This is a genomic window from uncultured Microscilla sp. (genome assembly GCF_947493425.1).
GTDB lineage: Bacteria > Bacteroidota > Bacteroidia > Cytophagales > Microscillaceae > Microscilla.
Map to the genome: position 1 here is coordinate 1 of NZ_CANLRP010000018.1, position 57671 is coordinate 57671.

Annotated in this window: 48 protein-coding genes and 1 pseudogene (1 of these 49 running past the window's edge); 30 read left to right on the forward strand and 19 right to left on the reverse strand. The window is 40.6% G+C overall.

Going from position 1 to position 57671, the window contains the following annotated elements; all coding sequences use genetic code 11:
• Window positions 1-116: 116 nt before the first annotated feature.
• From Q0954_RS07220 to Q0954_RS07240, 5 genes are all read right to left on the reverse strand, one after another.
• Window positions 117-905 carry a hypothetical protein gene (locus Q0954_RS07220; RefSeq protein WP_299455453.1) on the reverse strand — a complete coding sequence of 263 codons (789 nt, stop codon included), beginning with the start codon at window positions 903-905 and terminating at the stop codon, window positions 117-119.
• Window positions 906-1152: 247 nt separating this feature from the next.
• Entirely contained in the window at window positions 1153-1998 is an 846-nt protein-coding gene (locus Q0954_RS07225) for a class I SAM-dependent methyltransferase (RefSeq protein WP_299455454.1), read from the reverse strand.
• Entirely contained in the window at window positions 1995-3527 is a 1533-nt protein-coding gene (locus Q0954_RS07230; protein ID WP_299455456.1) for an NAD(P)H-hydrate dehydratase, read from the reverse strand. The genes Q0954_RS07225 and Q0954_RS07230 overlap by 4 nt, the downstream gene beginning before the upstream one ends.
• Window positions 3528-3818: 291 nt before the next feature.
• Window positions 3819-4220 carry a hypothetical protein gene (locus tag Q0954_RS07235; RefSeq protein WP_299455457.1) on the reverse strand — a complete coding sequence of 134 codons (402 nt, stop codon included), beginning with the start codon at window positions 4218-4220 and terminating at the stop codon, window positions 3819-3821.
• Window positions 4221-4863: 643 nt separating this feature from the next.
• Window positions 4864-5319, reverse strand: a complete 456-nt coding sequence (locus Q0954_RS07240) for a MaoC family dehydratase (protein WP_299455458.1) — start codon at window positions 5317-5319, stop codon at window positions 4864-4866.
• A gap of 534 nt (window positions 5320-5853) precedes the next feature.
• Here Q0954_RS07240 and Q0954_RS07245 point away from each other — a divergent pair.
• Window positions 5854-6567: an NAD-dependent deacylase gene (locus Q0954_RS07245; RefSeq protein WP_299455459.1), complete on the forward strand. Its 714-nt coding sequence runs from the start codon at window positions 5854-5856 to the stop codon at window positions 6565-6567.
• A 1100-nt stretch (window positions 6568-7667) separates the two neighbouring features.
• On the forward strand, window positions 7668-9806 hold the full coding sequence (locus Q0954_RS07250; protein WP_299455461.1) for a tetratricopeptide repeat-containing sensor histidine kinase: 2139 nt from the start codon (window positions 7668-7670) through the stop codon (window positions 9804-9806).
• 121 nt (window positions 9807-9927) lie between these two features.
• On the opposite strand, the gene Q0954_RS07255 is transcribed toward Q0954_RS07250, so the two are convergent.
• The 4 genes and pseudogenes from Q0954_RS07255 to rpmH form a co-directional block, all read right to left on the reverse strand.
• Window positions 9928-11583, reverse strand: a complete 1656-nt coding sequence (locus tag Q0954_RS07255) for a S41 family peptidase (RefSeq protein ID WP_299455463.1) — start codon at window positions 11581-11583, stop codon at window positions 9928-9930.
• Window positions 11584-11619: 36 nt separating this feature from the next.
• Window positions 11620-13290: a S41 family peptidase gene (locus Q0954_RS07260; RefSeq protein WP_299455465.1), complete on the reverse strand. Its 1671-nt coding sequence runs from the start codon at window positions 13288-13290 to the stop codon at window positions 11620-11622.
• Window positions 13291-13965: 675 nt separating this feature from the next.
• Window positions 13966-14334 carry a ribonuclease P protein component gene (locus Q0954_RS07265; RefSeq protein ID WP_299455467.1) on the reverse strand — a complete coding sequence of 123 codons (369 nt, stop codon included), beginning with the start codon at window positions 14332-14334 and terminating at the stop codon, window positions 13966-13968.
• A gap of 221 nt (window positions 14335-14555) precedes the next feature.
• A pseudogene (gene rpmH / locus Q0954_RS07270) lies at window positions 14556-14708 on the reverse strand (50S ribosomal protein L34); the annotation flags it as partial.
• A 535-nt stretch (window positions 14709-15243) separates the two neighbouring features.
• On the opposite strand from rpmH, the gene Q0954_RS07275 reads away from it, so the two are divergent.
• On the forward strand, window positions 15244-16188 hold the full coding sequence (locus Q0954_RS07275; RefSeq protein WP_299455469.1) for a hypothetical protein: 945 nt from the start codon (window positions 15244-15246) through the stop codon (window positions 16186-16188).
• A gap of 72 nt (window positions 16189-16260) precedes the next feature.
• Here Q0954_RS07275 and Q0954_RS07280 read toward each other — a convergent pair whose 3' ends face one another.
• On the reverse strand, window positions 16261-16683 hold the full coding sequence (locus Q0954_RS07280) for a hypothetical protein (RefSeq protein WP_299455471.1): 423 nt from the start codon (window positions 16681-16683) through the stop codon (window positions 16261-16263).
• 81 nt (window positions 16684-16764) lie between these two features.
• Window positions 16765-17406, reverse strand: a complete 642-nt coding sequence (locus Q0954_RS07285) for a class I SAM-dependent methyltransferase (RefSeq protein WP_299455473.1) — start codon at window positions 17404-17406, stop codon at window positions 16765-16767.
• A gap of 295 nt (window positions 17407-17701) precedes the next feature.
• On the opposite strand from Q0954_RS07285, the gene fabV reads away from it, so the two are divergent.
• Together fabV and Q0954_RS07295 are read left to right on the forward strand one after the other, a co-directional pair.
• Window positions 17702-18889: an enoyl-ACP reductase FabV gene (gene fabV / locus Q0954_RS07290; RefSeq protein WP_299455474.1), complete on the forward strand. Its 1188-nt coding sequence runs from the start codon at window positions 17702-17704 to the stop codon at window positions 18887-18889.
• A gap of 341 nt (window positions 18890-19230) precedes the next feature.
• Window positions 19231-19722 (forward strand): DUF1456 family protein, encoded by a 492-nt coding sequence (locus Q0954_RS07295; RefSeq protein WP_299455476.1) that lies wholly within the window; start codon window positions 19231-19233, stop codon window positions 19720-19722.
• A 54-nt stretch (window positions 19723-19776) separates the two neighbouring features.
• Here the strand turns inward: Q0954_RS07295 and Q0954_RS07300 are convergent, their stop codons facing one another.
• Entirely contained in the window at window positions 19777-20835 is a 1059-nt protein-coding gene (locus Q0954_RS07300; RefSeq protein WP_299455478.1) for an alkaline phosphatase D family protein, read from the reverse strand.
• Between the two features lie 499 nt (window positions 20836-21334).
• On the opposite strand from Q0954_RS07300, the gene Q0954_RS07305 reads away from it, so the two are divergent.
• The 3 genes from Q0954_RS07305 to Q0954_RS07315 all read left to right on the forward strand — a co-directional run bounded on the left by Q0954_RS07305 (window position 21335) and on the right by Q0954_RS07315 (window position 24463).
• Complete coding sequence (locus tag Q0954_RS07305) at window positions 21335-22258, forward strand: glutaminase (RefSeq protein ID WP_299455480.1); 924 nt, start codon at window positions 21335-21337, stop codon at window positions 22256-22258.
• 544 nt (window positions 22259-22802) lie between these two features.
• Window positions 22803-23906: a crosslink repair DNA glycosylase YcaQ family protein gene (locus tag Q0954_RS07310; protein ID WP_299455482.1), complete on the forward strand. Its 1104-nt coding sequence runs from the start codon at window positions 22803-22805 to the stop codon at window positions 23904-23906.
• A 14-nt stretch (window positions 23907-23920) separates the two neighbouring features.
• Window positions 23921-24463 carry a pyridoxamine 5'-phosphate oxidase family protein gene (locus tag Q0954_RS07315; protein ID WP_299455484.1) on the forward strand — a complete coding sequence of 181 codons (543 nt, stop codon included), beginning with the start codon at window positions 23921-23923 and terminating at the stop codon, window positions 24461-24463.
• A gap of 88 nt (window positions 24464-24551) precedes the next feature.
• Here the strand turns inward: Q0954_RS07315 and Q0954_RS07320 are convergent, their stop codons facing one another.
• Together Q0954_RS07320 and Q0954_RS07325 are read right to left on the reverse strand one after the other, a co-directional pair.
• Complete coding sequence (locus Q0954_RS07320) at window positions 24552-25463, reverse strand: pseudouridine-5'-phosphate glycosidase (protein WP_299455486.1); 912 nt, start codon at window positions 25461-25463, stop codon at window positions 24552-24554.
• A gap of 663 nt (window positions 25464-26126) precedes the next feature.
• On the reverse strand, window positions 26127-26309 hold the full coding sequence (locus Q0954_RS07325; RefSeq protein ID WP_299455487.1) for a hypothetical protein: 183 nt from the start codon (window positions 26307-26309) through the stop codon (window positions 26127-26129).
• A gap of 386 nt (window positions 26310-26695) precedes the next feature.
• Here Q0954_RS07325 and Q0954_RS07330 point away from each other — a divergent pair, with 386 nt between their 5' ends.
• Window positions 26696-27187: a GNAT family N-acetyltransferase gene (locus Q0954_RS07330; protein WP_299455489.1), complete on the forward strand. Its 492-nt coding sequence runs from the start codon at window positions 26696-26698 to the stop codon at window positions 27185-27187.
• A gap of 113 nt (window positions 27188-27300) precedes the next feature.
• On the opposite strand, the gene Q0954_RS07335 is transcribed toward Q0954_RS07330, so the two are convergent.
• Complete coding sequence (locus Q0954_RS07335) at window positions 27301-28356, reverse strand: DUF5685 family protein (protein ID WP_299455491.1); 1056 nt, start codon at window positions 28354-28356, stop codon at window positions 27301-27303.
• A 157-nt stretch (window positions 28357-28513) separates the two neighbouring features.
• Here Q0954_RS07335 and Q0954_RS07340 point away from each other — a divergent pair, with 157 nt between their 5' ends.
• Together Q0954_RS07340 and Q0954_RS07345 are read left to right on the forward strand one after the other, a co-directional pair.
• The gene (locus Q0954_RS07340) at window positions 28514-29392 is read left to right on the forward strand and encodes a GNAT family N-acetyltransferase (protein ID WP_299455493.1); all 879 of its coding nucleotides are present in this window, start codon (window positions 28514-28516) and stop codon (window positions 29390-29392) included.
• An 18-nt stretch (window positions 29393-29410) separates the two neighbouring features.
• Window positions 29411-30019, forward strand: coding sequence for a TIGR04282 family arsenosugar biosynthesis glycosyltransferase (locus Q0954_RS07345; RefSeq protein WP_299455495.1), 609 nt, complete (start codon window positions 29411-29413; stop codon window positions 30017-30019).
• A 58-nt stretch (window positions 30020-30077) separates the two neighbouring features.
• Here the strand turns inward: Q0954_RS07345 and Q0954_RS07350 are convergent, their stop codons facing one another.
• Window positions 30078-30866: a DUF3050 domain-containing protein gene (locus Q0954_RS07350; RefSeq protein WP_299455497.1), complete on the reverse strand. Its 789-nt coding sequence runs from the start codon at window positions 30864-30866 to the stop codon at window positions 30078-30080.
• Between the two features lie 432 nt (window positions 30867-31298).
• Between Q0954_RS07350 and Q0954_RS07355 the strand changes: the two genes are divergently transcribed.
• Genes Q0954_RS07355 through Q0954_RS07370 form a run of 4 tightly spaced genes read left to right on the forward strand, consistent with a single transcriptional unit; the run spans window position 31299 to window position 35650 of the window.
• Entirely contained in the window at window positions 31299-32612 is a 1314-nt protein-coding gene (locus Q0954_RS07355; RefSeq protein ID WP_299455499.1) for a TolC family protein, read from the forward strand.
• Window positions 32587-33702 (forward strand): efflux RND transporter periplasmic adaptor subunit, encoded by a 1116-nt coding sequence (locus tag Q0954_RS07360; RefSeq protein ID WP_299455500.1) that lies wholly within the window; start codon window positions 32587-32589, stop codon window positions 33700-33702. The genes Q0954_RS07355 and Q0954_RS07360 overlap by 26 nt, the downstream gene beginning before the upstream one ends.
• 8 nt (window positions 33703-33710) lie before the next feature.
• On the forward strand, window positions 33711-34955 hold the full coding sequence (locus Q0954_RS07365; RefSeq protein ID WP_299455501.1) for an FtsX-like permease family protein: 1245 nt from the start codon (window positions 33711-33713) through the stop codon (window positions 34953-34955).
• A gap of 5 nt (window positions 34956-34960) precedes the next feature.
• Window positions 34961-35650, forward strand: coding sequence for an ABC transporter ATP-binding protein (locus Q0954_RS07370; RefSeq protein ID WP_002705397.1), 690 nt, complete (start codon window positions 34961-34963; stop codon window positions 35648-35650).
• A gap of 280 nt (window positions 35651-35930) precedes the next feature.
• Here Q0954_RS07370 and Q0954_RS07375 read toward each other — a convergent pair whose 3' ends face one another.
• Window positions 35931-36764 (reverse strand): SDR family oxidoreductase, encoded by an 834-nt coding sequence (locus tag Q0954_RS07375; protein ID WP_299455503.1) that lies wholly within the window; start codon window positions 36762-36764, stop codon window positions 35931-35933.
• Between the two features lie 154 nt (window positions 36765-36918).
• On the opposite strand from Q0954_RS07375, the gene Q0954_RS07380 reads away from it, so the two are divergent.
• Complete coding sequence (locus tag Q0954_RS07380; RefSeq protein WP_299455505.1) at window positions 36919-37302, forward strand: helix-turn-helix domain-containing protein; 384 nt, start codon at window positions 36919-36921, stop codon at window positions 37300-37302.
• Window positions 37303-37492: 190 nt separating this feature from the next.
• Here Q0954_RS07380 and Q0954_RS07385 read toward each other — a convergent pair whose 3' ends face one another.
• Together Q0954_RS07385 and Q0954_RS07390 are read right to left on the reverse strand one after the other, a co-directional pair.
• Window positions 37493-38311: a mechanosensitive ion channel domain-containing protein gene (locus tag Q0954_RS07385; protein ID WP_299455507.1), complete on the reverse strand. Its 819-nt coding sequence runs from the start codon at window positions 38309-38311 to the stop codon at window positions 37493-37495.
• Window positions 38312-38941: 630 nt separating this feature from the next.
• On the reverse strand, window positions 38942-39844 hold the full coding sequence (locus tag Q0954_RS07390; RefSeq protein ID WP_299455509.1) for a DUF3078 domain-containing protein: 903 nt from the start codon (window positions 39842-39844) through the stop codon (window positions 38942-38944).
• A gap of 358 nt (window positions 39845-40202) precedes the next feature.
• Here Q0954_RS07390 and Q0954_RS07395 point away from each other — a divergent pair, with 358 nt between their 5' ends.
• The 14 genes from Q0954_RS07395 to Q0954_RS07460 all read left to right on the forward strand — a co-directional run.
• Window positions 40203-41117, forward strand: a complete 915-nt coding sequence (locus tag Q0954_RS07395) for an aspartate carbamoyltransferase catalytic subunit (RefSeq protein ID WP_299455510.1) — start codon at window positions 40203-40205, stop codon at window positions 41115-41117.
• Window positions 41118-41199: 82 nt separating this feature from the next.
• Window positions 41200-41796, forward strand: coding sequence for a tRNA-(ms[2]io[6]A)-hydroxylase (locus Q0954_RS07400; protein ID WP_299455511.1), 597 nt, complete (start codon window positions 41200-41202; stop codon window positions 41794-41796).
• Between the two features lie 566 nt (window positions 41797-42362).
• On the forward strand, window positions 42363-46730 hold the full coding sequence (locus tag Q0954_RS07405; RefSeq protein ID WP_299455512.1) for a hypothetical protein: 4368 nt from the start codon (window positions 42363-42365) through the stop codon (window positions 46728-46730).
• Window positions 46731-46740: 10 nt separating this feature from the next.
• Entirely contained in the window at window positions 46741-47460 is a 720-nt protein-coding gene (locus Q0954_RS07410) for a hypothetical protein (RefSeq protein ID WP_299455514.1), read from the forward strand.
• Window positions 47461-47463: 3 nt separating this feature from the next.
• Window positions 47464-48186, forward strand: coding sequence for a hypothetical protein (locus Q0954_RS07415; protein WP_299455516.1), 723 nt, complete (start codon window positions 47464-47466; stop codon window positions 48184-48186).
• Between the two features lie 47 nt (window positions 48187-48233).
• A complete protein-coding gene (locus Q0954_RS07420; RefSeq protein ID WP_299455518.1) occupies window positions 48234-50132 on the forward strand; it encodes a hypothetical protein in 1899 nt (632 codons plus the stop codon).
• Window positions 50133-50140: 8 nt separating this feature from the next.
• On the forward strand, window positions 50141-50872 hold the full coding sequence (locus Q0954_RS07425; RefSeq protein ID WP_299455520.1) for a hypothetical protein: 732 nt from the start codon (window positions 50141-50143) through the stop codon (window positions 50870-50872).
• A gap of 54 nt (window positions 50873-50926) precedes the next feature.
• Window positions 50927-52375 (forward strand): hypothetical protein, encoded by a 1449-nt coding sequence (locus Q0954_RS07430; protein ID WP_299455522.1) that lies wholly within the window; start codon window positions 50927-50929, stop codon window positions 52373-52375.
• Window position 52376: 1 nt separating this feature from the next.
• Entirely contained in the window at window positions 52377-53429 is a 1053-nt protein-coding gene (locus Q0954_RS07435; RefSeq protein ID WP_299455524.1) for a hypothetical protein, read from the forward strand.
• A gap of 113 nt (window positions 53430-53542) precedes the next feature.
• The gene (locus Q0954_RS07440) at window positions 53543-53812 is read left to right on the forward strand and encodes a hypothetical protein (RefSeq protein WP_299455526.1); all 270 of its coding nucleotides are present in this window, start codon (window positions 53543-53545) and stop codon (window positions 53810-53812) included.
• A 4-nt stretch (window positions 53813-53816) separates the two neighbouring features.
• Window positions 53817-54842 carry a hypothetical protein gene (locus Q0954_RS07445; RefSeq protein WP_299455528.1) on the forward strand — a complete coding sequence of 342 codons (1026 nt, stop codon included), beginning with the start codon at window positions 53817-53819 and terminating at the stop codon, window positions 54840-54842.
• A 34-nt stretch (window positions 54843-54876) separates the two neighbouring features.
• Complete coding sequence (locus Q0954_RS07450; RefSeq protein ID WP_299455530.1) at window positions 54877-55905, forward strand: hypothetical protein; 1029 nt, start codon at window positions 54877-54879, stop codon at window positions 55903-55905.
• Window positions 55906-56128: 223 nt separating this feature from the next.
• Window positions 56129-56815, forward strand: a complete 687-nt coding sequence (locus Q0954_RS07455; protein ID WP_299455532.1) for an SMI1/KNR4 family protein — start codon at window positions 56129-56131, stop codon at window positions 56813-56815.
• A 428-nt stretch (window positions 56816-57243) separates the two neighbouring features.
• Window positions 57244-57671 carry the beginning of a tetratricopeptide repeat protein gene (locus tag Q0954_RS07460; RefSeq protein WP_299455534.1) on the forward strand. 1618 nt of this gene lie beyond the right edge of the window, so 428 of the gene's 2046 nt are visible here — the first part of the coding sequence; its start codon is at window positions 57244-57246; the stop codon falls past the right edge of the window.

Genomic DNA, 57671 nt, shown 5'->3' on the forward strand with positions numbered 1-57671 from the left:
ATGGCAAGTTTTTTTAACGAAGCATGTCCAAAAAAGATGAGGTTAAGAATGTAAATTTATTTTGACACCGTTCCTAAATATATTATGTTAGCAGTGTGTTATGTTTTTTGTGTTGATTATAAAACCAAATGCAAGTGGGTTTGTACATATTGAGCAGACTGGCGCAAGGCATCGCAAAACCAGGATACTTCGCAATGAGGTGTAGAAGAAAAGTAATGCAAGATTTCTTCGTCTTTCATTGTCAAAATATCTAACCATTGATAGTGCAACGCCAAAAATAGTAGTTGTTTTACCTGGGCATGCGTAAATGGTGCATTGGCTACCCGCAACACAATAGGTGGGCTCAGCTCAGCGCCAAAAATACTCGCCAGTGTCTGAAGCCCTCCAGTAATATCACGTTGATCTTCGGTAAGGTCAAAACGTTGATGGCTTACTTGCCTAGTGGCAAGATCAATACCCAAACAATCGCGGTTTTGCTCAAGAGGGTTCCCTGTATTGAACCAAAGATGGGCTTTGTATATGTACCCGTCAGCGCTTGCCAAAGACCGTTGGGCAACCCAGGCCTTGAATAAATCAATAATAGTTTGCGTGTTTGTATCTATTGCTTCCTGGTGTTGAGCATTGGCACCTTGGGCAAACAGTTGCATTTCCCCTTTGAATTGGTGGGTTACCACATCGAAAAAAGCTTCTACACAAACAGGCTTACTCAAATGGCTCAGCACAGTTATGGGTACTCCTTGTTGATTTTTACCCGTTACAATCGCAATAATGCAAGAAGTGGCTCCATCAGAATACAAGTAGCGTACCAAGTGGGGTTGCAGTAGGCTGGCGATGTAATAGTGGTCTTGTGGAACATAACAAAACCCGGTAGGAATACGGGCATTTTTCGTTGTTTGAGCAGACATATTATTCATTGATATGTTTGGGGATATATGATAAGTAAACCTACAAAAATAACCTGAGCCATAAAACGGTATCTTTGCCGAGTGGACTTCCTCAAAAAACAGTTCCATAGCTTAGGCTATGCAAAGGTTTAGCTAAAGCAGAGCTCGGCACAGTAAAACTGTAGCCTCGGTTTTTGACTCGCCCACTCAACAAATGTTTTGTTTTATTGGCACATCTTATTTTTTCCGCTTTACTAATGTAAAAACTCTACTGGGGCTTATTTTTCCCTAGTAAAATCCAATCTTTAGTAGTATTGCTATAGCTCACATAGTATAACCTGCCGCCTTGCTTTTTCAGCGCAAAAGTTCCCATCAAATTTGGTATATCATAACCGCTTACTTTGCGAAGTGCCTGGGCATACACCATTCTTACCTCCAGCAATACCCCTCCTTCTTTGAGTTGTTGCATCAATGTATAAAACAAACGCGCCATGGGGACGTGCTTGCGAATGGGCGAGTATAAGTAGATAAAGTCAAACTGTTGGTAATAATTGGCAGCAATGGTGAGCGCGTTTCCCCATCTGATACTCATTTTTTGGCGCTTGATCATAGGCTGCCAATAATGCCTGCTTATGCTTACCAAGGTTGAATCATACTCAAGCCCTTCGCTATGGTCAAAACCTAAACAAAGTGCTGCGTATAGTTTTTCCCCGTTGCCCGATCCAACATCTACAAATGTACGGTGTTGAGGCTCTTTTAATACTTGGATAAGCTCCGCAAAAGGTTTCATGCGATATAAAATACCTCCCCAATAGCTGGTATCCAAGTGATTGATGTGGTTATCGGCTTTTTGGCATATCGCCGAAATCAATCGAAGCTTACGGGCAAGCAAGGGCTTCTTTTGTCGACAATGTTGGTACACTTGCCAGGCGCCTATTTGCAAACTGTCTAGTTTTTGGCTCAGCAAGGAGTCTTCACTTTCCCAGGCTTTTTGTTGCCAAAATATTTGCTGCGCTGACTTTACGCTTGTTGCTTCAGTGTTGTCTGTAGGCTGACAAGCCCAACAACTAAGCAGTACCACTACCGTTGCCCCCCACCATTGCCTGTCACTCATTCGTGGTTGGCGTTATTTTCTAAGGTCTTAAAAGCTATCCCCATATAGTTGATAATGTCTGATGCCATCAAAGAATATTGCCCTTCTGCTTTAGCAGCAAAATCTCCAGCAAGCCCGTGTACATACATGCCCAAAGCGGCCGCTTCAAAAGGGGTATAACGTTGAGACAAAAGCCCTGTAATAATACCCGTGAGCACATCGCCCGTGCCTGCGGTTGCCATACCAGGATTACCTGTAGAGTTAAAGTATACTTCTCCTTTGGGGGTTGCCAGTGCCGAATGCGCTCCTTTTAGCAATACATACACGCGATGTTTTTGGCAAAAAGCCTTGAGTGTTCTTAGACGGGCGTAGTCGGTGCTGGTGCGCCCCACCAATCGTTCAAACTCTTTGGGATGTGGCGTAAAAATACTGTATTCGGGTACATTCGTAAGTAGTTTGTCTTTGTTCTCGGCAATTAGGTTAATGGCATCAGCATCTATTACCATAGGTTGTTGTGCTTTTTCAAGCAACTTGGTAAGGCAACGTAAAGTATTGCCATGCTTTCCCAACCCTGGGCCTATGCCTATGGCACTGTATTTTTTATCATCGATAGACGGAAAGTTAGACACATACTGGGCGTGGGCATCCAGCGACACCATGGCTTCTGGCAAAGCAGTTTGCAATACATTGTAGCCTCGTGTAGGCAAATGAACTGTAAGTAAGCCAGCTCCTGCCCTTAAGCCTCCGTGTACTGCCATCACTGCTGCCCCCATTTTGCCTTCGCTGCCAGCAATCATCAAGGCGTGGCCAAAAGACCCTTTGTGCGAAAACTTAGAGCGTGGTTTGAATATTTTTTGGGCAAACGCTGTGTTTACATAGTAATTGGTAGTAGGAGCATCGGCTATAAATGTTTGGTTGAGTCCAATAGAGACTGCTTCCCAAGAGCCTACAAACTTGTCGTTGTGTGGCAATAACAAGGCAAGCTTGGGTAGTTCAAAACTGATGGTATAATTTGCCCTTACAATGACTCCACTGCTCAAGCTATCGGGCGACAGCCCAGACGCTATGTCTACGGCAATGAGTGTGGCACCACTGCGGTTCATTTTCTTTACTGCTTGTGCAGCTATGCCTTCTATAGCACGGTTAAGCCCCGAACCAAACAAAGCATCTATCACCACAGCATTGGCAGGAATATCGGGTAAGTGAGCTTCTTCGGTGGCTTCTATAATGGGGTGCTTTTTTTTGAGACGTTCATAGTTTTGGTCGAAGTCTACTGAGGTAGTTTTGGCATAACGCACCACACAAGTAGTGACCTCGTATTGGTTGCCCAACAGCAAGCGGGCAATTGCCAATCCATCGCCCCCGTTGTTGCCCAACCCACAAAATACAAACACTGGGCGCTTGTGGTTGTTTTGGCTAAAGCCTTTTCTTAAAAACCAATTGGTAAAAGCTACCGAAGCCCGTTCCATCAGATTGATAGACGAAATGGCATCTTGCTCGATGGTGTATGCATCTAGTTCTTTGGTTTGTTTGGCAGTAAGAATTTTCATAGTGTAAGTCGTTTTTTAGTGGGGTATTTGTGCACCCAATCAAATAATATGCTGCTATAGCAAGCGGCAAAGTCAGGCGGCAAAGTCAGTTGGTAGCACCAAAAAATCTACGCATTTAGTCACAAGTAATAGGGTATCAGTGCACATTGATGCTAAAAGTAGTCATCAAGTCTGCAATAAGTTGATATTTAAAGCCTGAACTGTGATATTTTGTAGACAGCAGTAATCTATTAAAACAAAAGCCAAACCATTGCAGGGCTTAGCTTTTGTTTTTTTAGTAACTCAAACTATCTACAACGTTGCCAGCCACTTTTGGGCAGGCTGACTTTTGTTAAAAATCTCGATGTCTAAGTCTGTGCTCAGGTTACGCAAACAGTTTTTGGCGATACTTGTACCCAAAATACTTTTGGCGTTGACCAATGCCACATGTTCAAGCCCTGCCTTTACGATTGCCGGGTAGAACTCGTCTTCCAGCCAAAACTGGTCTTGCTCATTCAAACGGGTTTGTTCGGTATTGTCAGAAAGCCACTTAGAGAGGTTTTTCTCTTTAAAAGTATCGATCAACGTCAATAAAGGTTTTCTGAATGTATCTAGCTCTACCTTGGCTCCAAAATAAAGCTTCCACTCTTCGAGAATAGCATTGAGCTTTTCGTCGTAGGTGATTTTTAAAAATTCACTGTCAAAAACTACCATATTTAAAATTAATGATTAATGATCTGGTACAATGATAAATGCTCCAATGTTATTAAGGAACATGTTCAAAATAAGTGTCGAGATTGAGGGCGTATACTCGAGGCTGGCTGAGGCACTTTTAGCCTTTGGCAGAGCTCAGCGCAGCAAAGCTGCAGCTATCGGTTTGCAGTCGTAGCCATAGCTACGGCGAAAAAAGCTCGTAGTCCCGACGGAACTGCCGGGGTAACGAAAGTCAGTAAAGAGAACCGCAGAACGAAGTTCAAGCTCTGCAAAGCTAATATGTTCTAAACCGGACAGCTTCAAAGTCCCGATTTCTTATCGCATTGGTCAGGGCTTAAAATTCCGCCTGTAAAAACCAGCTTCAAGTTGTGTTGAATCACAATTTTTATGGAATCGTTCAAAACTCTTTGCTCGTTTTTATGCCACTTTTTACGAATATTAGCCCCAGTGGGGCGAAACCTTGGTAGAAAAAATAAACGAAACGAGACACGGCTCCGTAGGAGTTGCGCCTAAAAGAGTCGTTTTTGATGATTTTGACGGTATTTTAAGTGTTCGTAAAATTAAGCTTTGACGCATGCGATTTCTTATCGGGGTTATTGTTGAGGGCTACGCCCGAAATCCCGTTTACGGGACGATCACGTTCCTAAGCGTAAAACCTCATCAATGACTCGGCTACGCATACCGGTTTGGCTTGCCCTTCACGCTCAAACGTGGCCGTAAAAGTAGCCTGTAAACCTCCTTCTACCTCTTTGTATGCCGAAAAAACAAACTTTGACCGTACTTTGCTTCCTGTAATCACTGGAGACATAAAGCGCACTTTATCGGTACCATAATTTAAACCAAACTTTACTCCTTGCACATCCAACACCTCGTTTAGGAGTTTAGGCAACAACGATAAGGTTAAAAAACCATGGGCAATGGTAGTACGGAAAGGTGATTCTTTTTTGGCTCTTTCGGTGTCTACATGTATCCATTGATGGTCGCCAGTAGCTTCAGCAAATTTATTTACCCTGTCTTGTGTCACTTCTATCCACTCTGAGGTACCTACTTCTTTGTCGAGGTAGGTTTTCAATTCTTCTAATCCATTTATGACAAGCATATCAATTGATTTACTTTTTGGTTCATGTGAGTTCATTCTTTTGGGTTCAATATATAAATTCAAGCAATGAGATACAAACTACAGACAAGGGTTATTTTTATTGGTACAAAAACAATCTACTCACTGTCAAGCCATTACAATTAAGTCATCATCCATGCGCCCTGATAAATTATCATTGCCCTACACCGCTATGTCTTCTACTTTCCTCCTCTTTTGTTTTTGCCTGTTATAAATCACATTCAATAGTTTTATAACTAAAAATTATGTTAATTAAAATACTCGTAGATTCTTGTCTTTTTTTTGTAATTTGTCGGTTGTTAGGAGCTTGTTTAAAATTAGCCAAAAGGCAGAGCTCGCCTTCGGCTCGGTTCAATGATTAGGCTTTTTACGCGATTTTTCTGATTATATTTTGTCAGATGTTTCAGCAATAGCTAGGCTATTCCTTCAAAATCTGACGCATCTAATCCAAAAACTCATCATAAAACCTCCTATAATCGAAAATTTAAACAAGCTCTAAGTTTTGAAAGCCAACAAATGTCAAAATCAATCATGAACAAGCAAAAAATTGTAGTATTAACCGGGGCAGGCATCAGTGCCGAAAGTGGTATCAGTACTTTTAGAGATTCTGATGGGCTATGGGAAAACCATGATGTAATGGAAGTAGCATCGCCAGAAGGTTGGCAAAAAGACCGTGCACTGGTACTAGAGTTTTATAACCAACGCAGGGCACATGCCTTGGCAGCCCAACCCAATGAAGGCCACCTGGCGCTGGCTCGGCTAGAAGCAAAGTATGAGGTGGTCATCATTACCCAGAACATAGACGATCTGCACGAAAAAGCGGGCTCTAGCAATGTATTGCACCTACACGGTGAACTAGGCAAAGCGCGTAGCACTACCAACCCCGAACTGGTATATGACTGGGGCAATAAACCCATTAATATAGGCGACAAATGCGAAAAGGGTTCACAATTGCGTCCACATATTGTATGGTTTGGCGAAGCAGTACCTATGATGACGGTAGCTATCCAAGAAACGCACTCTGCAGATATTTTTATAGTAGTGGGCACTTCGTTGGCAGTATACCCCGCTGCAGGTTTACTTGATGAAGTAGATACTGACGTACCCAAGTATATTATAGACCCTCGCATGCCCAATGTACGCGCTCGTCCTCACCTACACTTGATAGAAGAAAAAGGCTCGGTAGGTGTGCCAACTTTAGTAGACAAACTACTAGCCAAGGTTTCTTAGTAAGTAGCAGCAAGTCCTTAGATACCGATGAATATCGGTGCAATTAGCTATAAGCTACAAGTAAAGATAACTCTCTCATAATATGACAGTTATACTTGCATATTAGGTGTATTTAATTTTGTCTTGGTACATAATGCAGTCAAAATAACTTCCCCATTTTAACCGTATATTTTTTTTACGAAGCATGTCCAACAAAGATGAGGTTAAGAATGCGTATTTATTTTGACACCGTTCCTTAAGTAAAACTTCCAGAATAGGCTAACCTATAGAACAGTATCTGAGGCAAAAAAATATGCTGTTCCCATAGGCTACTTTATTTTTTACGTTTTATTGGCGACAAGTAGCAATGTTTTATATAAATGTACCCTTCTTGTGGCTACTTGTCGTTTTAAAATAATTAAAAACAAGGAGGAAAAATAATAAAAAACAGGTTAGAACAGAAGTCGTTTGATTTTTCCACAAAAAACTAGTAAGTTTAAGTAATATGTCTGTCTTCTGAACGGGATGACGGCAAAAGCCATTGAGGAATCATATAATAATACTTATCAAGTAAGTAATCTGCTTAGGAATGGTGTAAAAATAAATTTCTATAGTAACGCTAAAATATTTTGTTGCTAGACGCGGTACGGCAATATCCAGTAGTGCAGTCGGTAGACTTTTAATAAAACAGCTTTTTACACCTGCCAGGTTTTGAAAACCTGGCAGGTGTGGGTAGACTTCTCTTTATTATAGGTTTGCAAATATTAAATTTCAACTGCCTATACTAGTGGATATTGAGCGAGCTTGAGGGATGGTCGGCTAATAGCAGCGCTATTCGGCTATTTTTTAACAAAGTATAGCCTCAAAAGATGAGGTTAAGAATGCGTATTTATTTTTTTTCCATTCCTAAGGAATGGAAAAAAAATAACTCTTCAGTTTGGGAGTGATCTTTCATCCTGATACTTCGTTACCCCGAAATCGGCAACTTATTTTCTCACCATTCCTTATAAAATTTTTAAATTATAATTTGGGCTAAAAAAGCGACTTTTCACTCCAAAAATACGCTTTAAACTCTACACTCGCTTGTGAGAGCTCGCCCATACATTAATCATCAGGGCAAAATGGCATATCTTAGACTCAGACTATATCATTATTATTTTACCTTGACAATTGCCTGCCTGTTGTCATTCCCCCTTTATTGCCAAAACACTCCTTCCGATAGCTTGTTTTATTTACTCAAACAAGCCCGAAGAAAAACACCCCTAAACCATCAACTTCAACTTAACCTGCTCAACCAAATAGGTGAACAGCTTCTCAAAGAAGGATCAAGCGATGCTCTTAAGTATATAAGACAAGCGTTGGTACTGGGCAACAAAACCAATCACCGGACTGACAAACTACGTTCGTTGATCATGTTTGGACTTTACCACCAACACAACAACCGCCCCCAAAAAGCCATAGAATACTTTAATGAGGCGTTAAACTCAGCCAAGAAAAATAAATTTCACGCCCGGTCTGCCGAAATTTCGTCCCACCTGGGCGAATGCTACCGTTCGTTTAACGAAGTACAAAGCAGCATTTACCACTACTTCGAGGCCGCCAGTTTTTACCGAAAAATTCCTGATGACAAGGGATACATCAAAGCAATTAACAATATAGCGGGGGCATTTTATGATATTCGCGAATACCGTAAGTCACTTAAGTACTTTAAACAAGTAATGGAAAGTGCCGAAAAACTCAAAGACAGCCGAGCCTTGATGGCTGCCTTAAACAATGTAGGCAGTGCTTACAATGAGCTGGGTAGCTACGAAAAAGCCCTTGAGTACCTTAAAAAAGGCGTAAAACTAGCCAACGAACAGCAAGGCAAACCAAGAATAAAAGGAGCTTTAATGAGCAGTATCGGTGAAGTTTACCTCAAACAAAAAGAGTATGGAGTGGCACTTAAATATTTTGATAAAGCCTGGAAAATAGCTCAAGACGTGCAATACCCACACTTGATAGTAATTGTGGGGCGTGACCTTGCCCAGGCGCATGCTGCTCAAAAAAATTACTCCAAAGCTTTGGCTTACGGATTGAGCAGTTTGAAAACTTCGCAGCAAATGAAAGATGTGCATCAAATGCAACTCAACTATGCGCTGTTGTCAAAAATCTATAAGCAAGACAAAGATTTCAAACAAGCTTTGTTTTACTATGATAAATACCATCAACTGCACGACTCATCGAGCCACAACGCCCAAATAGAGGCAATGCGCCGTTTGGAACTCAAACACCAAAACGCGCAAAAAGAACAAGACATCAAATTGTTGATCCAGGAAAAAGAAGTGCAAAAAGCTCGTTTCCAACAAAAACAAAATACAATTTACCTGAGCATTATCATATTTTTGGTGTTGCTTATTCCTACCTTGCTCTACTACCGCTATCGCCGCAACAAAACCCACACTCGTCTATTGTTTGAAGAGAGGAACAAAGTTATTGCATTGCAAAACGAAAAAATCCAAAGCCAAACTTATCACCTGCAACGCAAAAACGAAGAACTGAACACTAAAAACCAAGAACTGACAGACCTTAATCAAGAAAAGAATTTATTGGTAAGTACGCTTGCTCACGACCTTCGCAGCCCTGTAAACCAAGTAAAGGGTTTGTTACAACTTACTCAGCTTACGATTAACCCAGCAGACGAAACTGCCAACTATTTGCAAAAAGCCTTACAGTCTACCGATAGGCTCAGGGATATGATAGACCGGATTTTGGATTTAAAAGTGTTGGAAGAAAAGCAGCTATCAATGCAGTTAGAAAGCTTGGACTTGCACGATGTACTTACAGAAGTTGTACAAAGCTTTGCCAATGCTGCACACAAAAAGTCTATCACACTTTACTTGCCTCCTGCTAGTTTGGAGACCTCTTTTCGGGCACACCTCGATAAAAATTACACCCTCCAGGTTTTTGAAAACCTCCTATCAAATGCCATCAAATTTTCGCCTGCCCACACACAAGTATCTATAGACCTGAGGTGGCACCAAAACAAAGTACGTATTACAGTACAAGATCAGGGCCCCGGAATCAGCACGGAAGATCAAACCCGACTGTTCAGGAAGTTTCAGCAGTTAAGCGCCAAGCCTACCGCCGGCGAAACTTCTATAGGGCTGGGCTTATCTATTGTCAAAAAATTTGTAGATGCTATGCAGGGCAAGGTTTGGTGCAAAAGTACCCCCAACGAAGGCTGTAGTTTTATTGTAGAATTTGACCGGGAATTGAGTTAATACACTGTCAATTAACCAGATACTTATTTTGAACATTCAATAAACAAAAAAGCGACTCGCTCCAACGCAAAAATTAAATTTTACAATGGAGTGAGTCGCTTACTTTAGCGTTTATAATCAATTACTTACCCGCCAAAAGTTTGCGGTAACGCGCCATATTTTTAAACAACTTCAGGGCTTCCTGTACTTCTTTGTCACGCTCAAAAGTGGCTTCTATTTGCCCCTCTTCGAGGTAGTAGCGTAGCACAATCTCAAGTTCAAGTTGTTGCTTGATCTCAGCTTTGAAGGTAGTAAGGTCAATGGCTTTGCTTGCCGTCATTTTTTTCTTTACCGACTCTATCTGGGCTTTTATCTTGCTATAGGTTTTCTCTTTTTTGGCCTTTTCGACCAGTGCCTTGAGCGACTTTTCTACCTTGGTAGTGTAGCTGTACTGTTTGCCTTTGAGCCATTGTACAAAATCTTGATATTCGGCATTGCTCAACTGAAATGCTTTAGCAGGCTTAATTTTTTTATGCTTGCCTACGTACGCAGTCACATAATCAAAAATCAACCCTTGCTCAAGCAATGTAGTAGTAATCAAGGCAAGTTTACGAGCCTTTACTGGCACATCAGGGTCTAGTCCTACTCCATCGTATACTGTACGTCCGTTTTTGGTTTTAAAAGGCTTTTTCAACGAATCAGCCATTCTATCATGCAACGCACCTGCGTCATGATCACTGTAGTCAATGGCCTGAATGCAGCGCCCACTCGGAATATAATACTTAGCGGTGGTAATTTTTACCTGAGAATTGTAAGACAACGGTCGGGGAATTTGTACCAAACCTTTGCCAAAGCTTCGTTGCCCAATAATAATCCCTCGATCAGAATCTTGTAAAAACCCAGCCACAATCTCAGACGCAGAAGCACTATTGCCATTGAGCAACAACACCACCGGAATCTCCAGATCCATAGCTTCACCCATTGTTTTGTAGCCTCGGTTAAAATCCTTTACCTTGCCTTTAGTGTTTACAACCTCTACCCCTCTGCCTACAAACATATTGCAAATATTTACTGCTTCTATTACCAGTCCCCCAGGATTGCCACGCAGGTCGAGCACCAGCTTTTTCATCCCTTCCTTTTTCAGTTTTTTAAACGCATCTTTTACTTCTTTGGAAGCTGTGCGGGTAAACCCCTGTAGTTTGATGTATCCCACTTCACTGGCAAGCATGCCTGAGTAAGGCACATCCTGTATTTTGATGTTTTGACGGGTCACTTCAAACTTTTTTCGGGTGGTTTCGCCAGGTCGGGTAATCATCAAACTCATTTTGGTGCCTGCCTGCCCTTTAAAAATCTTGTCGATTTCTTTAGTAGATTTGTTCTGAATATTGATACCGTCTACCTCTACAATTTCGTCCCCTATCTTGAGTCCTGCCTTATAAGCAGGCGATGCTTTGTCATATTTTACAATAATGGTTTTGCCTTTATAAGTACGAGACACTACCCCTATGCCCCCATACTGTCCGGTATTTTGGGTGCGGTAATCCTCTATTTCGTCTTCGGGGATATAGTTGGTATAAGGGTCAAGCGACTTGAGCATGCCATCCAAGCCATTTTTCATCACAGTACTTGGGCTCACATCGTCTACATAGTTTTGGTTAACCTCCCGATACACCTGTGCGTATAACTCCATGCTTTTAGCAATCTCAAAATATTTGTCTATAGGTCTGAAAGCCAATAAACCAACAAACAGGAACACGGCAGTTATTACTATATATTTTTTCTTGATAAACTTCTTCATTGCGCTGTCTTTGTTTGATTATATAAACAAGTGAACCTATTTTCGGGCTTTTTTACTGATTGTCAAGGCTTGTTTGTAATCGTTCATGCTACCTAGCAGTTTCAAGGCAGCCTTGAGCTCAGCGTCTGCTCTAAACGATACTTTAGTAAGGCCTTTGTTTAAATAATAACGTGACACAATTTCCAGTTCCAACAAATGCTTGATGTCTTTCTTAAAAGTGCTCAAGTCTTTCTCTTTATTATGCGACACCCTTGTTTTTAGATTGCCCAACTCCCCTTTGATTCTACTAAAATATTTTTCGCTTTTTGCTGTTTTTTCCAGTGTCTTCAGGCTTTTTTCTACTTCGGTCACATAATCATAGTTTTTGTTTTGCAACCAACGCACAAAAGTTTGGTATTCTGCCTCGGTCAATTTAAACGCCTCGGCTTTTGCAATGCTTGAGTTTTTAGAAGCATACAAGTTGGCGTAGTCAAACAGCAGCCCTTTGTCTAACAAGCTATTCACTATCGGGGCATACACTTTCTCTTTTATTTCAACATCAGGCGCCAAACCATTGCCATCGTATACTACTCTACCACTTTTGGTTTTAAAAGCCTTTTTCAAAGAATCGGCAATTTTGTCGGCAGACCCATCTGCATTGTGTTTGCTATAGTCCAACGCCTGAATACAACGCCCACTAGGAATGTAATACTTTGCGGTGGTTACTTTCAACCGGGCGTTGTAAGCCAACAAACGGGTGGTTTGTACCAAACCTTTACCAAAGGTGTTTTGCCCGATCAATACTCCCCGGTCGTAGTCTTGTACCACCCCGGCTACAATCTCTGAGGCAGAAGCACTGCGATTGTTTGTAAGCACTACCAAAGGAGTTTTGGTGTCATAAGAACGGTTCAAAGCACGGTAAGTCTGATTGATTTCTTTTACTTTTCCCTTAGTACTTACCACCTCTTGGTTGCGTTCAATAAACAAATTGGAAATATTGATGGCTTCGCTCAACAGCCCTCCGGGGTTTCCTCTCAGGTCAAGTACAATTTTTTTGGCGCCTTTGGCTTTCAACTTGTGCAATGCCTTGCGCACCTCGCGTGATGCTCCTTGGGTAAAGTCAGTCAATTGAATATACCCTACATCTGAAGCTATCATGTCATAAAAAGGTACATTGTCTATTTGTATTGTTTGCCGCTTAAGCGTCATCTGAAGGTTACCTTTACCTACCCTGCTTACTTTCAGTTTAATGGCAGTACGGGGCGCGCCCTTGAGCAATTTACTTACTTCGGTAGTTGACTTACCTTTGAGCGGTATGCCGTCAATGGCTATTATTTCGTCGCCAACCTTAAGGCCAGCTTTGTGTGCCGGAAAGCCCTCATAAGGCATAATCACCAAGGTTTTGCCGTTGCGATTACCAATGGTAGCTCCTATGCCTCCGTATTGTCCGGTAGTCATTGTACGATAATCGGCAAGATCTTCTTCGGGAATGTAATTGGTATAGGGGTCAAGCGATTTGAGCATGGCATCTACCCCGGTTTTCATGAGTTTGGTGGGATTTATCTCGTCTACATAGTAGGTATTTACTTCCTTGAAAAGGGTAGCAAAAATGTCCAGGTTTTTTTGAATTTCGAAATACTTGTCGTTAGTACTGGGTTTAAAGGCAAACAAACCTGAAACAACAAGTAACAAGGCGATGCCCAGCATTTTGGTTTTTTTGGTGATCATACGTGGTTCACTTTTTTTAAACTATTGTATAAATTTTACAGGGAATAGGGGCTCCTGATGGTTGATAAAATAAGCATTACTGCCTTACTCAATATACTAAATAGTATATATCTGTAGTGTTTACTTACCAATTTTAACAATTATTTATGGTAAATAAGCGCCCAGTCATCATTAAATATAGCACATTGGCATCTATCACTGGTTATGATTGGGTGGATGAAGCTGTCTCATAATCATTTTCAGAAAAATATTATTTTAATGATTGATCATACCTGACAGGTTTTGTAGCATAGACAATTGAAATTTAATATTTGCATCAAGTATTTTAAAAGCCTACTTGCCTATACCTGCCAGGTTTCGAAAAACCTGGCAGGTATAAAATGCTATTTTATTAAAAATCTACTGACTGCACTAGGAAACCTGTCAGGTATAAAATACTTTAAAAATCGTTTTTCCTTTAAGGAAACTTGCCAAGACTTGAGTTATGAGACAGTCCCCACTACAAAGCTATCAACAATATAATACAGGCATTGCTTTTCGATCCTTTGGTGAGGTGTTCAAAATAAATGTCTGTCTAACCTACATAACGCTGCCGTCAGTCAACTATTTATAAAGCAACAAAAAACCATCACTAAAGAGGCATTACTTAAAGCCCAATGATCTCTTTAACAAAATCTATCCTTTCAAACGTTCAAAGACTGAGATTGTTTTTCGTTCTATCGTATCAAAAGGCAGCTTTTCTTTGGCAATGTACACAAATGCTATATACGCAATTTTATAATTACCTGCTTCATCGTGCAACAAGTGTTTGTTGAGGCGATAGGCTTCTTTGAGCAAACGCTTGATGGCATTACGGTCTACGGCTCGTTTGAAGGTGCGTTTGGGTACCGTAAAAAGTACTTGGGGAGGAGTGTTTGACGGGGTAGGATGTAGAATATACTTGACCTTGATTGGATACACAAATGCGTCTTTGCCTTTGGGAAAAAGAGACTGAATAATTTTTTTACTTTTAAGACGCTCAGTGACGGGAAATCCAAATTTCATGGTGGGTTGGTCATAAAAAAAGAAGTTAAACCATCTGGGTGTTTGACAACAAACCAAAGGAGAAGAGTGTGGCTTGTAATGAACAGTTAGATAATTTAACTCCTTAGAAAATAAGATAAAAGTACATGGACTAAGAAAGATTAACGTTTAGTCTTCTTAACCACTCTCTTACCTCCTTTTAATAGAATTACGCTGTCGTTATGAGAAATACGACGCTCACCTTTATGGCGTCCCTCAGAAGATACGCTCAACTTCTTTCTACCTTTAGCTCTGCGACGTGATAATGTCTTCTGTCCATTCACGTCTTCCATGCGCGATCTAAAACCGTGCTTGTTTCTTCTTCTTCTATTTGAAGGTTGGAATGTTCTTTTCATTTTTCTAAACTACGTTCTTATTTAAGGGTTGCAAATATAGTTGGTTATTTTTTGAACAGCAAACTTAGCCTTAACTTTGCTTTTAAAAATTTGCTCTTTGTAGGTTTTCTTTAAAAAAGAAAGAACAAAATCTATGGAAAACGCAAAAAACAAAGATATTTGACTCAAAATATATTTTGCTTGCACTCTTTAAGTAAAACTACAAAAATAACCTAATCCACTGAATTTCGTCTCTGACCGTTGTACTTCTTCAAAAAATAGTTCCGTAGCTAAGGCTACGCAAAGATTTTTTTCATCGTCCAACAAACAGATACTGCCTTCTTTTGGATTACTTTATTTTTTCCATTTTACTAAAAAGAATTTTCGCGTAATGCTAACAAAATAGTTTAAGGGAATATATAAATGAGAGGGTGCAGGTGCTAAAAGTACCTTGTTCAACTTTGATGCTACCAGGTATTTTCAGCAATTACACCATACATATTGAGCTGATTATTGTAAACTAAAACCACATTGTAAAGTGCTAGAATTGAACACCATGGAAAATTTAAGGGTAAACCACATAAGGCAAATCAATCGGTTTGTAGAGCACGCTTACTTAAATGACAACGACAAAAAATGGCAGTTTTTCTTTAGGTCTTATTTCAACCAACTGTATACCGAAATCCAGGGCATTTACCAAGACTGGTTTCCCCTTGCCAAACATTACAATGATTATGAAATTACCGAGTATATTTTTCAAGGTAAATTAGAACGTAAAGAGCTAAAAACCTGGATCAAATATGAATTGTGCGCTTTGATAAGCATCATACACCAACTCAAAGCACAAATGGATGAGGCTCACGCCCCCCTCCCTGCCAAAGTGCAAAACCAAAGCCAGGAACAGCTACAGGAGTTGCTTTACGAGTTTACGCTTTTTTTTGAGTTTGCTTACAATGTGGTGGTAGAACGTGCCAATAAGTTTTTTGGACAAGGAAAAAAATCGGTGCTCGACGCTCGCGAAGTACACACTACCCACGAGCTGCACCTGCGCGAAAAATCTTCAAAGAGGGAAAGCATTGGGGAGCTTAACCCTCGGTCGGCTCAGGTAATATTGCTGCGCGAATCGATGAAAAAGTGGGTCAAAGATGTGTTTGGGATCAATTATATAACCGACCTACAAGGCAACGTGGTAAAGCTGGAAGCTGAGCTTTTGTTTGACCTGATAGACTCAGACAAGCAAAATAATGAGTTTCCAGTAGACAAAGAGTTTATCAAACGCATTTACCATTGGACTACTCCCGATCTGCAAGCCCGTATTCTTGCTTATACCTGGGAGATAGAGTGGGCAAAGAAAATCTTAAAGCCTTTGTACAACCCTCGCAATATTCGCATCAAGCTTAAATTTTATGACAATATTCAACAGTTGTTGCGCAAAACTTTGCAACGCGACGATATTTTATTGCACCGTATTCATAGGCCAGAAGCCATTATTGTAGGGTAGGTTTTAGCCATAAGCAAAAAAAGGTGGGCTGTCCTTGGTAACCACCCACCTTTGTTGCTTCTCATACAGCCCTTAAACATCAGAACGCAACCAAGCCAAGGCAGGGTCTTTGTCTTGAAACTGCCGGGTGCGATTATCATCAGCTTCGCTGGTATTGTCTGTTTGCTTTTCTATGCTGTCTGATATTTTTTCAACACTCAGCTCCATAAACAAACTATCAGGCATTATAATGGCAGTTTTGATAGATTTAAGATGAAGTTCCCTTTGCACCATTTCGTCTACAGTCCATTTTTGATCGTCTGGGGCAACCACCCTTTGTTTGCGGCTATCGAAACACCAACTTTGAACTTTTTTTTCTACCGTCAAATCATAAAACTTCGTGATAGTATCCCTAAACTTATCTCCTTTTACAAATTTGTTCCAAGTAAGCATAAGAATCGACGAATCCTCGTCGAACTCTATCAATGCATACTCGTTTTGATAGCATACTTGCATATTTACATCCTTTTTTAGATACATTATTGAACTTGAAATAAGTTTTAACGGCTTACATAGTCGGTCAGATTAATGAAATGCTCATTTTTTTTGTAACAAAAAAGTTAAAATTCTGGGAATATTTTTGCGATCGTCATTGTCAAAGTGTTCTTCAAATTCTACAATATCTAATTGATGTAGCTTTGCCAACTTAAAAAAATCGGAGGTATGGTGAGTGAAACAAATCAACTCTTTAGTGCCCTCAGGCGTTTCGTAACGGGCTTTGCTGCCCATATACTGTTTGATAGAATGCAACTCGCCTATATAAATATATCCTCCAGGTTTTAGTACATGCACCGCTTTAGAAAAAATGGCTGAAATATCTTCAATGTGCTCTAGCAGTAGGCTAAAAGTGATCAAATCGCAAGGCCTTTTTACAAAGCTCCAGCCTTGGGTAATGTCTGCCTGTACAAAATTTACCTTCTCACTTTGGACCTTTTCCTGGGCTTTCTCCAGCATTCTCTCCGATAAGTCTACCGCTGTCAGGTGTTGGGCTTGGGTAAGCAGCCAAGCCGTGTTTTTGCCTGTGCCACAGCCCAGCTCCAGACAATCGTTAAAAGTAATATCTTTGAGTGTACAACGCATGGCTATTCCTTCCATATCACGGGTATGGTTGTGGTTCGTGTCATACTGGGCAGCCCAATCATTGTAAGCATCTTTTATTTCATTGTTTTGTTGTTCCATTGTTTTGTTGTTTTTATTGTTGAATTGCTATATATATTTACCCAAATCAGCCAAGAAAATTCCCTGGCTCAGTTTGGTACTGCCTGAGAAAGTTAGTCAACTTACCCAAAGCAACTATGACCGCTTTGTAAACCTTTATCGCCTCGTCCTATTTAATCGCATCCCTCAAAAATAAGAGTCATTTACCAGCCTGTTTTGAGGCATTCGTGCCAAACAATTGAAAAGACCGTAAAAGATGTCTAATATTGCAAGCTGAATGTCTTTGTTCAAATTAATACAATAAAGAAGTTATACAATGGTTATAGAACCTCGAACTCGCGGATTTATCTGCTTAACGGCTCATCCCAAAGGATGTGAACAAAACGTAATCAACCAAATTAACTATATTCAATCAAAAGGTACTATAGAAGGCCCTAAAAAAGTATTGGTGATAGGTGCCTCTACAGGGTTTGGACTTGCCTCAAGAATTACTGCCGCCTTTGGCTCAAATGCTGCGACCATTGGGGTATTTTTAGAAAAGCCTGCCAACAGAGGTAAAACGGCTTCTGCCGGATGGTATAATAGTGCTGCCTTTGAAAAACAAGCCCACGCCGCCGGACTATATGCCAAAAGTATCAATGGAGATGCTTTTTCGAAAGAAATTAAACAACAAACCCTAGACCTGATCAAAGCCGACCTAGGGCAAATAGACCTGGTAGTGTACAGCTTGGCTTCTCCAGTGCGTACTCACCCCGAAACCGGAGTAAAGCACCGATCGTCGCTTAAGCCCATTGGACAAAGCTTTGCCGACAAAACAGTAGATTTTCATACAGGAGTGGTATCTGAGGTAGCCATTGAACCTGCCAACGAAGACGACATTGCCAACACCGTGGCAGTAATGGGTGGCGAAGACTGGGAAATGTGGATGGATGCCTTGCAAAAAGAAAACCTGCTGGCTCCTGGTGCTACTACTGTAGCTTACTCTTATATTGGTCCTAAACTTACTGAACCAGTATACCGCAAAGGGACTATAGGGCGCGCCAAAGATCACCTCGAAGCCACTGCCTTTACCATTGCCGACAAGCTCAAAGACATTGACGGCAAAGCGTATGTATCGGTTAATAAAGCTTTGGTAACCCAGGCAAGTTCGGCTATTCCGGTCATTCCTTTGTATATATCTTTATTGTACAAGATTATGAAAGCCGAAAATATTCATGAAGGTTGCATAGAGCAGATGCACCGTTTGTTTAAAGACCGCCTGTATAGCAACGAAACTGCTACAGATGCGCAAGGGCGTATCAGAGTTGACGACTGGGAAATGCGTGAAGATGTGCAGGCTCAAGTAGCCGAATTATGGACAAAGGTTACTACCGAAGCTTTGCCAGAATTAGGCGACCTAAAAGGTTATGCCGATGATTTTTTTAACTTGTTTGGGTTTAGAATAGAGGGTGTAAATTACGAAGAAGACCTGAACGAAGTAGTAGAGATTCCTGGCTTGCAATAAGTGACATGTTCAAAATAGGTCACGAAGCTTTTTTAGGGGTTTGGCTTTGCCAATAGTCCATAGTATTTAGTCGATAGTCCATAGCTGATTCGAGTAAATGCTCACCTTGTTAAATGCTGTAAACCAGTATTTTATATTAAGATCGCTTACTCACTTTATTTTTAAAAGTGTTTCGGTTTTACGCCTAAACACCCAATTAAATAGTTTTTAAATTTATCAATAACTGATCACCAGCAACCAACTTTGACGAAAATCACTGCGGAGTATTGTTTGCTGAATCCCAATCAATTATCAGGCGCCCGACGCCAAGTGCCCTAAAACCTGCATAAAATAAGAACTTTATGGATAACAATAACATATTGCAACGTATTCGCTATATTTTTGATTTTAGCGATGACAAAATGATTGGTATTTTTGGACAAGCCGATCTTGAGGTAACCAGGGCAGAAGTAAGCAACTGGCTAAAAAAAGAGGAAGATCCTGACTATGCCATGCTCAACGATAAGCTATTGGCTACTTTTCTCAATGGTTTGATCAACGACAAGCGAGGGAAGAAAGAAGGAGAACAGCCTAAACCAGAGAAACGACTGACCAATAACCTGATTTTGCGCAAGCTAAAAATAGCCCTTGAACTCAAAAGCGAAGACCTGCTGGAAATGTTAGAGTTGGCAGGGTTCAACCTAGGTAAACACGAGTTGAGCGCGTTTTTTCGCAAACCTGAGCAAAGACAGTATCGGGTATGCAAAGATCAGGTGTTGCGTAACCTACTGAAAGGCATGCAACTAAAGTATCGCCCCGAACCAAACGAAAGTAAAACAGAAGAAGCTTCATGAGCAGGCTATAAAACACAGGAGAGGATATCTTAACGCCTCCTCTCCTGTTAATCACTATTTTCTTAGAGGAATCGTAACTGTTTGCAATACCTTATTTTGCCGCCCTTTGATATGCCCCACTACCTTGGGCGACTCACCAAAATAAAACTCAAGTATGCCAAAGTTCAGTGCAATCATCAACTCACCTTCACGGTACTTGTTTTTTTCGGTTGCCTTCCGCCCCCAGGTGTGGGTAAGCCCACTAGAAGTAATTTCGTATAAAGGATAACTGAGGTTACCGGCTTCATATTTAGACACTTCAGCAATGTGGCGGTCGCCACTAATGAGCACCACATTTTTTGCTCTAGTTTTGGCTATCAAATCAAGAAAACGCTGGCGTTCTTTCGGAAAATTTGCCCATTTCTCAAAACGATGCTCTTCGGGTATAAACTGAATACTACTGCCAATGATATTTACATCTGCCTGGCTGTTGTTCAGTTCATTTTCAAGCCATTGCCATTGGGTTTTGCCTAGCATAGTGCCAGTGGTGTTTGTTTGATATACTCCATTTACTCGCTTGAGAGTGCCACGAAAGTAACGGGTGTCGAGCAAAATCACTTTTACAGCATGACCACCTTTGGTTATTGTGTAGCTATTATATACCCCTTCTTGTTGGCGTACTGGTGAGTTGGCAGGGTATTTCAAAAAATCCAGCATCAACTGTTGGCTTTCTTTTTTCTTTGGAAACTCCCCTCCCCCATCATTTACTCCATAGTCGTGGTCGTCCCAGGTGCCTATTACTTTTACCTTCTCCATCAGCTTTTTATACCCTTGGTTGCGCAACTGTTGGTCGTACTTCGACTTCATCAATTCCATATTTTGGGTATCACCATAAATATTGTCGCCCAACCATACCCACAATGTAGGGTTATTTTGGGCAATGTCTTGCCAAAGCGGTTGTGCCATATATTGCTTATTGCAAGAGCCAAAAGCAATGACCAGGTCAGCTTTTTGTTGGTCAGAAGAAGAATGGCTTGATGTGGATGTTTTTAATTCTTCTTTTTGGGCGCAAGCCTGGGTCAAAGCTCCCAGGGTGATTGTTAGCAGTACAATTAATCTTTGTATCTTTTTCATTTAAACTACCATCTTTTGTGAGCAACAAAAGTAGGCACAAGCAGTCATAAACCTTAAGCAGGTGGGTAAATTAATTATGAAGTTATCACAAGTCAAATCCTTCTTACAGCCTTTCATACCGAAAATATCCCCTTTAAAAATAAGGTAGCTACAACTATCCGCCATTTTCATTATTTGTCAGAGAACAGCTTACAGCACCCTAAGCAGGTGATAGAATGTGTGATTTTAAGCCTTATGAATTAAAACGCTCCACCATAAAACAAAAAACTCCTGGCTAAGAGGTAGCAAGATTGCCAAAAGAAAGTTACTTTGCTTGCTTGTTTTAATTACACTAAGGAATGGTGAGAAATTAAATTACCATTCTTGAGGTAGAGGTTTTGTTTTGAGACGAGGCTATTTTTTGCGCCCATAGCAGCGCTACGGGCAATAAAAATAACAAAGTATCAAGGCGAAAAATCACCCCTTAGAGTGTAAATTTATTTTTGAACAATTCCTAACAATGAATTATCAAATAATTTTAGACGATATTCAACAAACCATCAAAGGGCAGGCTTTTGGAGGAGAAGTAGCCTCTTATATTCCCGAATTGGCCAAGGTAGACCCACATAAGTTTGGCATACATTTGTGCTCTTTGGAAGGAGGGCAATATGGCGTAGGCGATAGTGAAGAAAAATTTTCTATTCAAAGTATTGTCAAAGTGCTATCGTTGGTGTTTGCCATTGCCAAAATTAACTATACCGATGATGTGATCTGGAGCCGGGTACAAGTAGAGCCCTCTGGCAACCCGTTCAATTCGTTGGTGCAAATAGAATACGAGCGAGGCATTCCCCGCAACCCTTTTATCAATGCAGGAGCATTGGTCATTGCCGATATACTGGTAAGTCATTGCGACGACCCCAAGGCCGAATTTATCGAGTTTGTACGTACCCTTGCCCACAATGCCAATATTCACTATAACCATGCTGTGGCAGCGTCTGAACAAAAGACTGGCTACAGAAACCGGGCAGTAATTAACCTGATGAAATCGTTTGGCAATATCAAAAACAAAGTAGACGATGTACTTAATTTTTATTACTATACTTGTTCGCTCATGATGACTTGCCGCGAACTTGCCCAAACTTTTTTGTTTTTGACCAATCAAGGCATTACCCTTCCGGGGAAAGAGATTATACTCACAAAATCGCAGTCTAAGCGCATCAATGCTTTGATGCAAACTTGTGGTTTTTATGACGAAGCCGGCGAGTTTTCGTTTAGGGTGGGGTTGCCCGGCAAAAGTGGCGTGGGTGGTGGCATAGTGGCAGTACATCCGGGCAGCTATAGTGTGGCAGTATGGAGCCCTCCGCTTAACGCCAAAGGTAACTCTGCCAAAGGAATGAAAGCCCTTGAAATGCTCACCACCAAAACAGGGCTATCTATTTTTTGATTTTTGACTACTATTTTATCTTAGGAATGGTGTAAAAATAAATTTCTATAGTAACGCTAAAATATTTTGTTGCTAGACGAGGCACGGCAATATCCAGTGGATATTGAGCGAGCTTGAGGGAAGGTCGGCTAATAGCAGCGCTATTCGGCTATTTTTTAACAACGTATAGCTTCAAAAGATGAGGTTAAGAATGTAAATTTATTTTGGTACCATTCCTTACAATACTCTGTAGTGATTTTAGTCAAAATTGATTACTGATTACCTTCGGTGAGCTTCCTACGGTCGGTTTTCAGGTATTCACTGGGTAAACATTTACTCGATCCGCTATTAACTACGCTTTTTATAAGTTACTAAAAATCAACGTGATAAAAAAAGTGTAGTTACTTGTGAACCGAATCTACAGCTTGCTGTGATGAGCTCAACGGAGTTAAACAGGGTCTGGCACCGATATTCATCGGTATCTAAGGACTTGCGACTTGTCGCTTAAAGCTTGCCCCTGTGGGGGCTATGGACTATTTTTATCTTACTACTTAATATTACAACTATGGACAAGTTTACTCAGAAGCTTCGTCATTGGTCTTACCAACGCCAAGGGCTACTACGTCCTAATAGCAGTCTTATAGACGCTCTCCACAAGGTTGTTGCGGTATACAGTGCTCACCCATCGGGTCCTTTGTCGCTTTGGGCAAGGGTGCAGCATTTTGACAAGCAAGAGTTTATCAACCTCGACCAACACCAGTTAGCAGTTCGTTTGCCTGCCATGCGTTTGTCGAACCACCAAATGCCTGCTGCTACCGCTCCTTATATAATAGCGGCCACCTTGCCCGCCAAAAGTAGCAACGCTTGGGCAAAACGTTACGCCCAACGAGGGCTTGCCGATGCCGACTACCAACAGTGGAAACTAGAGATACTCAAGCTCACTACTACTCCACAAACTGCTAAAGAGCTAAAAACTCAAATCACATTTGATGCCGACCAACTTAAATTTGTGCTCAATCGTTTGTCATACGAGGGCGATTTACTACGTATTGGCAGTCAAAGCCTGCGCTCAAACATTATTGCGTATGTGGCTACTACCCACTGGATGAACTGGTCGGAGGATCACCTGACCCAACTGACTCAGGCAGCAGGACTACAATGGCTCGCCAAAGCATACTTCAGCGCATTTGCCCCAGCCAGGGTCAAAGATTTTCAATGGTGGGCAGGCATTAATGCAGGACAAGCACAAGCAGCCATACAGACTTTAGATGTAGTACAGTTGCCCAACGACTACCTGATACTTGCCGAAGATGCTCAAGCTTTTGAGCACTTTGAACCGACTCTATTTGCCCAAAACATGGTGACAATACTGCCGCAGTGGGACAGCTACTTGATGGGCTATGCACCTGACGGCAGAGCACGCCTGGTAGCTGACGAACACTTGGCTAAAGTATATGGCAAGTTGGGGGCTACCGGAGGCAACGCCTTGGGCACACTATTGGTCAATGGTGAAGTGAAGGGTATATGGAAACACAAGTTTAAAGGTACCCAAGTACAATTTGAGCTCCTTTTTTTTGACAAGCCAGTTGCTCAGACCACTCAAGCAGTACACATACAACTCAACGAAATTGGCACCTTGATGGAAGCAAAAAAAATAACCATTACATAAACCAACTTATTATTATGGGAAAAATGTTTGAACAAATCCAGGAAGCTCACATGGATTTTATTAACCAACAAAAAATGTTTTTTGTCGCCACTGCCGGAGATGATACATCGGTAAACTTATCGCCCAAAGGCATGGACTCGTTTAGGGTAATTGATGCCTACAAAGTAGTATGGCTCAATCTGACCGGAAGTGGCAACGAAACAGCGGCACATTTGCTGGAAAACAACCGAATGACGATTATGTTTTGTGCCTTTGAAGGCAACCCGCTCATCTTGAGGTTGTATGGCACTGCCAAGGCATTATATAAGGGAGATGAAAAGTGGAATAATTATATAAAAATATTTGGAAATCCTATAGGAGCGAGGCAAATTTTTGAAGTAGCTATTCAAAGGGTGCAAACGTCTTGTGGGTTTGGGGTACCTTTGTATCAATATGACCAACAACGCACCTTGTTGCCTCAGTGGGCAGAAAAAAAAGGTCCGGATGGAATTAATGAGTATTGGGAAAAGAAAAACATGCAAACCATAGATGGAAAGCCTACCGGAATGAAAACATAAAGTTTAAAACATTAAACTTTATGTGTAATAATTTCATCAAAAAAAGCAGATTTTGTTTAAAACCTGCTTTTTTGATAAATATAGTACATCAAATACTTGCCAACTCTACCGCAAGCTCTGCCCCCAAACGGGCATTGTGGTAAACCAATTGTTGGTTTGCCTCCAGGCTTTCGCCTTGAGTGAGCTCTTTGATCCTGCTTAATAAAAATGGCGTAACTGCCTTGCCTCTAATATTTTGTCGGGCAGCATCTTGCAAAGCATCTTTGGTTACTTCTTCGAGCTGTTGGTGATCAATTTCATACTTTGGAGGAATAGGATTGGCAATGATCATACCTCCCTCAAGCCCTAAATCCCACTTGGTTTTCAGTGCTTTGGCCAACAGTTCTACATTTTCTACACGATCTATCCTGTAACTGCTTTTGGCACTATAAAAAGCCGGAAACTCGGCAGTTTGAAACCCCACTACAGGCACTCCCTGGGTTTCGAGATACTCAAGAGTGAGCCCCAGGTCAAGTATAGATTTAGCCCCGGCACATACCACAGCTACATTGGTTTTCGCCAATTCGGTCAAATCTGCCGATATATCCAAGGTATTTTCTCCATTGCGGTGTACACCACCAATTCCTCCAGTAACAAAAACCCGAATGCCCACCCAAGAGGCAGCCAACATAGTAGCAGCCACTGTAGTGGCTCCATGCTGTTTGCGGGCAATCACCAGGGGCAAGTCACGGCGGCTCACTTTGATTACATTCACTTTCTCTGAGGCAATCAGCTCCAGGTCGTTAGTATCCAACCCTATTTTTACTTTCCCATCAATAATGGCAATTGTTGCGGGCACTGCCCCTGCTTCTCTGATAATTTTTTCGAGCTGCCAGGCAGTTTGCTTATTTTCTGGATAGGGTAACCCGTGGGCTATAATGGTAGACTCAAGCGCCACTACAGGTTGGTTGGCTTTAAGGGCTTCTGCCACTTCAGGGTGAATCAAAAGGTGTTCTTCCATGAGGGTATTATATAAACAAAAAATTTAAAAATAGCTTAGGAATGGTACCAAAATAAATTTACATTCTTAACCTCATCTTTTGAGGCTATACTTTGTTAAAAAATAGCCGAATAGCGTTGCTATTAGCCGATTTTTTGCCGCGTCTAGCAACAAAATATTTTAGCGTTACTATAGAAATTTATTTTTACACCATTCCTTAGTAAAACAAAAGGCAAGTTACTTTTTTAGTCAAAAATAATCATCTTTGAGTATTAGTACTGTAACTTTTTACCTATACTCCCTTACTGTTTTTCACCTTGCCTACTTTAAATTTATCCTCAAAAACGGGAGACTTGGCAGAACAGCTCCATTAAAAAATAATTATTCGAAGAAAACCCTTACCAGGTAATTTTTCGTGAAATCTTTACAAAAAAAACCCTTACCAAGCAAATAAATAATCTAAAATAACACCAGGAATAGCGTCTTTTATACCAAAAGGGGTTAGTTTTTCTTTAAAAACAGTCAAAAAACTTACAACTTCAAAAAAAAAATAAGCAATAAAAGAATATTAATTCTGTAAAAGAATGGCAATAAAGGAAAGAATACAGAAGGGAGAGAAAAATAGGGGCAAAAAAAATCGGTATAGAATAAACTACACCGATTTAATAGTTTGAGTGTGTGTGATTACATCCCAAAAGGACTTCCACCTACTGGCTTTCCGCCTGGTAATACGTTACCATTGTCACCCTGAAGGTTTACAGTAGTAGACATTACTTTACGGCCACCTTTAACAGTAGATAGTTGATCAACAGATAAGTGATTGCCCTTGGCAAACTTATCTAACGATAATATAGCCTTCGTTCTCATTATAATTTTGGGTTAATGTAAGTAATAATATATGTCAACAAAAGTATAATACAATGTTCGGTAGTTAAAACGTTTATTGTATTTTTTCTTACATACATTATTCTTGCATAATATTATTGTTTTAAGTCTTTTGATATTTTTACAATACGTTTTACCAAATACTTTATCAAACAGGTCATGTGGTAGTTTCTTCATAACCAATTTATTTGATACTGGAGTATAATCACCACATTTTGTTAGGAAATGAGGAGCATTGAGCAATATATATTGCACATATTCAAGTCAGACTTATACATATTCAAAGAATTTTATTTTATCTTTCAGAATAAAAAAATTCCTTTGATGAATGTTTCATTAAAATTTAGTAAAAAATACTCATTTATACCATGATCAGATTAGCTAAGAAAGAAGATTTAGGCGCAATCAATGAGATTTATAATTATGAGGTAGCCCATTCTATTTATAATGTAGATACTCGCCCGGTTACCCATGAAGAACGCTTGCTTTGGTACGAAAATCACCCCAAAAACGAACTGCCTATATTGGTAAAAGAAGTCAAAGGAGAAACTATAGCCTGGGCTTCGTTGAGCCAATGGACTACCCATGGAGGCTATAGTAAAACAGCTGAAGTAGCTATTTTTGTGGCAAGAAACGTGCACCGCCAAGGCTTGGGCAAAGAACTGCTCAGAAACTTAATAGAAAAAGCCGAAGAGCTGGAATACAAATCACTTGTATCGCGTATTGTTGCAGGTAACACCCCCAGCATTAAGCTACACCAACTATTTGGCTTTAAGTATGTAGGAGTTATGCGTAGAATTGCCCACAAACTCGACCAATGGGTAGACGTGCAGATTTGGCAAAAAGACTTGTTTATATAAGGTTGAAAAAGCAAAACATAGTAGCCGATGCAGGATAATACAGAAAAATTATTCGTTCATCGGCCACTATGTTTCCTCACTTGTTCGCTTATGTTTACCTACCCAAACCTATTCTATTTAGGCTTTTTCTTTTTACAATCACAACCATCACACTCGCAACAGTCTAAATCGCAGCAACCTGAATCACAACAGCTGCAACCACTACAGTTACAACAGTGGCATTCGCAACCATCACAGTCACAATCACAATCGTTTTTTACAATGACCACTTCCTCTCCTTCAAATAAAAATTGATTGCCGATAAAGTCCGGCTTAGCATTTTTCACCTGGATTTCCATTCTTCGCAAAGAAGCATTGAGTGCCTCAGAAAAATTTGAATGAATGACTTGCTCGTCCAATAACTGGGTGGTTAAATCTCTTACCTTGAGCTTTTCCCGGTTAAACTGTTGGCGAAGGGTATAATAAGCCTCATCCCAACCAATTTGTTGATGCTTGACTGATGAAATAATAGGGTTGTATTGATTTTTTGCAATATCTTTGGTAAGATCTAACAAGTGATCGGTAAGTAAAATTAAAATACCACTGTGGTAAAATAATTGAGCTATGCGTTCCAGTTGATGGGGTGCTATACTGGTGTGTGCTCCTATGGCAAGGGTAATCTGACGGGAAAGCGCACCCGATTGTTGGCATAACTCCTCAAAGTGAGGGCTATGAGTTTGGGTCAGCTTTAAGTAATGCTGAATAGTTTGCTGAAAGTCAAGCGAGAGCTGGTCTAACAAAGGAGACGTTTTTTTATGCAAATGCTTGCGCAACAAACCTTTAAAAAAGTTTGGCTGGTCATACGCCCAATCGGTTACCTTGATCCAACCCAGCAATACCGACAGTTGAGCCGCCATATCTACTGCCGAATGCAATGTAACCAGGTTCTTTTTGGTAAACCCCGTTGCCGGACAACGGGTTTGTAGAGGTTTGTCACCAACAGGCAATGGCGCCTGAATGTAGGGCTGCAAAGCCAGCAAAACCAGGGTAAGTTCGTTGTTGATAAAAAAAGTATAAGAAACATTGTTTTGTTTTCTTAAACTCGCACAAATGGAACAATAATAGTTCTTGTATGCTCTCTGTGATATCGAAGGCAAACCACAGGTAGTAGGTTTTAGGTGTCCTAACATAATGTAGTGTAATGATTAGGCATACGCCTTTGTTTTTGATTGGGTTTGGTGATTTATACTCACAACACAAACCACTTGGTTATAAGTGTTCATAGGTTTATTTTATACAAAAAACTACTTTTGTATTGTTGAGCTTACGCTAAAGATAAAAAATATTATGGATTATCAATTAAGTTTTTTGAAGGAAGAAGACTACCCTTTGTTATTTCAAACATTTCAGGATGCATTTGGCGACTATGGGGTGGATATGGACTACATGGACGAAGATATGCTGTATAATCGCTGGATTAAAAACCACGTGCAATACAGGGCTTCGGTAGGGGTTTGGGAGTTTAACCAATTGGTTGGTTTTACTATGGTTTCAACCGATGTATGGCAAGGGGTTCCCTCAGCGTTTGATGCCGCCACTGGCATTATAGAACGTTATCGCAACCAAGGCATTGCAGGAGAGATGATTGACTTTATCACGCCTAAACTCAAAAAAGTAGGTATTCAAAACTTATGGCTTGAAGTGTTGCAAAACAACGAAGCTGGGGTAAAAGCTTACCAAAAATCGGGGTTTAAAATTGAGCGTAACTTCAACTGTTACACCCTGACGCGTGACAAGTACCAGCCCCCCGCTGCGCCCCATACTGCGCTCGAGATAAAAGAGATAAGCATAGAGGAGATCAAAACTTGCCGCGCCTGGTTTGCCTGGCAACCCTCTTGGGAAAACTCTACTGCAGCAGTGCAACGTATTCCTGATAAGAAAGTAATATTGGGTGGTTTTCTGGACAACGAACTAGTAGGTTATATTGCTTTTTACCCCGCTTTTCAGCAAATAATGCAACTGGTGGTAGTACCACTTCAACGCAAAGAAAACATAGCCCGCACTTTGCTACAGCACCTGGTGACACAAACTGCCCAGGAACTGGACAAAATCCATTATACCAATGTAGATGAGTCGGACGAGTCCACCAATGAGTTTTTGAAAAAGGCAGGGTTTGAATTGGTTGCCAAACAATACGAGATGGCGCTCGACCTGAACGAAAAATAGTTTTGATATTGCACTGATATGCCGCACAAAAACTTATTACTCATTTTTACTAAAAACCCTATCAAAGGCAAGGTAAAAACCCGCCTTGCCCAAAGTGTGGGCGAAACCAAAGCACTGGAGGTATACCAATACTTGCTACAACACACCCGCAAAGTAACCCAATGCCTTGACGCAGATAAAGCCGTTTTTTTTGCCGATTTTGTAGCTCCTGACGATGAGTGGCACCACAACGAGTACCAAAAATTTGTCCAGCAAGGCGATGACTTAGGCATACGTATGGGCAATGCCTTTCGGCAAGGGTTTGCGCAGGGCTACCAACACATAGTCATCATTGGCAGCGACTGTGCCCAAATTACCTCAGAAATTATTACAGAGGCTTTTGTTGCGCTTACCACCCACGATGTAGCCATAGGTCCGGCAAAAGATGGGGGATATTATCTGTTAGGAATGAACCAACTGCACGCTGAAGTGTTTCAAAATAAAACCTGGAGCACCCCTACAGTATTTGCCCAAACCCGACAAGACTTTGAAAATGTACAAGCCACCATATATATGTTGCCTCAATTATCGGACATAGATACCGTGGCTGATTTGCACACTTTGCCCCCAAACGTATTGGACTTTTAGAGAAGCCTTGTTGTTTGATCGGTTCGTGGTTACTTCCCCAACTATTGGGCAAAGTACCCTACAAAAGTACTTCTTCCGACGCCATGGCTGCTACTACCCCGTCCCAAAGTTTGATACGCTTGCGTAAAGCATCTTGGGCAACATGAGAGGCTTCGCTCCATTTATCTTGATCATTGCCACAAAGTTGGTTAACCATTTGCAACGAAAGAGGACCGTGTTCATCGCCGTCAAGCTCAATATGTCGCTTGAGATAGTACAGTAGTTTGTTGTAGGCGTTGCCCTTGGTGTCGTTGTTCTCAGACTGATTGACTATTTCTACAAACATATCAGGAATCAATTCTTCCCGACCAAATGTAAACACAGCCGCTACCAGGTGGGGTTGATTGGTAGAAATTACATCAAAAGTAAACTGCACAAACTCTTTGACCGATGTAGGTACTTCGAGTTGGGCGAGTGCCAACTCTACCGAATAGTTGTTTTTGATCAGGTTTACAAACCCTTTGATAAGGGAGGTGTTGGTACCCACTTGCTCCATGGCATCAAGGTACATTTCAAAATGGCTTTTGGGTTCACCCACTTCATTTACATCACTTTCTTCAGCCCATACTATTTCATTGATAAACCTCGCCAAGGTAGCATTTTGGGCGGGCACCCAGGGAGTATGCAAACAAGTAAGCTGAAGCTGTAGCGCCTTAAGCAATGACATAAAGTCCCACACAGCAAATACATGGTGTTGCATAAATACTTGAATGTCTTTGATTGTAGCAAGCTGAGTATATAGCGGATGTTCAACCAGTTGTTTTCTCAAATCACTTGTTTCTTTTTCAATTAACTCTATCCCTTTCATTTTCTATTCTTTAGCTTCAATAAATTATACAAATGTACAGTATCAATAATAAAATGTGATACTTTTTTGTTTTATCGCCTGGCTTATGTAAGTTTTTTTGCCGGAGCACAACATTGCCCCTGAAGATAGCCCCGGTACTCTCCCACTCCTTTGCTTGTTCAGTTCACCTCCCAATTTGTTCAATTCAGGTATTTTGCAGTTTTTTTACGCGCAAAAACTCGGTTCTTGTATCCAATATTGACATCAAAAGTTCATTATGAAGCAAGTGCTTTTGATAAGCAGTTTAGTGGTTGTGAGCGTTGTTAGTTACGCTCTGTCAGGTGCCAACAAAGTTTGTTGGTGCCTGGCTTAATTAATTAAACAAGCTTTTGTTGACTATTATAAGGTATTCTATATATGCCCCAAACCTGGGTAAAACCATTACCACATACAATGAAATTACTCACAAGCATGTTTTTTTTCGGTTGGGCGGTATTTGGGCAAACATTGGGACTTGCTCAACCTACCCCACCCATAGTACTTCGTTCGGCAAGTCAAACCATACAACTTGCCCTGGAACAAAACCCCGACCTGCGTATTTATCGGCTCAAGCGGCAACAAGCTGCCCTAGAGCACAAATTGTCGAAGAGTTTCATACTACCTACCATTACCGGGAGCGTGGGTGCCCAAAAAAACATCCACTTGCCCATCACCCCTGTACCAGGCGAAATATTTGGGCAACCAGGGCAAACTGTACAAGCCCAGTTTGGCCAGCAATACAACTACAATGCGGGCATAGCTATTCAGAAAAACTTTTTGGATTGGCAGGCTATAGTAAAATCGAGGGTAGCAAAGATCCAGGTTGAAATTAGCGAGGGTGAAGCAGGAGCATTTAAACAACAATTGACTGAACAGGTAGCCTTGTATTACTACACGGTTTTGATTACTCAAAAAGCAGCCGCTATTTATGATCAGGATGTAAAAATTGCCGATAGTACGCTCTTGTTGATCCGGCAAAAGTTTGCCCAGGGGTTGGTCAATCAACTGACGGTTAACCGGGCTAAGATACACGCCAACAATACCAGACAAAACAAACAAAATAACCAGCGATTGTTTGATCAGTGCACTTATCAGCTCAAGCCATTGCTTGGGCTAAGCGCTGATGCCCCATTGACTATTGAGGAGAAAGCCATACATCTGCCTCCGGCTTTGCCTACACTTCAGACTGACAAGGCTTTGCGGGTATACGCCCTCAAGCGTAAGCAAACTGCTATGAATGTAAAACTACACAAAGCAAGTTTTACCCCCAGGCTCTCATTCTATAGTTATTTTGGCAAACAACAGTTTAGTAATACCGACCAGGTATCGTTTGACAACAACGCCTGGAGCAACTATAGCTATATAGGGCTTAATTTGTCGGTGCCAGTGTTTACGGGGTTATCGCGACTCAAGCAACTCAAAATAGCTAAAATATCGCACGAAAGTGCACAAGAGGTATGGCAACGGGAACAACAAAAAGCCGCCAATAAAGATCAGTGGCTATTGACCAACTACCAACACTACCGAACTTTGGCAAAGACTGCCCATAGCACTTTTAAACTTACCCAAAGCAATGTAGCCCTTGCCTGGCAACAGTACCGCCAGGGGTTGATTAGTTTGCCCCAGTATTTTCAGGTTTTTGATGAATACCTGCAGGCCGAATCAGCTTATTTGAATGTACTCTCTAAATGTTACAGCAATTATGCAACGATCTTATCCCGAAAATAACCCTTTCAAACAATTGACCTATTGGGCACTTGTATTTTGCTGCCTGCTGGCGGGCTGTAAACAACCCAATGTAACCTCGCCTAGGCGCACCAACATTGTAGATGCAGTGTTTGCCAGCGGGCACATTGCCAAAGACCATGAGTATTTGGTAGCCGCCAATACCGAGGGTTATATTGTCAAGTCTTTTGCTCAGGAGGGCGATAAAGTAGCCGCCAATATGCCTTTGTTCCAATTGTCGAACGACGTGCAATCGGCAAGGCTGGACAACGCCTTGGTAAACTACCGCGACGCCAGAGAAAAGCTACAGCCTTCGTCGCCGCAACTGATGCAATTGCAAATACAAATAGCTCAGGCAAAAGCTCAGCTCAAGCTAGATGCTAAAAACCTGGAGCGCTACACACAATTGGTAGAAACCAACGCGGTGTCGCAACTGGAATACGACCAGGTAAAACTTACACATGACGCCGCTAAAAATAATGTGGCTTTGTTGGAAAAATCGCTCGATAACCTTAAAAGTTCGCTTCAACTACAGTTGGAAAATGCCCAAAGTCAGTTGAAAATTCAGCGTGAAAACCACAGCGACTATTACCTGAAGGCTACTACAGGGGGCATATTGCTTAAGCTGCTTAAGAAAGAAGGCGAATTGGTAAGGCGCGGACAACACCTGGCGAAGATAGGCAGCGGTCGCGAGGTAATTAAGCTGTATGTGGCAGAAGAAGACATTGGCAGGATAAAGGTGGGGCAAACAGCTAAAATATCGTTGAACACGCACAAAAATGAGGTGTTTGACGCCAAAGTAACCAAGGTATATCCCGCATTTGACGACAAGGAACAGTCTTTTTTGGTAGAAGCGGTTTTTTTGAGCAAACCAACGGTATTGCTGGCGGGCGCTCAGCTTCAGGCAAACATTGTGGTAAACAAAAAACAAAATGGGTTGACGATTCCTGCGGCTTTTTTGCAAAAAGGCGACCGGGTAATATTGGCTGACACCAAAAAAGAAGTAAAGGTACAGGTGGGCATACGAAACAATGGCTGGGTTGAGATAACGAAGGGCATTGATGAGCACGCCCGCATTGTAGAAAGTAAATAGGGCGGGTTATGATTCGGAAAACGAACTTAAAAATTGTTTTTGCTCATTTGACATCACGGGTCAAACAAACGATGGTGGCGATTTTGAGCGTGACGTTTGGCATATCGATGTATATTTTTCTCAACAGCTTTATGAACGGGGTCAATGGTACCCAAACCGAACTGGCCTTTAGCACTTTGGCGCACATAAGGGTATACAACGACTTGCCTGAAGACAGGAGTAATTTGCTGGCGGGTAGTTTTGACCAACCTACTGCCATCAATATTCGCAATGCACGGGTGATTCAATACCGCGAAGGAATAAGAAACTCTGCCAAGGTATTGCATACTTTGGCTGCCCTGCCCCAAATAAAAGCCTATACCCCACAGGTAAACATCAATGTATTTTTTAGGAATGGGGCAAGTCAGGTAAACGGGTTGTTGTCGGGAGTGGAGGTAGTGAGTGAGGAGACCCTTTTTAAGCCTTCGCAATATATGGCAAAGGGCCAATGGAACGACTTGGGCTACCGTGCCGATGGTATTGTACTAGGCAAGGGCTTGGCAAAAAAGCTGAGTGTAAAACTGCACGATAAGGTAATGGTGGCTACGGCAAGTGGCATTACGCGTAGTTATGAGATCATTGGCATTATTGAAACCACCCTGGCAAACGTAGACAATGCCAAGGCTTTTATCAAAATTGGTGCAGCCCGGCAATTGCTGTCAAAAAACGCGGGCTATGTAACCGACATACAGGTAAATATTGGAGACTTTGACCAAGCAAGAAAGGTGGCAGACAAACTACGTCCTTTGGTAGATTTTAAGGTAGAACCCTGGCAAGAGGCCAACGGGCAACTGGATGCCGCCAACAGCTTAAGAAACATTTTGGCAGTGGCAGTGTCTTTTACCATTTTGCTGGTGGCGGGGTTTGGTATTTACAATATTATGAATATGACCGTCAATGAAAAGATCAGGGAAATTGCTATTCTGAAGGCGATGGGGTTTAACGGTCGAGACATTATAGAGATTTTTCTGACGCAATCAGTGATCATAGGTATGCTGGGTGGCGTGGTGGGCATGGCACTGGGCAATGTTATTTCGCGCATTGTCAACCAAATTCCTTTTCAAATAGCGACCCTCGAAACCTTGCCCATTGCTTACCAGGCTGAAGACTACATCATGGCATCAGTTTTTGGCTTGTGCACTACTTTTATTGCGGGTTATCTGCCAGCAAGAAAAGCGGCAAATATAGATCCGGTAGAAATTATCAGAGGATAAACAGCATGAAAAGTTCAACAACAAACCACCTGGCGCTTTCGACTCAGGCAATTAGCAAATACTTTTATCAGCCCCGTACTTTTCAGGTGCTCAAAGAAATATCTTTCGATGTGCAAAAGGGGGAGTTTTTATCTTTGATTGGCAAGTCGGGGTCGGGCAAGTCTACCTTGCTGTATGTGCTCTCTACGATGGATACCAGCTACGAAGGAAAGCTTGCCATTAATGGGCAAACCCTGACTGGGAAAAGCCAAAACGAACTGGCAGCCTTTCGCAACGAACACATCGGTTTTGTGTTTCAGTTTCATTACCTCTTGCCCGAATTTACGGCTATAGACAATGTGATGCTGCCTGCGCTCAAGCTAGGCAAAAAAACCAAAGCGGAGATTAAAAAAAAGGCGCTGGAAAACCTGGAGATATTAGGGATCGCAGAGCAAGCTACCAAACCCGCGAGTCAACTATCGGGTGGGCAACAACAAAGGGTGGCTATAGCCAGGGCACTCATCAATGATCCGGCGGTGATTATGGGCGATGAGCCTACGGGCAACCTGGACTCTAAAAACACTAAAATTGTATTTGATATTTTCAGGCAACTGGCGCGTGAACACGGGCAAACGATTATTGCGGTTACCCACGACGATGACTTTGCGGCCAACTGTGACCGTATCATTGAGCTGTCGGATGGGCGATTGTTATAGTGAGCAGTTGTAAACTGTTAGTCCCAACAGGGGCAAGTCACAAGTCCTTAGAAGTGTTGGTATCCCACCCAAGAAAAGAGTGGGATGACCAGCACATCAATCAATAAAACAACTCTCTATCGTTTTATTATCTTTCACACTGCCCTTATTGCTTCGGTAAAAGACAGGGCAGGCTAATTTCTGAGACTGAATGCTTTAAGTGTTGGTATCCCACCCAAGAGAAGAGCGGGATAACCAGCACATCAATCAATAAAACAACTCCATCTCACTTTATTATCTTTCACACTGCCTCTACTGCTTCGGTAAAAGACAGGGCAGGCTCGCCCAATACTTCATATAGCTCTTGAGCCTGAAACTTTTCTTCAAAGCTTTCGGAGTAACGCAATACATCTCCTAAGAAACCTAGCGCATCTTCTGGAACGGGAGCCTCTACTACCTGTAAGGGTAGGTTTTTGGCCGATACATATTTTTGGGCTGCATCGATGTATAGCAGGGGTTCTTTTCCTTGTAGGGCAAAATCTTTATCAAAAGTGTCTTTGTTGCCTATAGCTTTAAAAATATAGTTTGCCAGGTCTATGGTATTGGTCCAGTACATAGGTGCTTTGTGCTTGCCCAATATAATCAACGACTTACCCTGTATAAACCAAGGAATGGCGTTGATAAACCAGGTAGCATTGAAGGTGGTCAATGGAATGCCCGCTGCCTTGATAAGGCTATGCCCTTGTTGCCTGAGCACACTGCCTACATGTCTGGTTTTTGAAGGGTGAAATTCAGGATGCAATGTACCTAAGTCGGCTATTTTAATAATTTGTTTAAGCTTACCTTTGACTGCTTTTAGTATGTTTTGCACGCCGTGCAATTCTGCCACAAACTTTTCGTCTGGTATGGGAGCTCGCAGGTTTAAATACAAATATTCGGTGCCTTGCAAGGCTACTTCTAAGCTTGCCACGTTTTCTAAGTCTCCAAAAACAATGTCTACAGTGGGGGGGAGTTTTTCTCTGGCGCCGGCTACGTCTCTTACTACTGCTTTGATGGCAACTCCTTTCTCTAATAATTCGTTTATTACAGGTATGGCCAATTTTCCGGTGGCGCCAATAATGGTCAACTCTTTCATGTTCATGTTCAGTTAAAAAATTATGATGATTCAAATTACTTTTGTGTTACAAAGGAAGGCACTATTATCTGTATTTGAAAGTAGTTACATTTGTAGCTCATAGTGACATAAATGTTACTCTTGTTGATTTTCAAATTATTAAAAATGAAAAAAAATGAAAAAAAAATGGTCTCTTAACGAAAAGTACACTGAACTACAGGATTTATATAGTACTTATCAGATTTGTCCTTTATCTGTCACGCTCAATGCGATAGGAGGTAAATGGAAACCTGCGGTATACCGCGTGATTTCGTTGGGTGTTCATCGGTTTGGCGAAATGCACCACGCCCTGGAGGGCATAAGCAAGCGCATGCTTACCCGTTACCTGAGAGAAATGGAAAAAGATGGAATTATACACAGAGAGGTGTTTCCGGTGGTGCCCCCCAAAGTAGAATACAGCCTGACTGACTTTGGCAAGACCCTCAAACCTGTATTTGCCGCCATTGAAAAGTGGGGGCTGGAGCATGGCGACAAAACCGATACTACACCAGATGAGTAAACAACGCTTGCCCACACGCTTGAGTTTAAAATAAGGCTGACCTATCGATTTAAAGAATTTTTAGACAAAAATAATCCCCCACCAGTTTTTTGAGTATGATGGGGGAATAAGTAAACCGTTGATCAGAGCTTATCATTTCATTGCCCAACAATTGAGCAACACAATACAAAAACTATGATGGTTTGTCAATTTATGCCTGGTCGTTTACTTGGTGCATGTATACCTCTTGGTGAGGGTAAGGAATGCTGATGCCTTCTTTGTCGAAGGTTACTTTTACTTTCTCCTTCATATCAAAGTGTACGCCCCAATAGTCAGATTTTTTTACCCACACCCGCATTACAAAGTTTACCGAGCTATCGGCTAATTCGGACACCGCCAAAAAGGGCTTGCGATCGGTCAAAATACGCTCATCTTCTTCAATCAACCTTTTCAATACGCTCTTAGCTTTGCTCACATCGTCATCGTAACCAATGCCAAACGTGAGGTCAACTCTACGCTGAGGCTCTATAGATACGTTGACAATGCTAGCGTTTGCCAACCCACCATTGGGTATATAAATTGTCTTGTTATCGGGAGTTTTCAAAATAGTACAAAAGAGGCGGATTTCTTTGACTGTACCAGAATTCCCTTGGGCAGTAATGAAATCTCCTACACTGAAAGGACGAACAACCAGGATAACCACCCCTCCGGCAAAGTTGGACAAGCTCCCCTGTAATGCCAAACCTATGGCAAGTCCTGCGGCACCCAACATTGCTATAAAAGAGGAAGTTTTGACTCCTACAATGGTGGCTACACTAATAAATAAGGCCGCTTTTAAGGCAAATTTTACCAGGCGTGTCAAAAAAGTTTTGACAGTTTCATCCATCTCTTGTTTCTTCAGGCTGGCTTTAAAGAGTTTGGCGGCAAACTTGACCACCTGAAGGCCAATAATTAATGTAGCAATTGCCAGCAGAATTTTAGGGGCATATTCTACGGACATTGAATAAAACTGATTAAGATATTTTTCCATGTTTCTTTAAAAAATAATAAGTGTTTAATTTGATTTTGAATAAAGGTAAAAAAATAAAACGAGCAATCGTTTTCAGTCAATGCTTTGTTGTTAGTTCCTAAGGAATGGTACCAAAATAAATTTACATTCTTAACCTCATCTTTTGAGGCTATACTTTGTTAAAAAATAGCCGAATAGCGATGCTATTAGCCGACCATCCCGCAAGCTCGCTCAATATCCACTGGATATTGCCGTGCCGCGTATAGCAACAAAATATTTTAGCGTTACTATAGAAATTTATTTTTACACCATTCCTAAGGAATGGTGAGAAATTAAATTACCATTCTTGAGGTAGAGGTTTTGTTTTGAGACGAGGCTATTTTTTGCGCCCATAGCAGCGCTACGGGCAATAAAAATAACGAAGTATCAAGGCGAAAAATCACCCCTCAGAGTGTAAATTTATTTTTGAACAATTCCTAAGTAAAATGGAAAAAATAAAGTAATCCAAAAGAAGGCAGTATCTGTTTGTTGGACGATGAAAAAAATCTTTGCGTAGCCTTAGCTACGGAACTATTTTTTGAAGAAGTACAACGGTCAGAGACGAAATTCAGTGGATTAGGTTATTTTTGTAGTTTTACTAAGGCTGTTCGGCTAAAATTTAACCATAAGCCCTATGTCTAGTACATGCTTGAATTGAACCGCCTGAATGTTGCTGCCATCGGGTTGTTCAATCAAAATGTCGTTGTCATAAATTAAGTGGGTACCAAAGCTCGCACTAAAGAATTTGTTTACCTTAAATACCAGGTTGGTAGTCCAGTTAACATCTATAAACTGGGTGGTTTTATAGTTGGCAAATAGGTTAACAAATGTATCGAAGGTAATGTTTTCCATCAGCTCCAGGGTAAGCTTTCCGGTAAAGTCTATCCCTAACTCATTTCTTATGTTTTTGCCAGGCTCTACCCCAAACGCCCCTACACTAGACAAAGAGTCGTCTAATACGATGGTGATCTTGTTGGCGACGGGTGAAAGCACTGCCGAAAATATTTTGTTTTGGTAACCAATACCTATAGTAGGTAATATATAGGCAGGCGAGAAAAAATCAGAAATTCTCTGATCAATAGACTCTTTGCCCAGGGAGTCTACCTTGTAGGTATACCCTGGCTGAATTTGGGTAGAAAAATTAACTGCTGCCGAAATGTTCCAGTTTTCGGTAAGTTTGTACCCATACTTGGTCATCATCGAGAGCTGATCTTTGGTTTTCTTAAACAAACGATCACCATCGCCTACCCTGGCTATACCGTAGTCTACATGAAATGTATTGTCCCAAATGCTTCGCTTGGTTTCTCGCTTGGCATTAAAGTTTAACACCGTACCCAAGGCTATAGAGTTGTCTCCTCCGGCAGCCCAGTTGCTCAACCCGGTATTGTTAAAGGTAAGTCTTACAAAACCAGCCCGTTTCCAGGGGGAGGTGGCTTTGGTGGTATCTTCTTGTGCCTGCACACTGGCCAATGACAGACAGAAGGCAATCATTAATAGTGTAAAATTTTTTGTCATAATTGTTTTATTTGGGAATAAAAAAATTTTAAAAAATATGATCAGATGTTTAAGACGGAAAGGTAATAAATAGGATAAAAAAAATAGGTGAATCACATTTTTTTACACACCAACCTGATTTTTTTTTATGCGAAAAGTAGTAAAACAATTCAAAATATCGAACTTGCGAATCATTAGTATTTGGGGACTGGGTATTAGGAACTGGGTACTAGGTTTAGTTGTATTTTTGATGCAGTAAAAAAATCCAAGTTTTATTATTAAAAGCTATTTTTGATCATCAATTACCCAGTCAGACACCCCAAACACAAGAAACCTTATACCTAGTGCCCAGCTCCCAGAACCTGTTAAGACATACAACATGCGGCATTTATTAGGTATTAAGGACATCTCAAAAAACGACATAGAACGCATATTTGAGATGGCAAGCCATTTTAAGGATGTAATCAATCGCCCCATCAAAAAAGTACCCTCACTCAGGGACATTACCATTGCCAATGTTTTTTTTGAAAACTCTACCCGTACCAAACTTTCGTTTGAACTTGCCGAAAAACGCTTGTCTGCCGATGTGGTCAACTTCTCGGCATCGGGCAGTTCGGTAAAAAAGGGGGAAACCCTGCTCGATACGGTCAATAATATTTTGGCTATGAAGGTAGACATGGTGGTGATGCGGCACTCAAGCGTGGGCGCCGCCCATTACTTGTCTAAGCGGGTAAACGCGCGTATTGTAAACGCAGGCGATGGCACCCACGAACACCCCACGCAAGCTTTGCTCGACTCGTTTTCGGTCAATGAAAAGTTGGGTGGGGTAGCTGGAAAAAAGGTGGTGATTGTAGGCGATATTTTGCATTCGCGGGTGGCCTTGTCCAATATTTTTGCTTTTCAGAAACTGGGTGCCGAGGTAATGGTGTGTGGTCCTATTACGCTGTTGCCCAAGTATATAGAGTCGCTGGGGGTAAAGGTAGAGCTCGACGTGCAAAAGGCGCTGGAGTGGTGCGATGTTGCCAATGTGTTGCGTATTCAGCTTGAACGCCAGCAAATCAAGTATTTTCCGTCGTTGCGGGAGTATTCGCTGTATTATGGCATCGACAAAGCCCGTCTTGAACGTCTCGACAAGGAGATTACGATCATGCACCCAGGACCCATCAACCGGGGCATAGAGCTGAGCAGTGACGTGGCTGACTCTGACCACGCCATTATACTCGACCAGGTTGAAAATGGGGTGGCGGTGCGCATGGCGGTGTTGTACTTGCTTGCCGAGGGGATTAAACCGTAGAGCTCTTGTCAGCAACAAGCTTCAAGGGGTGCACTTGTCGCTCGAAGCTTGTCGCTTAAAATTCTCAAATTTGATAAAAAATATGGAATACGATATTAATATGTTGCAGGTAGCGTCGCCTCAGACGTGGCTCGATGCAGTGTTGAACGATTTTGACGCATTTTTACAAGACCACGCCGATTGTGAACGCAAGGCGTCGGCTATGGCGATGAGTTTTGTTGCCAAGTTTCCCAACCGCACCGAAATTATCCCTGAGTTGATTGACATTGGGGTTGAGGAGTTGCAGCATTTCAAACAGGTATACAAAATAATGGAACGTCGGGGGGTGTTGTTGCCCGAAGGAATGGCTAAAGATTTGTACATCAAGCAGCTGGTAAACTTGTGCCGTTCTACCCGTGAGGAGCGTTTTATGGATCGTCTGATTTTGGCGTCGTTGGTAGAGTGGCGGGGTTGTGAGCGTTTTAAGCTCATTGCCGATGGCTTAAGTGCCGATGAGGAACCTGACCTGAAACGGTTTTATCAATTGTTGTGGGAGTCGGAGGCGCGCCACGGGGAGAGTTTTATTGCGATGGCGTTGCGTTATTTGCCCGAAGCCGATGTGCAAAACCGCTTGCAGTATATGGTAGACGAGGAGGCGAAGATTTTGCAGGGGCTGGAGATCAGGGCGGCGTTGCATTAGGGGGGGGGTTCTTGATATAGTTTTAGCCTTTGGCTTTTGCTTGAGCTATGATGTAGTTTTAGCCTTTGGCTTTTGTTGGGCTGTTTGTAGGGGGCTTTTGGCTTTTGCTTGAGCTACGATTTAGTTTTAGCCTTTGGCTTTTGCTTGAGCTATGATGTAGTTTTCGCCTTTGGCTTTTGCTTGAGCTACGATGTAGTTTTAGCCTTTGGCTTTTGCTTGAGCTATGATGTAGTTTTAGCCTTTGGCTTTTGCTTGAGCTACGATTTAGTTTTAGCCTTTGGCTTTTGCTTGAGCTATGATGTAGTTTTAGCCTTTGGCTTTTGCTTGAACTATGATGTAGTTTTAGCCTTTGGCTTTTGCTTGAGCTATGATGTAGTTTTAGCCTTTGGCTTTTGTTTGGCTGTTTGTAGGGGGCTTTTGTGCAAGGTTTTTGCTAAAGTACTTGCCCACCAAATTTAGCGGGCAGTTTTGGCAAGTAAACAAGCCCGCAAAGCTTGGCAAAACCAAGAAAATCGGTTAGTTTTGTGTGATTAATTGTGGTCATCAGTATATCCTCCCATTACATTATGGAATATAAAAACCGTCACTTAACTACTCAAAAAAAGAAAAAAGATACAAATGCTCAAGAGGGCATTTCGGGCAACGAATACCTCCAGCGCCTGGAGTTTTACAAAAAACGTTTTGAAGATGAGCGGCAAAAATTCACCTCTTCTGAAGAAAGCGATGACACCACGCCCACCACGCCTGTGTCGAAAAAACAGGACAAGCCGGTAACGCCTTCGCCTGAGCAAAAACAAACGCCCCCCACCGACACCCCGCCTACCCAGCGCAAGGAACCAACTACCCCATTGGGCAAAACCGACAAAGCTCCTACTCCCCCACCTACCGAGGAGGGTAGCAAAGAGCAACTAAAACAACTAGAGAAAGAACAGGGTCTACAGCCCGTCACCAAGGGGCCGGAAGATACCAAGGGCGACTCCAAAAACCCAAAAGAAGGCACCAGCCTCAAAGAAGAGTCGCCAGACAAAACTGAGCAGGAGCCTACCCAAAAGCAGGAAGTCTCTAAAGACCAAACGCTTAAGGTGACCATTGAGCCCACCGACAAAACCAATAGTAAAGATAAGGACATACGATCTACCCCTCAGGATACTCCTTCGGGCGGAGGGGGAAGCAAAACATTGCCAGGAGGCAAAAGTGGCGGCGGTGTGTCGGGCAAGAAATCGGGAGGCAAAGGCGGCAACAAAGCAGGAGGCGGCCCTGGCCAACGCATGACCAATATACCCCGCCCCGAATTTGCCGATAGTGAAAAACGCATGGCGGTGCGCATAGACCAGGAAAAGGGCAAACCCAAGGCAAGCATGCTCAAAGCCACTAAACCTGTAGTGGACAAAAACAAGAAAAAAATTGCCCAAACCCAAAAAGCTGAGAAAAAGAAAACCCCGGCGGTGCTGAAAATCAAACAAACTAAAGATGCCGAGGTGATTCCGCAAAAGGCAAGCAATGCCGAAAAGTCGGCAGAAGACGTCAAAGGCTTGAGCAAGAAGGAGGTGAAAAAAACCGACCAGGGCAGCATTGCCCAAGCCGCTGCCAGGTTTAAGCAAGCCTTGGTAGACAGCACCCCAAAAAACGCCGACCAGTTGCAAGACGAGGAGTTTATGGGCAAGCTCAACAAAACCGCCGAAGAGGGCGTAAGCGAGCTGTTTGACAAGGTAGAGGTAAAAACCCAGGAAGTAGGCAATGACTTTAAAGAGATAGACAACCCTGGCCTGGGCGAAAAGCCCCGCGCAGCCAAGGCACTGCCCGACATAGAAAAAGCCCAAAACACGGCGTTGATGGATGTAGAGGAGCTCAAGGCCAAACAAAAGGTGCCCGATGAACAGCTCGACACCATTAGGCAATCGGGCGATGAGGCTACCAAGATTCTGAAAAAGGAAAAAATTGGCGAGGGAGAGGCCATTTCTTACGCCCAGTTTAGCGAGGCAAAGTCGGAAGACCTGCGCCGCGGCATAGACCAGTATGAGAAGGTACAGGAGGAGTCGGCAACGGGTGCCGACAAGGTACGCAAAACGGAGAAAGCGAAGCACGATGCCATGGCCAAGGCGATCAAAGACAAAGAGCAAGCCAAGCGAAGCCACATGCGCGCCAACCGCGACGAACAACTCAAGGCAAGCCGGGGGCAACAAGGACGCGCCAAATCAGACTTTGAGATCAAGCGCGCCGAAATTACCGCTAAAATGGATGAGGTGTTTGACCGCACCCGCAAGGCGGTGACCGAACGCCTGGGCAAGCTCGACTCGGAGGTAAAAACCCGCTTTAGCCGTGCCAAACGCAGGGCGATGAATACTTTTACCAAAAACGTGGAGACACGCCTGGACAAGTTTCACGACGACCGCTATTATAAAAAAGGGCAAAGCCTCGGCAGTTTGTTGTACAACATTGGGCGCTCGTGGTTTGAAGACACCAGCGACTTGCCCCAGGTGCTGGCGATTTTTGAGAGCGAAAGAAAGTATTTTATTGATACTATAGAAAAAGAGATTGCTTCTATTATAAGCTATGTAGAGAGCGAAGTGGCGGCTTGCAAAAAGATGATTGAGGAGGCCAATACTGCCCTCGAAAACATTGTGAAGGCACAAGGGCCTGCTTTCCAGAAAATAGCGAAGGAGGCTTACCAAAAAATACGCAAGCAACTCGACAAGCTCGACAGCGAGGTAGACAAAAAAGCCAACGAACTCAAACGCTACCTCGAAGCCCAACGCAAAAAAGCGATTGAGGAGGTAGACAAAAAAATAGCCGAGATCAAAGAGCGCCTGAAGGGTTTGCTGAACCAGGTAGCCAAGTTTTTGACCGATGCCGCCTATAAGTTCTTTAAGTGGGTGCTCTCCAGCAGTGGGTTTAGCACCGAGCAAATAGACCAAATCATTAACCAGGGCGTAGAGGTGCTCACTAAGATAGTGACCGACCCCATGGGCTTTTTCCAAAATATGGTAGATGCCGTGGGCAAGGGGTTCAACAATTTTGTGGGCAACATTGGCAAACACCTCAAAAACGGTTTCTTTGCCTGGCTCACGGGGGCAATGGGCGGAACGGGCTTGAACCTGCCCCAAAAATGGGATTTGAAGGGTATTTTTTCGGTGGTGCTACAGGTCATGGGGCTCGACTGGACGGTACTGCGCGCCCGCATTGCCAAAGAGGTGGGCGAAGAAAACCTGGCGCGCGCCGAAGAAGCGGGTGGCGCCGGACTGGAGCTGTTGCAAGCCATCAAGGAGAAGGGTTTTGTGGAGGCAGTATGGGATATGTTGGCAGAAAAAGCCGAGGAGATCAAAACCATGGTGATCAACGAGATTCAGAATTGGTTGATTGTGTCGGTAGTAAAGCAAGCCACCATTAAAATACTCTCGATGCTGAACCCCGCCGGGGCTATTGTGCAGGCAATTTTGATGATTTACGACTTTGCCATGTGGCTCATCAACAACTGGGAACGCATTGTACAGATTATCCAAAACATTGTATCGTCGGTGGGCAAAATAGCCATGGGCATGCTGGGCGAAGCCGCCAAGTTTATTGAAAACACCCTCGCCAACTTTGTGCCCCTGTTGCTCGACTTTATGGCGCGTATGCTGCGCCTGGGCAACGTAAGCGCCCGCATCAAAAAAATACTGGTGAAACTGCGCAAGCCAATCGATGATTTGATGGAGAAGATAATGGCGTTTATTAGGAAGAAGCTGCGTAAGTTTAGCAAGAAAAAACCGAAGAAGGGGGGGAAAGAAAAAGAGAAGGAGAAGGAAGTGAATAAGAAAGATAAACAAATTGACCTCAGCCACATAAAAGAAAGGTATGAAAACCAAAATAACGAAAAACATACGCTACGCTTTGTTAGAGAAGGGAAAAAATATGTACTCAAGAGGTTTAGTAGTAACCCTACTTTAGTATTAGGTTGGCTAGTTTCTAAAATCACAGAGACAAATAATGACCCCAACCTAAGCCAAACTCAGAAAGCTGCGAGAATAAAGAAAATACGTGATGCGCAAGAGGTTGCTAGAGAGATAAGGGACTTTTCATATCCTACGCCTAATTCAAAATCCATAAAGAAAAGTAAAGGGTTGAAAATTGTTGAAGGGCTTGTCAATAAGCTAATGAAAATCATTAGGGATCATATAGATAGCAATATCGTACCTGTGCCAAGAATGATTGTAACTCCACCATTTACGGATAACAAAGCATCTAGTTTAGAGGTAAGATATTTAGCAAGAAATAATCATCAACCCGGTTCTGCAACTAACCCTGATAATATTCCAGTTGCAAGTAACATCCTTAGAGGTTTAGGAATTAGAGGTAGTTGGGTAGCTTTTCATATTATTAATGACGAATTTGGAGGACGTGGTATAAATTCTAATTTAATACCCACTCCTAGAGAAATTAATAACCCTGATTACTTGAATAACTTTGAAAGACCAATGAGAGCTTTATACAGAAATGATGATCCAAAAACAGGACGAAATATTCTTTATATGACTGCTACTATTAGCTATCGTAGTGAATATAAAGGTCAGTTTGTAAAAAAAATAAAAGTAGTAGGGGGAAATATGAAGGTAGTAAAAGACCGCTGGAAACCTTCTACAAAAAACAAACTATCTTGGTCTAAAACTATCCCTCTTCCAGAGGCTGAATATATTTATGTTAACTCTCTGCCTTCTGATGCTAATCTCCGTAAAGAAATTTTCAGAAATTTTAATATAGATAACAAGTTAATAGATCTTATCTATGAGCTAAGTACTAAAGAGGAAATTAAAAGTATTAGTCAAATAATAGGCTTTGTAAAACAACACACTTCTAGTAAAAAGTCTAGAGGTTATAAAATGCTAGTTAATAGATACATAAAGCAACTGACTCAAAGTGGCGATGGAAAATTCAAATTTGAAAGAAAAGACAACTAAATGTCATAATATGGATATTGAAAACTATATTTTAGAAATGATGGAGCTAGGAGAAAAACTTCAAAATCATCCTAACATTCATTTGGTAAACTTTAATATTGTAGAGCAAAACGCCCCTGAAAGCATAGATGAACTAAGTCAAAAGCTTCCTTTCAGCTTACCTCCTATTGTTATTGAATTTTATAAAACTGTTCATTCAATTCAGATACGCTGGATTCGTAAAGATAATCCAGATTATGAACCTGATATGTATGATACAGAAGGATGGTTTAACCCCATAGAGGGGGATGGGCTGATTTATGATGGTATAATAAATATGTTACCTTTTGAAGATGTCTTTTTTGGTGAGTGGAATGTATTGAAAAACTTAGCAGAAGTAGAGGAAAGTATCAATTTCAATAACAAACAAATTACCTACAAAGAGTTTTATAGCCATATCTACCCTTTTGATATATGGAATGATATTCAAAGTTCAGCTTTTTATGTTGATAAGAACACTGCTGACTTTTTAGTGTTGACTACTTTTTTTCACTCTGAGGATTATCATCAGTCTATTATTACTGATTTTGAATCTTACTTGGAGATGATTTTACATACAAATGGAATGCACGACGGTAAATATAAATACTATAAAAACTATAATAGTGAATACAAGGTAATAAAAACCCCTAGATCATTCTGGACAAAAAATAATGTTATTGATTTAGATAGTTTACCAGAAACGTTTTAGCACATGGATATTGAGCAATATATAATATCATGGTTGGAAGCGGAAGATGATTTACGAGCTCATAAAAAAGTAGATGTTATAGAATGTAACATTGACCAAAATGATTATGAAAAAACTCTTTTAGAAAACCTGAGCAAATTACAGTTAAACATTTCTCAGGATATTATTGACTTTTATAAATACCTAAATGGTATTCAATTATGTTGGATACACAAAGATCATCCTAATTACTCTTCAGCTATTTCTGAATCTATTACCTACCATTTTGAGCCCCAAGAATTCGTTTTTGAGAGTTTTGTTTGCTCAGGTTATGTAAATATTCTTCCTTTTGAGGAAGTCTTTTTTACGCAGTGGGATGAATTAAAGCAGCTAAGTACGCTTAGAAAACCTGTAAATTTTAACGGTAAGAATATACCTGCAAGTGATTTTTATAACTCAATTTACCCTTTCGATGTCTTTGGTTTGTATCATACATCTGCATTTTTTCTTGATAGTTCATCAAAAGAGGTCTGGGTAATATTTTCCTTTGGAGACTTTAAGGATTTTTCTGAGTCAGTCATAACAGACTTTGAATCTTATCTCTTCATGATACTGTACAAAAGAGGGCTTTTAAAAGCCCGCAAAAAATATTATCAACACGGAAAAGTCCAAAGGTTAATCAAAACGCCTGCCAACATCTGGAGTATACGTGATATACCTAACTTAGACACTTACCAAAATACCTAAGATTTCCCTATACCCAAGAGAAGGGTTTTGTAGAGGCAGTATGGGATATGTTGGCAGAAAAAGCCGAGGAGATAAAAACCACGGTGATCAACGAGATTCAGAATTGGTTGATTGTATCGATAGTAAAGCAAGCCACCATTAAAATACTCTCGATGCTGAACCCCGCCGGAGCCATTGTGCAGGCAATTTTGATGATTTACGACTTTGCCATGTGGCTCATCAACAACTGGGAACGGATTGTACAGATTATCCAAAACATTGTATCGTCGGTGGGCAAAATAGCCATGGGCATGCTGGGCGAAGCCGCCAAGTTTATTGAAAACACCCTCGCCAACTTTGTGCCTTTGTTGCTCGACTTTATGGCGCGCATGCTACGCCTGGGCAATGTAAGCGCCCGCATCAAAAAGATATTGATGCGATTGAAGAAGCCTGTGGATGAGTTGATGGAGAAGATAATGGCGTTTATTAGGAAGAAGCTGCGTAAGTTTAGCAAGAAAAAACCGAAGAAGGGGAAGGAAGAAAGAGAAGACAAGCAAAGCAAAGAATATACACGCTTCGCAAATGAGATAAAAAAGAAACTAGAAAATAAGAAAGATGTTGATGCAACTACTTATGAATCTCTTAGAACAGCTAAAGAGAAAGAAGCCAAGCAGTTAGAAAAAATATATCACGGAAAAGTTAAAACTAAAGAAAAAGTTAATATTAATTTTATTGAAACAAGCAAAGATAAAAAAGACAATGACATTGATATTAAAATTAAAGTTGATGCTATCCATATAAAAGCAAAGTTAAAACTTGATAATGACGATGAAATACTGTTAAATGCAAAAGAACAGTATATTAACTTAGCTAATGAAAAACATACACTTAAGTTTGATAAAAAAGGGGAGAAATACATTCTCATGCGCTATAGTTACCCTCCAATGCTTGTAAAAGAATGGTTGACAGAACAGGAAAACTCAATAAATGCCTCAACAAGTCTTTCTCAAAAAGATAAAGATGATAAACTGAGAACTATCAAAAAAGCAAGAGAAGTAGCCGATAAGCTTGAAGCATTTTCTTATCCTGATTTAAAAACTAACCCGAAACCTAAAAAAAATCCACAAGCAGAAGTTGATAAATTATTAGATAAGCTGATGTTGTATGTGAAAAAAGTTGATCAACACATTTTGCCATTACCAAATATGGTTACTGTTCCACCTTTCACAAACAACAAAGCTAGTAAAATAGAGGTTTCTTATTTAGCTCGCGGGAATCATCGCCCTGGTACTGCTGCTAACTCAACCAAAAACATACCAGAAGCTGACAGCATTCTAAGGTCAATGGGATTAAGGGCAGCTTGGGTAGCATTTCATTTATTCAATGAAAATTTGGGAGGGTTGGCTGTTGAGTCCAACCTAGTTCCCACGCCACAATTTATGAATAAAGATTATCTCAATGAATTTGAAAGAGATGTTAAAGATTTTCACGATGATGATAATAAGAAACTCCCTGGACAACAGGCTAATTCTGGGCGAAATGTAATTTACTTTTATTCTCAAGTATCTTATCATAAAGGTGTATATAAGGACGCATTTGTAAAAAGTATTAAGTCTGTTGCATATCTGATGAAGCCAGGTAAAAATAAATGGGTACAAAATAAAACTGCTAAAATTGGGGAATGGGATAGAAAAGGAATTGAGTTGCCTAAACCAGAAAAAATAAAAGTAAACCTTTTACCTTCTTCAAAAATAGATAGAGAAACCATGTTCTCCAGTTTTAACATTGATAACTCTCTAATAGAAATTATATATGAGTTAAGTAGAAGCACAACAATTACACATTTTAAACAAATCGTTGGCTTTGCAAAATCGCGAGCAACTAGTCAAGGTAAATTAAAAAGATACATTACTCAAATAAATCAGGGTGAACAAAATGGTAAGTTTGATTACTCTGTTGAAGATTGAAACATACAATGGACATTGAAGAATATATTTTTGATTGGATGGATATTTCAGATAAACTGAAGGATAATTCAAATACTCTACTGTTGAATTGGTCATTGAATACCACGGTTTATTCTGTTGAAGAAATTGGTCGCAAAGAAAATGAATTGAATTTAACACTTCCAACGGTGTTGAAGCAATTCTATTCACTAACAGATGGATTTCAACTAAGATGGATACACCGAAATCACCCTCAATTCAAGGATGAGGAGTATACTTTTGATTACTCAGTGTCACCGCTTGATTTATTTTCCGATGACTTCTCTTATTCAGGTTGTGTAAATATATTACCATTTGATATGGTATTTAATACTGACTGGAATGAGGTATGGAGCGGCTGGCGGGAAAATAGTAGTTATTCCAAAAAAATTTCTGTTAATGGAAAAAAAATGGCCCAGGGAGAATTATTTAGTAAACTCTATCCATTTGATTTTTATGGAAATGGCTCAACTGCTGCATTTTATATTGATGAGCAGGATTTTGGGGTGATGCTTTCTACTCAGTATTTTTTGGACTTTGATTCTTATCCAATGATAGATTTTGAGGCTTATCTTCAAATGATTCAATCAGACTATGGTTTATATAGGAAAAGAGCGTTTTGCTTTGACAAATTAAGATATAATGACCACCTGACCAAAGAGATTAATACCTTAGATATTGAAATGTATGATTCCATTAGCCAATTTGAGTTTTTATCGTAAACACTCGAGTTTTTAAAAAATAAATTCTAGCGTAAGCCACCACTTACGCTTTTTTTGTGTCAAAACATTGTATCGTCGGTGGGCAAAATAGCCATGGGCATGCTGGGCGAAGCCGCCAAGTTTATTGAAAACACCCTCGCCAACTTTGTGCCTTTGTTGCTCGACTTTATGGCGCGCATGCTCCGCCTGGGCAACGTAAGCGCCCGCATCAAAAAAATACTGGTGAAGCTGCGCAAGCCAATCGATGATTTGATGGAGAAGATAATGGCGTTTATTAGGAAGAAGCTGCGTAAGTTTAGCAAGAAAAAACCGAAGAAGGGGGAAGGTGATGATATCAAAAAAGAAAACAAAAAAGATGGAAAGCCTGAAAAACTGACCCAGAAGGATAAAGCAGAGCATCGTAAAATGGCAAAAGAAATTGCCAAAAAACTAGAAGAGCCTTTGACCAAAAAAACACCTTTTGAAGAAGCTTATAAATTAAAGAAGAAGGAAGCTAAAGCATTAGAAGACCAATATCAAAGAAAGCTGAAAAAGGGGATAAATATAGATATCAAGTTTAAAAATGCCTCAGTAGATAAAAAAGACGGTGACATTGATTTTGTCATCGTTATTGCGCCTAATAATACTTCTCAATCAGGCTCAGTAGATGTAGTTGCAAGATTGAATGAACAAGAGGTAGTAAAGGAGGTAAATGATGCCAGTGTAGACGCAGAAAGTAGTTTTCCATCTAGTGCCCTGCCTACTTGGGCGGCAACCTTTGCGGTGCCAGGAACTCCTATTAAGATTGAAAAGGGCAATAAAAAAGGAGAAGACCTTACCTTCAGAAAAATACTAGGAAAAAAAGGCCTTAATGAATTTGAAAGAAAAGTCACCCTAGCGCTTACCAATACTGTCAATGAGCTAAATAGCGACTTCTTAAAAGATCAAGGGATAACTAAAACAGAGCTTAATAATCAAATTAAAAATGTAGCAGAAAAAGTAATGACATACCTGACAGACAAAAGTTTAATGTTCATTACTCCTACTGGTATACCCCGTGATGTATCACAGAAGAAAAAAGGTACTAAATACAACTTTGTAAAGGTAAATACACAGCTAAGAAAACTAGGTGCCAGTAAATCTAAGTCATTGTATGCAAAAATAGTCGAAAACGGAGATGGTGTATTATATAGCATATTAAGAGATGCTCTTAAAGCTGAAGATATAGAATTTCAAGTTCACCATGCGCACCCTATGTATTTAGGAGGAGAACACATAGTGGACAACTTATTGACATTATTTGGCTACGCAGGAAGACCCTTTGAACCTCATGGTATGCTACATGAACTCATTGATGAAATGGATATTAAGAAGTTTCTTAACACTAACTATCCAACAATGACATTGGATAATACATTATTAAGTAAGCACTTTGACAGCGAAAAACTAAAAATTCTTATTGGTACTCTTAAAACCGATGGGACTATTACCTATAAAGAAACAAACTTGAAGCTTAAGAAATAACATGAACAATTGGCAACTGATAGCAAGTTCTGGCGAAGATTACAATGCTTTTGCATCTGTAATAATCGACAACAATATTTATATAAGAGGTTATGATAATATATATCAGCTCAATATAGAAGCTGGTGGAGTGATATGGAGTCATCTTTTCAAAAACCAAAAACCAATGGCAACCAACGCCCTAATAGGTAACAAGGAGGGGGTTTTCACTTATGAGGAGCATAAAAATAATAAAGAATATACTACTACCTTTTATTGGTTTTCACTTAGTGGAGAAGTTTTATGGAAAAAAACACTGCCCTATGTACCCTACAAAAACGCTATATCCATAACCGCCAATAATACATTACTAATGAATGGAGTGTCTTATGGCGAGGACAGCATTGCCATTGTTGAGTTAGACATCAAAACAGGAGAAGTTGTATTTCACCAAAACCACTCTAAGCTTCTAGAATTTACATTCTTTTATGAAAATAAAAGAGTGTTTCTGGGAAGTGATGGATGCTACTTATTTAAAAAAGAGGAATCAGATAAACTTACTTTATTATCGGAAGATAGGATTACAGAAATTATTATCAATGCTAAAAATCACCTTTTTTATATTTCAGAAGCTGATGAAGTAGACGAATATTATCTCAAACAACTTGATATCAGCTCTCAAAAACTAAAGATACTATATACTTTCGAAAACCCTGATACAAACCTTGGTCCTCTTATATCTAGTAATCAAAAGTTTTTTTATTTGCCCGGAGGAATAGATGAAGGAGAAGGTTTACAAAAGATAAACTTAGAAACGTCTAAAGAAGTATGGTCAATAAATAATGAGGACTGGACTTTTTATAACATCATTAATTTACAAGACCATATAGTTGCAAGCATAAAAGATAAGACAAAACCAGGCAAAAGCTTTGTTATATATATCGATAAATCCAGTGGTAAAGTATTGGGTAAAATTGATAGCATGGCAAACCCCTCAGATATTTATTCTTTGAATAATCAAAGCTTTTTAATAACAGGAACTTATGAAGTCCAACTCATAAGGCAAGCTTTATAGAACACAAAAAAAGCGTAAGCGAACCCTTACGCTTTTTTTGTACAGTTCATTCAATATTACAGTATTCGTTAAAAACAGCAAAAAATGAATGCCAAGTTCACCATGCACACCCTATGTATTTAGGAGGAGAACACGTAGTGGACAACTTATTGACATTATTTGGCTACGCAGGAAGGGCTTTTGAACCACATGGCATGTTGCATGAGTTTATTGATGAAATGGATATTACACGCTTCTTAGACACCACTCGCCCATCTGTTAAATTAGACAATAAAGATTTAAGAAAACATTTCAATGACGATAAGTTGAAGATATTTATCGGAACATTAAAAACGGATGGATCAATTAAGTATAAAAAGACTACAATGAACCTAAAAAAATAAACATATGGCAGTTAATTGGGAGTTAGTCGCTGAGATAGGCAGAGAAACAGAAGTTTATGACTCAGAATATATTGATAATAATAGGTACTTTAGAGAAATGTCTAGTATTATTCAGTGGAATGCTCAAGATACTAAGGTTACTTGGGAACATAAGTTTTCAGATGACAAAATGATGGGAGGTAAAAACCTTTTAGGCAATCATCAAGGGATTTTTACTTATGAAGAACATAAAAAAAATGCAAAACATTCTACTTTTTATTGGTTTACTCCCGATGGAGAAATAAAGTGGAAAATAACCTTACCCTTTAGCCCCTATGAAAAAGCTGTCTTTATGTTAAATGGTACCAGTATTTGGATGTATGGAGTGTTGCATAGTGAAGAATGTTGGGCTGCATTAGAGTTAGAAATTGACTCTGGCGAGGTAATTACTCTCAAACAAAATAAGGCCTTGACACAAGATGCAGCTTTATTAGATGAAGAGATATTTTTGGGAGGAAGAGATGGATTTTATTATACCAATCGAAATCATTCTTTTGAACTTCAACTTTTGACAAAAGGGTTTGTGGTAGCTGTTTTTAAAAACGCAGAAAAAATTTATTGCATCATTGCTGTTACAAAAGGTCAGTATAAACTTATTACCTGCGGCGATGACAAAAACTGTATTACCCTGGTAGATTTTTCTGCTTCACGAAATCACTTAAGTCCTGTTGTTACCAGTGATCAAAAGTTTTTGTTAATTGCACCTAACCAAAAAGAAGGCATTCAAAAAATCAATATTGCCACCTCAGAGGTAGTTTGGCAAACGGGAAAAGGCGTTTGGACTTGTAACCATATGCATGAAATTGGAGATTTAATTATAGCCAAGGTAGAAGAAGGTGATGATGATTTGATATTAACTATTGACAAAAATACCGGAAAAGTACTTGGTAAAATAGAAAGCCAAGAGTTTCCTTCAAGTGTATTTCCAGCAGAAGCTAATCACGTAATCATTTCAGGAATGGATGGTGCGCAACTAGTAAAAGTTTCCTGACTCATGTAAGCAAGAAATATTTTTACAATAACAAATGGTTAACTGGGAAATAAGCACAAATTCGGCAACAGATGATGATGCATTTGATATGGTATATATACATCATCAAGTCTATTTTAGAGGAACTAATACCTTATTTGCCTGGGATAAAGGGAATGGAAATATTTTATGGAAATATACTTTTCAGGATCAAAAGGCGATGGCGGGCAAAAGAGTACTCGGAAATGAGCAAGGGTTGTTTTCTTATGAAGAACATAAAAGCAACTTAAACTACACCACCTTTTATCATTTTTCTTTTACAGGAAAAGTCAAGTGGCAAAAAACCTTGCATTTTAGCCCCTACCAAAAAACTGTACTGCTTATAGGAGATAAACTATTTTTACAAGGCATTTTACACGAAGAAAATACTTGGGCTACCATTCAACTCGATGTAAACACAGGAGATGTGCTTACCTTAAATACACGTGAATTTCTTGCTGACCAAGGCTTCAATTATAATAATGATATTTACTTAGGGGGACGGGATGGTCTTTTCAAAATGGATAGCAATAATCCAACTAATATCACAAAACTATCTGGTGATTTTATTACTGAAATGTTTACCGATCAAGCGTCTAACATATATTATATTGCCCAAGCTAATGAAGCAAATAAATACAAACTAGTTATCATAAGCCACGCTCAGGATGCACCTAAAGAAGTATATACTTTTCAGGCTTCCGATACAGGTTTAGATCCTCTCGTTGCTAATGAAGCTCAGAGTTTGTATATCTCCACAGACATAGATGAAGGACTAAAGAAAGTTGACTTGACCACCTCAGAGATACTTTGGAAATATAAAGAAGAAGGTTACACTATTTATAAAATGTACGCTCTAAACGGCTACATAATGGCTCAGGCAGAAGACAGTGAAAGTGAGTGTGCATTAATTTTCAATGAAAATAACGGGCAAGTAGAAGCGAAGATAAAAAGTCAAGAGTATCCTTCGGGTATATTTCCACTTACCGACAGTGAAATAATTGTTACAGGAATGGACGGCACACAACTTATCACAATTTCCTAAGTTTTATTGCCCAGCAAAAAAGCGTAAGCCAACCCTTACGCTTTTTTTGTGTCTAAATATCGCTCATCAACAACTGGGAACGCATTGTGCAGATTATCCAAAACATTGTATCGTCGGTGGGCAAAATAGCCATGGGCATGCTGGGTGAAGCCGCCAAGTTTATTGAAAACACTTTCGTTGAACTGATTGACCAAAACTGAGCGTTTGACATCACAACAGCAAAATGAATTATACTTCAGACCTAGAGAAAATAAAGCAAGAAATAGACAGACACCCTTTGCTGGAAGTAGTAACTTATGAAGTTGCCCTTCCCACAAGTAAAGAACAAATAAAATCAATAGAGCAAAAATATAATATTGTACTTGATCAGGGTTTAAAAGATTTTTATGAACAGGCTAATGGATGTTGCTTACATTGGCAATTAATAGAATTATCGGAGGATGAATATGATGCTAAAGTATATGACAAATTTGGAGATTATGAACCTGATTTAGAAAATGATGAGGAAAACCCTTTTGCTCAAATAAAAATCAATTCACTTGAAGACTGTTTTTTAAAAGACAGCTTTGGTTATGATGACTCTCACGATTATATTTTTCAGTTCAAGGGCAATGAATACATTGAGCATGAGTTTTCAAAAAAACTAAAAATATTAGATGAATACAGCACCTTTTCTTCTATTGCTTATCTATGTGATGCAGCATTTGAATCTGCACCACTGGTAATGTTATCAAGTCATTATTCCAACTGGTGGAACTCACACCTCACTGATTTTACTACTTACTGGAAAATCTTAATGCAGTCCAGAGGAATTACTGAAGTCAGAAGTGATGTTCCAGGAGCCACTGATGGGCATGCACTTCCCCCTCTGAAAGATTTTAAACCAGCAAAGATTCAACTATTTGACTAATCCTGGAGCCAACCCTCACGCTTTTTTCTGTGCTGTTTACTTGAGTAATATCAACGAAAAATCAGGCAAATACTGGCAAAGGTTTGTGGCCTTATACCAAAAACACAGAAAATACCTACCTTTGAAGCTATCTATAAACACCTCATTATCAACACTCTTACCAAGAAAGTAGGCAATAAGTAGATACCCGGTAGATAAATGGTAGATACTGATGACTGGCATTATTACTTTCTTAGGGATAGTTTTCGCTGAGCAAAACAGAGATACGGCTTTTGAACAAACCATTGATGTTTGAAATATTTTTAAATCGCTGCTCCCAATAAAAAACAAAACTTAAAGGCATACTGTATGACTAATGGTATTGGAAGCATAGTACTCAGGTCATTCAAATTGATCACAGGCCTCATTCATCAAAATATTACTAACCAATGACCAACTATAGGTATTTTTCTGTCGGGTTATTTATCATAGGCTGGCTTTTTATGGCAAGCCCCAAACTAATAGCACAAGCTACCCAAGCATCGCCATACATTGAAAAGGAGTACAACAAGACCCCAAAAGCTGAAATAGGTTTTAAGTTACGCCAGTCGGAAGTACTCTTGAATAACTCCCCTCAAAATAGCAGAAAGATAGCGTTGGAGGCATTGTATTTAGCCTCTCAAAAAAAATACAGGCAAGAAGAAGCCAAGGCACACGAACTTATAGGGCAGGCATACATGGCACAGGCAGTACATGAACAGGCACTCGAACATTTTCTGAAAGGACTGGATATTTTACAGAAAATAGAAGATTGGAAAAGGGTAGCTCATATTCTCAACCATATTGCAGTGTTGTACCGACGACAACGCCGCTATGA

Coding starts and splice junctions, on each gene's coding strand:
- Q0954_RS07220 (WP_299455453.1), bottom strand. CDS start 905: ATGTCTGCTCAAACAACGAAAAATGCCCGTATTCCTACCGGGTTTTGT.
- Q0954_RS07225 (WP_299455454.1), bottom strand. CDS start 1,998: ATGAGTGACAGGCAATGGTGGGGGGCAACGGTAGTGGTACTGCTTAGT.
- Q0954_RS07230 (WP_299455456.1), bottom strand. CDS start 3,527: ATGAAAATTCTTACTGCCAAACAAACCAAAGAACTAGATGCATACACC.
- Q0954_RS07235 (WP_299455457.1), bottom strand. CDS start 4,220: ATGGTAGTTTTTGACAGTGAATTTTTAAAAATCACCTACGACGAAAAG.
- Q0954_RS07240 (WP_299455458.1), bottom strand. CDS start 5,319: ATGCTTGTCATAAATGGATTAGAAGAATTGAAAACCTACCTCGACAAA.
- Q0954_RS07245 (WP_299455459.1), top strand. CDS start 5,854: ATGTCAAAATCAATCATGAACAAGCAAAAAATTGTAGTATTAACCGGG.
- Q0954_RS07250 (WP_299455461.1), top strand. CDS start 7,668: ATGGCATATCTTAGACTCAGACTATATCATTATTATTTTACCTTGACA.
- Q0954_RS07255 (WP_299455463.1), bottom strand. CDS start 11,583: ATGAAGAAGTTTATCAAGAAAAAATATATAGTAATAACTGCCGTGTTC.
- Q0954_RS07260 (WP_299455465.1), bottom strand. CDS start 13,290: ATGATCACCAAAAAAACCAAAATGCTGGGCATCGCCTTGTTACTTGTT.
- Q0954_RS07265 (WP_299455467.1), bottom strand. CDS start 14,334: ATGAAATTTGGATTTCCCGTCACTGAGCGTCTTAAAAGTAAAAAAATT.
- Q0954_RS07275 (WP_299455469.1), top strand. CDS start 15,244: ATGGAAAATTTAAGGGTAAACCACATAAGGCAAATCAATCGGTTTGTA.
- Q0954_RS07280 (WP_299455471.1), bottom strand. CDS start 16,683: ATGCAAGTATGCTATCAAAACGAGTATGCATTGATAGAGTTCGACGAG.
- Q0954_RS07285 (WP_299455473.1), bottom strand. CDS start 17,406: ATGGAACAACAAAACAATGAAATAAAAGATGCTTACAATGATTGGGCT.
- fabV (WP_299455474.1), top strand. CDS start 17,702: ATGGTTATAGAACCTCGAACTCGCGGATTTATCTGCTTAACGGCTCAT.
- Q0954_RS07295 (WP_299455476.1), top strand. CDS start 19,231: ATGGATAACAATAACATATTGCAACGTATTCGCTATATTTTTGATTTT.
- Q0954_RS07300 (WP_299455478.1), bottom strand. CDS start 20,835: ATGAAAAAGATACAAAGATTAATTGTACTGCTAACAATCACCCTGGGA.
- Q0954_RS07305 (WP_299455480.1), top strand. CDS start 21,335: ATGAATTATCAAATAATTTTAGACGATATTCAACAAACCATCAAAGGG.
- Q0954_RS07310 (WP_299455482.1), top strand. CDS start 22,803: ATGGACAAGTTTACTCAGAAGCTTCGTCATTGGTCTTACCAACGCCAA.
- Q0954_RS07315 (WP_299455484.1), top strand. CDS start 23,921: ATGGGAAAAATGTTTGAACAAATCCAGGAAGCTCACATGGATTTTATT.
- Q0954_RS07320 (WP_299455486.1), bottom strand. CDS start 25,463: ATGGAAGAACACCTTTTGATTCACCCTGAAGTGGCAGAAGCCCTTAAA.
- Q0954_RS07325 (WP_299455487.1), bottom strand. CDS start 26,309: ATGAGAACGAAGGCTATATTATCGTTAGATAAGTTTGCCAAGGGCAAT.
- Q0954_RS07330 (WP_299455489.1), top strand. CDS start 26,696: ATGATCAGATTAGCTAAGAAAGAAGATTTAGGCGCAATCAATGAGATT.
- Q0954_RS07335 (WP_299455491.1), bottom strand. CDS start 28,356: ATGTTAGGACACCTAAAACCTACTACCTGTGGTTTGCCTTCGATATCA.
- Q0954_RS07340 (WP_299455493.1), top strand. CDS start 28,514: ATGGATTATCAATTAAGTTTTTTGAAGGAAGAAGACTACCCTTTGTTA.
- Q0954_RS07345 (WP_299455495.1), top strand. CDS start 29,411: ATGCCGCACAAAAACTTATTACTCATTTTTACTAAAAACCCTATCAAA.
- Q0954_RS07350 (WP_299455497.1), bottom strand. CDS start 30,866: ATGAAAGGGATAGAGTTAATTGAAAAAGAAACAAGTGATTTGAGAAAA.
- Q0954_RS07355 (WP_299455499.1), top strand. CDS start 31,299: ATGAAATTACTCACAAGCATGTTTTTTTTCGGTTGGGCGGTATTTGGG.
- Q0954_RS07360 (WP_299455500.1), top strand. CDS start 32,587: ATGCAACGATCTTATCCCGAAAATAACCCTTTCAAACAATTGACCTAT.
- Q0954_RS07365 (WP_299455501.1), top strand. CDS start 33,711: ATGATTCGGAAAACGAACTTAAAAATTGTTTTTGCTCATTTGACATCA.
- Q0954_RS07370 (WP_002705397.1), top strand. CDS start 34,961: ATGAAAAGTTCAACAACAAACCACCTGGCGCTTTCGACTCAGGCAATT.
- Q0954_RS07375 (WP_299455503.1), bottom strand. CDS start 36,764: ATGAAAGAGTTGACCATTATTGGCGCCACCGGAAAATTGGCCATACCT.
- Q0954_RS07380 (WP_299455505.1), top strand. CDS start 36,919: ATGAAAAAAAAATGGTCTCTTAACGAAAAGTACACTGAACTACAGGAT.
- Q0954_RS07385 (WP_299455507.1), bottom strand. CDS start 38,311: ATGGAAAAATATCTTAATCAGTTTTATTCAATGTCCGTAGAATATGCC.
- Q0954_RS07390 (WP_299455509.1), bottom strand. CDS start 39,844: ATGACAAAAAATTTTACACTATTAATGATTGCCTTCTGTCTGTCATTG.
- Q0954_RS07395 (WP_299455510.1), top strand. CDS start 40,203: ATGCGGCATTTATTAGGTATTAAGGACATCTCAAAAAACGACATAGAA.
- Q0954_RS07400 (WP_299455511.1), top strand. CDS start 41,200: ATGGAATACGATATTAATATGTTGCAGGTAGCGTCGCCTCAGACGTGG.
- Q0954_RS07405 (WP_299455512.1), top strand. CDS start 42,363: ATGGAATATAAAAACCGTCACTTAACTACTCAAAAAAAGAAAAAAGAT.
- Q0954_RS07410 (WP_299455514.1), top strand. CDS start 46,741: ATGGATATTGAAAACTATATTTTAGAAATGATGGAGCTAGGAGAAAAA.
- Q0954_RS07415 (WP_299455516.1), top strand. CDS start 47,464: ATGGATATTGAGCAATATATAATATCATGGTTGGAAGCGGAAGATGAT.
- Q0954_RS07420 (WP_299455518.1), top strand. CDS start 48,234: ATGTTGGCAGAAAAAGCCGAGGAGATAAAAACCACGGTGATCAACGAG.
- Q0954_RS07425 (WP_299455520.1), top strand. CDS start 50,141: ATGGACATTGAAGAATATATTTTTGATTGGATGGATATTTCAGATAAA.
- Q0954_RS07435 (WP_299455524.1), top strand. CDS start 52,377: ATGAACAATTGGCAACTGATAGCAAGTTCTGGCGAAGATTACAATGCT.
- Q0954_RS07440 (WP_299455526.1), top strand. CDS start 53,543: ATGTATTTAGGAGGAGAACACGTAGTGGACAACTTATTGACATTATTT.
- Q0954_RS07445 (WP_299455528.1), top strand. CDS start 53,817: ATGGCAGTTAATTGGGAGTTAGTCGCTGAGATAGGCAGAGAAACAGAA.
- Q0954_RS07450 (WP_299455530.1), top strand. CDS start 54,877: ATGGTTAACTGGGAAATAAGCACAAATTCGGCAACAGATGATGATGCA.
- Q0954_RS07455 (WP_299455532.1), top strand. CDS start 56,129: ATGAATTATACTTCAGACCTAGAGAAAATAAAGCAAGAAATAGACAGA.